The sequence below is a fragment of the Catenovulum agarivorans YM01 genome (genome assembly GCF_000281085.1).
In the GTDB taxonomy this organism is placed as follows: domain Bacteria; phylum Pseudomonadota; class Gammaproteobacteria; order Enterobacterales; family Alteromonadaceae; genus Catenovulum; species Catenovulum agarivorans.
The window spans coordinates 151302-208972 of sequence record NZ_JH767525.1 but is presented as its reverse complement, the minus strand read 5'-3'; the positions used below and the strand labels follow the sequence as shown (position 1 = coordinate 208972).

General features: G+C 40.3%; 36 protein-coding genes, 3 pseudogenes and 1 other annotated feature (1 of these 40 only partly in view). Of the genes and pseudogenes, 26 read left to right on the top strand and 13 right to left on the bottom strand.

Going from position 1 to position 57671, the window contains the following annotated elements; translation table 11 throughout:
• The 15 genes and pseudogenes from WSC_RS0108295 to WSC_RS0108220 all read left to right on the top strand — a co-directional run.
• Window positions 1–11: the end of a glycoside hydrolase family 97 protein gene (locus tag WSC_RS0108295; protein ID WP_157447234.1), read on the top strand. Its footprint begins 1966 nt before the window's first position; the window shows 11 of its 1977 coding nt (coding positions 1967–1977); its start codon lies beyond the left edge, outside the window; its stop codon occupies window positions 9–11.
• 52 nt (window positions 12–63) lie between these two features.
• On the top strand, window positions 64–2787 hold the full coding sequence (locus WSC_RS0108290) for a TonB-dependent receptor (RefSeq protein ID WP_157447233.1): 2724 nt from the start codon (window positions 64–66) through the stop codon (window positions 2785–2787).
• Window positions 2788–2894: 107 nt separating this feature from the next.
• Window positions 2895–3410 (top strand): RNA polymerase sigma factor, encoded by a 516-nt coding sequence (locus WSC_RS0108285; RefSeq protein WP_016955458.1) that lies wholly within the window; start codon window positions 2895–2897, stop codon window positions 3408–3410.
• The gene (locus WSC_RS0108280; RefSeq protein ID WP_016955457.1) at window positions 3400–4461 is read left to right on the top strand and encodes a FecR family protein; all 1062 of its coding nucleotides are present in this window, start codon (window positions 3400–3402) and stop codon (window positions 4459–4461) included. The genes WSC_RS0108285 and WSC_RS0108280 overlap by 11 nt, the downstream gene beginning before the upstream one ends.
• Window positions 4462–4725: 264 nt before the next feature.
• Window positions 4726–5121, top strand: a pseudogene (locus tag WSC_RS0108275) (EAL domain-containing protein); the annotation flags it as partial.
• Between the two features lie 313 nt (window positions 5122–5434).
• Window positions 5435–5770, top strand: coding sequence for a hypothetical protein (locus tag WSC_RS0108270; RefSeq protein ID WP_016955455.1), 336 nt, complete (start codon window positions 5435–5437; stop codon window positions 5768–5770).
• A 30-nt stretch (window positions 5771–5800) separates the two neighbouring features.
• Complete coding sequence (locus tag WSC_RS0108265; RefSeq protein WP_016955454.1) at window positions 5801–6784, top strand: Ig-like domain-containing protein; 984 nt, start codon at window positions 5801–5803, stop codon at window positions 6782–6784.
• A gap of 20 nt (window positions 6785–6804) precedes the next feature.
• The gene (locus tag WSC_RS0108260; protein ID WP_016955453.1) at window positions 6805–8619 is read left to right on the top strand and encodes a hypothetical protein; all 1815 of its coding nucleotides are present in this window, start codon (window positions 6805–6807) and stop codon (window positions 8617–8619) included.
• A 10-nt stretch (window positions 8620–8629) separates the two neighbouring features.
• The gene (locus WSC_RS22235; RefSeq protein ID WP_016955452.1) at window positions 8630–11188 is read left to right on the top strand and encodes an RHS repeat domain-containing protein; all 2559 of its coding nucleotides are present in this window, start codon (window positions 8630–8632) and stop codon (window positions 11186–11188) included.
• Between the two features lies 1 nt (window position 11189).
• Complete coding sequence (locus WSC_RS0108250; RefSeq protein ID WP_016955451.1) at window positions 11190–11627, top strand: hypothetical protein; 438 nt, start codon at window positions 11190–11192, stop codon at window positions 11625–11627.
• A 362-nt stretch (window positions 11628–11989) separates the two neighbouring features.
• Complete coding sequence (locus WSC_RS24845; protein ID WP_157447232.1) at window positions 11990–12166, top strand: hypothetical protein; 177 nt, start codon at window positions 11990–11992, stop codon at window positions 12164–12166.
• Entirely contained in the window at window positions 12163–12399 is a 237-nt protein-coding gene (locus WSC_RS0108235) for a hypothetical protein (RefSeq protein ID WP_016955448.1), read from the top strand. The genes WSC_RS24845 and WSC_RS0108235 overlap by 4 nt, the downstream gene beginning before the upstream one ends.
• A 250-nt stretch (window positions 12400–12649) precedes the next feature.
• Entirely contained in the window at window positions 12650–15547 is a 2898-nt protein-coding gene (locus tag WSC_RS0108230) for a TonB-dependent receptor (RefSeq protein WP_016955447.1), read from the top strand.
• A 102-nt stretch (window positions 15548–15649) separates the two neighbouring features.
• A complete protein-coding gene (locus WSC_RS0108225) occupies window positions 15650–17149 on the top strand; it encodes a tryptophan halogenase family protein (protein WP_016955446.1) in 1500 nt (499 codons plus the stop codon).
• 293 nt (window positions 17150–17442) lie between these two features.
• A complete protein-coding gene (locus WSC_RS0108220; RefSeq protein ID WP_016955445.1) occupies window positions 17443–20400 on the top strand; it encodes an alpha-L-rhamnosidase-related protein in 2958 nt (985 codons plus the stop codon).
• Window positions 20401–20521: 121 nt separating this feature from the next.
• Here the strand turns inward: WSC_RS0108220 and WSC_RS24615 are convergent.
• The 13 genes and pseudogenes from WSC_RS24615 to WSC_RS0108140 all read right to left on the bottom strand — a co-directional run bounded on the left by WSC_RS24615 (window position 20522) and on the right by WSC_RS0108140 (window position 40180).
• Window positions 20522–21748, bottom strand: a pseudogene (locus WSC_RS24615) (IS3 family transposase).
• Window positions 21353–21469 (bottom strand) — a sequence feature (AL1L pseudoknot). Its footprint overlaps the pseudogene before it by 117 nt.
• 455 nt (window positions 21749–22203) lie before the next feature.
• Window positions 22204–24360, bottom strand: a complete 2157-nt coding sequence (locus WSC_RS0108195) for a di-heme-cytochrome C peroxidase (protein ID WP_016955440.1) — start codon at window positions 24358–24360, stop codon at window positions 22204–22206.
• Window positions 24361–24497: 137 nt separating this feature from the next.
• Entirely contained in the window at window positions 24498–25103 is a 606-nt protein-coding gene (locus tag WSC_RS24610; RefSeq protein WP_082196144.1) for an ANTAR domain-containing response regulator, read from the bottom strand.
• Between the two features lie 201 nt (window positions 25104–25304).
• Window positions 25305–26147: a DUF481 domain-containing protein gene (locus tag WSC_RS0108185; RefSeq protein ID WP_237716296.1), complete on the bottom strand. Its 843-nt coding sequence runs from the start codon at window positions 26145–26147 to the stop codon at window positions 25305–25307.
• Window positions 26148–26246: 99 nt separating this feature from the next.
• Window positions 26247–27254, bottom strand: a complete 1008-nt coding sequence (locus tag WSC_RS0108180) for an NAD-dependent epimerase (RefSeq protein ID WP_016955437.1) — start codon at window positions 27252–27254, stop codon at window positions 26247–26249.
• Between the two features lie 29 nt (window positions 27255–27283).
• Entirely contained in the window at window positions 27284–28309 is a 1026-nt protein-coding gene (gene galE, locus WSC_RS0108175) for a UDP-glucose 4-epimerase GalE (protein WP_016955436.1), read from the bottom strand.
• Window positions 28310–28506: 197 nt separating this feature from the next.
• The gene (locus WSC_RS0108170) at window positions 28507–29985 is read right to left on the bottom strand and encodes a TolC family protein (RefSeq protein WP_016955435.1); all 1479 of its coding nucleotides are present in this window, start codon (window positions 29983–29985) and stop codon (window positions 28507–28509) included.
• Window positions 29986–30026: 41 nt separating this feature from the next.
• Window positions 30027–32546 carry an ABC transporter permease gene (locus tag WSC_RS0108165; RefSeq protein ID WP_016955434.1) on the bottom strand — a complete coding sequence of 840 codons (2520 nt, stop codon included), beginning with the start codon at window positions 32544–32546 and terminating at the stop codon, window positions 30027–30029.
• Window positions 32547–32566: 20 nt separating this feature from the next.
• Window positions 32567–33268, bottom strand: coding sequence for an ABC transporter ATP-binding protein (locus WSC_RS0108160; RefSeq protein ID WP_016955433.1), 702 nt, complete (start codon window positions 33266–33268; stop codon window positions 32567–32569).
• Between the two features lie 12 nt (window positions 33269–33280).
• Window positions 33281–34534, bottom strand: a complete 1254-nt coding sequence (locus WSC_RS0108155) for an efflux RND transporter periplasmic adaptor subunit (RefSeq protein ID WP_082196143.1) — start codon at window positions 34532–34534, stop codon at window positions 33281–33283.
• A 199-nt stretch (window positions 34535–34733) separates the two neighbouring features.
• On the bottom strand, window positions 34734–36071 hold the full coding sequence (locus WSC_RS0108150; protein WP_016955431.1) for a sensor histidine kinase: 1338 nt from the start codon (window positions 36069–36071) through the stop codon (window positions 34734–34736).
• Window positions 36068–37480 (bottom strand): sigma-54-dependent transcriptional regulator, encoded by a 1413-nt coding sequence (locus WSC_RS0108145; RefSeq protein ID WP_016955430.1) that lies wholly within the window; start codon window positions 37478–37480, stop codon window positions 36068–36070. Before WSC_RS0108145 ends, WSC_RS0108150 begins: the two co-directional genes overlap by 4 nt.
• Before the next feature lie 498 nt (window positions 37481–37978).
• Window positions 37979–40180, bottom strand: a complete 2202-nt coding sequence (locus tag WSC_RS0108140) for a YHYH protein (protein ID WP_016955429.1) — start codon at window positions 40178–40180, stop codon at window positions 37979–37981.
• Window positions 40181–40631: 451 nt separating this feature from the next.
• Here WSC_RS0108140 and WSC_RS0108135 point away from each other — a divergent pair, with 451 nt between their 5' ends.
• The 11 genes and pseudogenes from WSC_RS0108135 to WSC_RS0108080 all read left to right on the top strand — a co-directional run bounded on the left by WSC_RS0108135 (window position 40632) and on the right by WSC_RS0108080 (window position 57581).
• Window positions 40632–42020, top strand: a complete 1389-nt coding sequence (locus tag WSC_RS0108135; RefSeq protein WP_016955428.1) for a CmpA/NrtA family ABC transporter substrate-binding protein — start codon at window positions 40632–40634, stop codon at window positions 42018–42020.
• 159 nt (window positions 42021–42179) lie between these two features.
• The gene (locus WSC_RS0108130; protein WP_237716298.1) at window positions 42180–43091 is read left to right on the top strand and encodes an ABC transporter permease; all 912 of its coding nucleotides are present in this window, start codon (window positions 42180–42182) and stop codon (window positions 43089–43091) included.
• Between the two features lie 54 nt (window positions 43092–43145).
• Window positions 43146–43997, top strand: a complete 852-nt coding sequence (locus WSC_RS0108125; RefSeq protein WP_016955426.1) for an ABC transporter ATP-binding protein — start codon at window positions 43146–43148, stop codon at window positions 43995–43997.
• A gap of 90 nt (window positions 43998–44087) precedes the next feature.
• A pseudogene (locus tag WSC_RS22215) lies at window positions 44088–45533 on the top strand (FAD-dependent oxidoreductase); the annotation flags it as partial.
• Between the two features lie 329 nt (window positions 45534–45862).
• The gene (locus WSC_RS0108115; protein WP_016955424.1) at window positions 45863–48520 is read left to right on the top strand and encodes a nitrate reductase; all 2658 of its coding nucleotides are present in this window, start codon (window positions 45863–45865) and stop codon (window positions 48518–48520) included.
• A gap of 1027 nt (window positions 48521–49547) precedes the next feature.
• Complete coding sequence (locus WSC_RS0108110; protein ID WP_016955423.1) at window positions 49548–50537, top strand: glycosyl transferase family protein; 990 nt, start codon at window positions 49548–49550, stop codon at window positions 50535–50537.
• Window positions 50538–50746: 209 nt separating this feature from the next.
• On the top strand, window positions 50747–51943 hold the full coding sequence (locus WSC_RS0108105; protein WP_016955422.1) for an alginate export family protein: 1197 nt from the start codon (window positions 50747–50749) through the stop codon (window positions 51941–51943).
• Window positions 51944–52310: 367 nt separating this feature from the next.
• Window positions 52311–53114, top strand: coding sequence for a uroporphyrinogen-III C-methyltransferase (gene cobA / locus WSC_RS0108095; protein WP_016955420.1), 804 nt, complete (start codon window positions 52311–52313; stop codon window positions 53112–53114).
• A 13-nt stretch (window positions 53115–53127) separates the two neighbouring features.
• Window positions 53128–55686 (top strand): nitrite reductase large subunit NirB, encoded by a 2559-nt coding sequence (gene nirB / locus WSC_RS0108090; RefSeq protein ID WP_016955419.1) that lies wholly within the window; start codon window positions 53128–53130, stop codon window positions 55684–55686.
• A gap of 10 nt (window positions 55687–55696) precedes the next feature.
• Window positions 55697–56023: a nitrite reductase small subunit NirD gene (gene nirD, locus WSC_RS0108085; protein WP_016955418.1), complete on the top strand. Its 327-nt coding sequence runs from the start codon at window positions 55697–55699 to the stop codon at window positions 56021–56023.
• Between the two features lie 88 nt (window positions 56024–56111).
• Window positions 56112–57581, top strand: a complete 1470-nt coding sequence (locus WSC_RS0108080; protein ID WP_202801998.1) for a NarK family nitrate/nitrite MFS transporter — start codon at window positions 56112–56114, stop codon at window positions 57579–57581.
• The last annotated feature ends 90 nt before the right edge of the window (window positions 57582–57671 follow it).

Sequence of the window (57671 nt, the reverse complement as noted above, 5' to 3'; positions counted from 1 at the left end):
CTGTTAATTAATTGCTACAAAATACAAGGATGTATTTCTATCTTCTATACTTAGGGTTTTCCGTTGACCGTTAGAGCAAGAGTGATCCTATTTAGATATTGGTTAAAACTTTGTATTTGTATCACAACTTTTACTGTATATGCGCAAGATGCAAATGTGAGTTTGGACGACTATTTACAGCAATTAACTCAGCTACACCAATTGCAACTGGTGTACGAGTCGCGGTTAACTCAAGGAAAATCTGTTACAGCAACACAGCTCAAGCTAATGCTTGAGCAAGTTGCTTTTCAAAAGCCACTCTCGCAAATATTACAACAGCACAATTTAACATTTAAGCTGTTGAATAATGGCACTCTCATTATTGTTGAAGCTAAGCAATCGTCAGCTAATTTAGCTGTCACTCAGGTTAAAAAACGCAGCTCGAAACACAAGTTACCCATGGAAAAAATAGTGGTAACTGGGATCAATTTAGCCAACAAATTTTCTTTGTTTCAAACTGCCTATCCAGTCAGTGTTATTAGTGAAAGTGATACCGAATTACAGCAATCATCCTCTGCAGCCGAGGTACTAGCTAAAGTGCCGGGATTATATCTAGAGCGCTCTGCTGGTACTGTTGGCAATAACGCCTACACTAGAGGTCTACCCAATGATAACTTTAGATATGTACGCATGTTGGAAGATGGCTTGCCCAGTTTTGAAGAAGGGGCAGGCGCTTTTACCAATGCTGATATTTTTATTCGCATGGACAAAAGCATTGCCCGTATAGAGGCGGTAAAAGGTGGCTCTGGTTCAATAGTCGCGTCTAATGCAGCTGGTGCGACTGTGAATATAGTTAATAAAAAAAGCACTGATGTCGCAGAAGGCGAGTTTGTTTGGACAACAACGGATTTTGGATTGCAAAGGCTAGATGTATTTGCCGCATTACCTATCACGGACGCTGTTTCTGCGCATGCCGCTGGGTATTGGAGCAATGGTCAAACAGTGCGTGAGTTACCATTTAACTTGCCCGCTGGTGGACAGGTTAAATTCGGCATCACTTATGTTGATGAACTGGCCGATGTACATTTTAACTTTAAACGTATTCACGATCACAATGTGTTTTATCCCGCTGTACCTATGCGCAACCAAGCGCAGGGTTTTGCGAATTTAAATCCAATTAAAAGCAGTTATATGTCTGCTGATATGGCTGAACTCAAGTTATTTGATGGTCAGGGGCAGAGAAAAAGTGTTTCAAATTTAGAGCAGGGGGTTGAAAGCAGTTTATCTAGTTATACTTTTTTGACCACTTTGAGACTAAGCCCAAATTGGCAGCTTGATAACAAGTTAAGGTACGTGACTGGCTCAATTGATTTTTCTGCTGCTTTTTCTGGTGGTGCTAGGCTTGCTGATCTATCCAGTGAATTAGCGGATATTCAAGCTGACTATACTCAGGTAGATAGCTTTCGTTTTGCTTATTTAGCCGAGCCGCAACAACTAGTCAGTTTGCAACAGTTGCCGAATCAATTGCTCAACGATGTCGGCATATGGCGCTCGCAAGTAGACTTAAATAATTGGATTAACGACATTAATTTAAATTACCTCTGGCATGGAGAAAACGATTTAAGCCATTCACTGACGTTAGGTTATTACCATAGCCAGTTTCAACAAACACAATTGTGGAATTGGCAATCTGTTGTGACTGAAGTAGTTGATAGTGCTCGACTGATTGATATCTTTGCAGTTGATAAAAATGGCCAAGTTGTTGTGCCCTACACAGACAAAGGTGTATGGAAGCATCACGCAAATTTAGCCGAGTTTGCGGATGATGTGACTTATTCAGCTTGGTATTTGGTCGACAACATTCAACTGAGCGACACACTGCGACTCGATCTGGGTTATAGATATCAAAGCGTTGATAAAAAGGGTTTTGTGCGGCCAACAGAGCAGAAAAATTTACGTACAGATGAAACTGATGCTTGGATTTTACAGCAGGTCAGTGTTTTTCAGCCTAAGGTCGAACCTTATGTTTATGCTGCAGATGCCCGTGCTTGGACTCTTGGTCTAAATTACGATTGGTCTGAACAGCTGGCTTTTTTTGCTCGCTATAGCTCAACATTTCGTATTACCGCCGAGTTTGCCCAGTGGTTTGATTGTTGTCAGCCGATAGAAAAAAATATTTCCTTGATTGAGCTTGGCAGTAAATTAAACCAAGGCAAGTTGTCTGCTTTTGTCACTTTATTTGCCAACGACTTCCCTGAGATAGCAATATCCAATCAAATAATTGACGAAGAAACTCAACAAGTGGTCATTGAGTCGGCGAACGCAGGTTCAAAGGCGCACGGGGTTGAGTGGGACTTGTATTGGCAAGCGCTGCCTTGGCTCGACTTTACCTTTAGCGGCTTTGTTCAATCATTAAAATACAGTCGTTTTGATTCAGTGCAAGGTGACTATCGCGGTAAACAAATTGTTCGTCAGCCAAATTATCGGTTAAATCTACAAAATAAATATTATTGGTCACAAAACCAGCATTTTATCTATGTCGCTGCAGAGCTAGTGGGGCGGCGCTATCAAGATGCTGCCAATACGCTTGTGTTACCTGCGTATGCTATCTGGTCGCTGGGCGGTGCATTTCAGCTAAACGAAGACTGGTCGCTTAATTGGGTGATCAATAATTTAACCAATGAATTGGCCTTAACCGAAGGCTCTCCCAGAGCGAGTCAAGTACTGGCACATCAAACTGACTATTTTGTTGGTCGTGCTATCGACGGCCGCAATAGCCATATTTCTATCAAATATAGGTTCTGGTAAAAGAATTTTGCACAAAACAGGTACCGATATTTGGGTTTTTCACTCATATATTAATAGAAGCGTGTTTTAACTTCTTTCTTCGATAAATTGCTAGGAAATATCAGCCAATGTGGGCAAGTAAAATTGCAAGTATATATCAGGAACATAGGTCGTCACTGCACAGATTTATTGCCAGTAAACTTGCAGATAGCGAGCTGGTAAAAGATATTGCCCAAGAGGCGTATTTGCGTTTGTTGAGAGTCGACAATAGCAAGAATATAGATAACCCACAGGCTTATCTGTTTACCATTGCGCGCAATTTGCTCAACGAACATTACGCGGCAAAAAAACACAGCAAAGTTTCGCTAGATGATGAAGTTAAACAAGCAGAACTCGCTGAAGTACTGGTTGATCACCGCTTGGCTGAACACGAAGTGGATAGCTTACAAAAAGATTTAATTCAGGCAATTGCAGTATTGCCACAAATTCAGCAACAAGTCATTTTAATGCATCGTCGAGACGGTATGACCTATGACGAAATAGCCAATAGTTTAGGTACAACCAAAGGTATGGTTAAAAAACATTTAGTTAAAGCAGTGGTGCAGTGTAAAGCATATTTGAGGAAATGTGGTTATGAACAGTAAATTTGATGATAACTACAGTGAAATTACTGAAGAAGCCGCAACTTGGTTAGTTGAACTACAAGAAAATGAAAACCAAAGTGAGCGAGCAACAATAACGCAAAATCAAGCGTTTATGCAGTGGTTGCAGCGCTCACCTATACACGTGCGTGAATTTTTAGCTGTGTCGAGCATGTGGCATGAGCTTGGAATGCTTGACGAAAAACAGTATCGCCAAATTGAACAGCAGTTAGTGATTGAGCAGCAGGATAATGTCACTAAGTTATCTACAGACTACCAGCACAGCCAAGTGGTAAAGGCTAACAAAACACCGGCAAAACTCACTTGGGTTATGTCGTTAGCCGCAAGTGTATTGTTTGTATTGTGGTTGTCGTTTTTTCAGACAAGCAGTTATCAAATTGAGTCGCATTCGACTCTAGTTGGTCAGCAAAAGCAGCTAATATTAGATGATGCTAGCCAAGTTAATTTAAATACCGCCACTAAACTTGCGGTTAAGTTTACTGAGAAAGTTAGAGCAATTGAATTATCTCAAGGTGAAGCGTTATTTTCTGTACGCAAAAATAACCAACGGCCCTTTGTTGTTGATGCAACCGAGGCGAAAATACAGGTGGTTGGCACAGAATTTAATGTGAAAAAATTTACCGCCAATAATACCAACAAAGTTGAAGTTTTTGTTGTTGAGGGCATTGTGCGGGTTAAATCAAATTATAGTGATGAAGAAATTACCTTAACCCAAGGGCAAGTTGCGATTGTTTCTGCACAGGCTGTTGATGGTCGATATATTCATGTTTACGACAAAGGACAGTCACCAGTTGCTTGGTTAGAAGGCAAAATTGTCTTTAACGCCCAACCTTTAGATGAAGTAGTTGCTGAGTTTAATCGTTACTCTCATCAAAAGATTGTTGTTAACTCAGAGCAATTAACCAATGTTGTGATAACCGGGGTTTTTGCTACCGCAGATAGCCAGGCACTTATTGATTATTTGTCTGAAATCAAAAATATCCAGGTTGAGCTAGCGCCAAATGGCGACAAGGTTATCAGCTTGAATAAATAAGCTTAAAATAATTTTCTGGTTTTCAACTCGCTCCTCAAAGCATAGTTGAATCTTTAGGTTGTATGTTTCCAATGGCAGCATACAACCTTTTTTTTAGAAATTATAATTCAGTGCCTTAATAACAATCGAGCGCAGCGCCCACTTTTAATTGGTAGTCTTTTTAAAAAGAGATTGAATGCAAATTACACAATATGTTTTGAAGAACGGGCTGTGGGTTCGGCCTTTGACCAACTCTGAGCATTCCAACTAGCACCGGCCAATACAAAGCTTCTAGAGTTTGAGTTAACTGAAACCGCTTTGTTTTCTGATCTCGGCTATGTTCAAGAAGTTATTCAACGATTTAAACATTACGGCATTCAATTTTCAATTGATGATTTTGGTACAGGGTATTCTTCTTTCGGGTATTTACAAAGTTTAGATATCGATTATTTAAAAATTGATCTGAGTATTATCCAAGCCTTGGGCACCAATCCAAAATCAGCCGCAATCGTCAAAAGTAGGATAGATGTTGGAGTTAACCTTGGTTTAAAAGTTATTGCTGAAGGTGTTGAAAACACTAGTAAGGCAGAAGGTTTGAGGGCAATGAAGTTTCATTGTGGCCAAGGGTATCTTTATGCTCGACTCTGCGAAGAGTCTCAGCTGATCGCATTGCTATCATGAGGTACGTCCTCGAGACTAGACCTAAAAAACTAATAAGTCAGCGTAGATAGCGATATATCATCTATAGTTATTCGAATTCTTCACCTCTCTTGTGGTTAGAAGCCGACAATGGCATTTAGTTCGACTTCTTATGAGTAATTCAGGTTAATTGGGAAATAAATTTGCACAAAACAGGTGCCGATATTTGGTATTTTTACTCATCTGTTTAGAGAAGCAAGCGGTAGCTTTTTATCAACTAATTGCTATTGCCTCTGGATCTTGGCTTTTACTTTAAATAAGACGCTTAACGCCATATTGTTTTAAAGGATATTATATGAATTTAACTTTATTTTTAATTTGGATTGTTATGAAAAGCATTGTTATTACCTTCGTACTGTACGTATCTACTGTTTCAATCGGTTTTACCGATGAGTTGGTAGAAAGTGACACTTTAGTCAGCAAAGATCTTCAGATTAAAAGCGTGTATAAAGCGAATGATTTAACTTTTCTTGTGATTTGCCAAAATAATACAAACGGGAGCGTGTCAATCGAAGAAAATCAAATTTGCACATTTTCTGAAGACAACAATAAAAATTTCTGTAATTTGGCCACGAAGTGGACTTTGGATGATGCTTTGAGTTATGTATGTAGCCAGCCCTCAGCTAAATAAAACCTCTCTATACACAAAAAAGGATAAGTTATGGAATGGACTTATTGCAAGATAGTCGCAATCGCTTGTTGTTTGACCACAATGGCACTCAATGTCAATGCATCAGAGACTAACTTTGAAACCGGATTCGGTCAGTTTACAAATCCCGCTAGTGGCTCCGGCTATAAAAGTTTCACCCGACGAACAGGGGCGACACCATCCGGTGGAACCGGTCCTAACTCGGGCGCTGAAAATAGCAATTATTATGTCTATATGGAAACCTCCAGCGGAGCCGCTCACTATGCTGGGGATACTGCAATATTGACCTCAGGTTCAGCCACAGCCAGTCACGTATCATTCTATTATCATATGTATGGTCTTGATATCGGCACGTTGGCTGTTGAAATATTAGATGGTAGTGTTTGGCGTCCGATCTGGCAAATATCCGGACAACAACAAACTAGCGCCTCTGCCCTTTGGGTAAAACAAACGCTGGCACTTTCACTTAAACCTGAAGTGCATAAAGTACGCTTTGTCACAATTGCTAAAGGTGGATACAGGGGGGATATTGCTATTGATCAAATAAAGTTTGAAAGCCCGACAGAGCCAAACCTAATATATCAATACGATACACTTGGGCGCTTAACCCTAGTTGAAGATAGCATAATTGGAAATAAATCATACGATTATGACCCTGCTGGTAATCGCAAAACGGTGACGGGAAATAGTTCAACGCCACCTGAAAACACACCGCCAGTCGCAAAAAATGACAGTGTGTATTTATACGGGCTATATCAGACAGTGAAGGTCAATGTGTTAGCAAATGATACAGACGCGGACGGTGATAACTTAAACATAACCGCGATAAACAATTCGGACGGGCGTCTCTCAGTTTCAAACGCTGGAGGAGGAAATATTAATGTTATGGTCGTTTATAGCTCATCCTCTTCATTCTCTACTGGTTTCACCTATACAGTGAGCGATGGAACATCACAGAGTACAGCCACTGTTTCTGTATATTTTTCTAATTATTAACTAACAGGGAGGATGATTAAATGAATTCTAGTAGTCACTCAAACCATTCATTTATTAATAAATTGAGCGTTTTAACATTATTGGTTGTGATGGCGTTCCACACCAAGAGCGCAAATGCTCAGGAAGATTTAGGGCCGCCATTGGATAGGGCTGCAACAGATGAAGCGAATGTGAATTTACTGTCAGGACAACCGGTATTTACCCAAACAGACTTAAAAATAGGACATGGGAATTTATCACTGACTCACACATTTAGTAGTTATGCTGGTTTTTTCGCTGGTTTTTATGACAATAACTACCAATTTAAAATTGCTTTCAATCCGGCAAGTTCACTGACTACTGTAAATATAGGTGGGCATGTTGAATATTTTTATTCCTCATCCGGACAGTACCGTTCGTACCGTGGCAGTGGTAGCTCACTGGAAGGGAATTTTACAGATGGTTTTATATACACTGATAAAACAGGAATGAAACTGTTAACACAGAGTCAATCTAATAATCGGTTTTCAGGTTATGCCCAACTGGTTTATCCCAATGGGTTTACTGTCAATTTTATGCCGAATGGTATCGAAACTAACAATGGATTACAGTTCAGGTATGAATATCTCAGTGGTTTACCGAAAAAAATGTCAACTATTCAAGCGGTCAACGTGGCATATGAATATTGCCCTCCTGCTTCAAACAGCTGTCGTTACAACATCAACTGGCCAAAGGTTGAGTATACGTGGCCTTCAGATGAAGATTTCTCTTCTGATGATGGTAGAGAAATCACCTTTAAAGTTAAAGATCCCGAAGGTGTCATGACACACTATATTCAAAAATACTACATTCCAAGTTTTGGCCCTTCAAGAAAGTATCTGAAGGTTATCCGCGTAGAGGAAAGTGGTAGTACCCAACCGAATCGAACTTATGATTATGCCGAAAATTATGAGTGTCACGCAGATCCATCTGTTCCTATGCCATATTGGAACTGTACTGATCCAATATTTCTGGTGTGGAAGGCCAATATTAATGGACGTGCTTATACTTATGATTTTAACTTTTCATCCAATAGTGTTGGCTCAAGTGGCTCTGTTCAAACACTACATGGTCAGGGGACTGGGCCTAAAGGTACAAGTACAATAAGTGCCTACCATCATAGCAGCGTCTCCCTGCCAACTATCTCTCAGTCGTCTTGGTATGGCACAGGAAGTGCGTATTACACACCAGATAGTAGCAACAGAATATACCAACTAACTGACCAAGGAATTAAAACTACCTATGAGTATGGTCCCCGTGGAAATATTACAAAACGCATTCAGCATCCAGCCAGTAATTCAACGCCAGCGTTGTCGGACATTATTCAAGAAGCGGGCTATCCAGATACATGCGACAATTTGAAAACCTGCAACAAACCGCTTTGGACAAAAGATGCTAACGGCAATGTAACAGATTATGAATATCACCAAGAATCTGGCCAAATTCGTAAAATAACTAAACCATCTGACGAAAATGGTATTCGGCCAGTCACGCACTATCAATATGAACAGAAATATGCGCGCTACTACAAAAATAACGCAACAACAATTGAACAAGCCGACTCACCTATATGGTTGTTGACTAAAGAAATTACATGTATTGCCAAAGCAGCAACAGAAACGGGTTGCCAAGCTGGAGATGCTCTAACCACAACTTACGAATATGGCAAAGACACAGAGGCTAATAATTTATGGTTGACAGGAACTGTTGCTGCTTCTGCGTCAGGTGAAAGTCGCCGTACTTGCTATGAGTACGATATGTATGGCAACCAAATAGGTGAAATTTCACCAAGTGCAAATTTAACTGAGTGCCCATAAGGATATAAAAATGAACATAATTAAACCATTATTAGCCTTAATTACTCTAGTTAGTTTTTGTGCCACAGCTTCTCAAACTGCAGGTTTATACAAATCAGCTAAACGTTACAATTTAGGGGGGCAGTTAACTGCTACGATTGAGGCAGCTCCAGATAGCGCTGGTTCGTTAAAATATTTAGCCACTCGCCAAATTTATAATTCACAAGGCTTGGTATCCATATCTGATGTAGGTTATTTGACCAGTTGGCAAGACGAAACAGTTCAACCTAAAGATTGGGTTGGATTTGTGATAAAGACTAGAACTGAAAACGAATACGACGGACTTGGACGAAAAACGCTTGAAAAAGTATCGTCCTCAGATGGAGTTATTCATGCGCTAAAACAGTTTAGTTACGACCAATATCATAGGGTTGAATGTGAAGCGATTCGAATGAATCCAACCACTTTTTATTCGTTGCCTGAAAGTGCCTGCACTCATACAACCAAAGGTGATTTCGGGCAAGATAGGATTACAAAATACAGCTACACCAAATTTGACAAGGTCGCAAAAATAACCAAAGCGTACGGTACAAGTTTGCAGCAAGACTACGCCACTTATACATACAATAAATATTGGCAGAAAGAATATATTACCGACGCTAACGGTAATAAAGCCTACCATGAGTATGATGATTATGGCCGTTTACACCGTTGGTACTTCCCCGACAAAACCACAGGTTCTGGCAACTACAACCTAAACGATTACGAAGAATACGGTTACGACAACAACGGCAACCGTACCTCATTACGTAAACGCGATGACCGTACAATATCTTACCAATATGACAACTTAAATCGCGTCATTAAAAAAGATTTACCAAGCACAACAGAAGATGACGTTTATTACCAATATGACTTACGCGGTTTACAAACTCATGCAACCTTTGCCTCAAAAACAGGCAAAGGGCTTGAAACTAAATACACACCATTTGGTGAAATTGAATATACGATAAACAATAGTAGCGGGCGCAGTTATAAAGTTAGCCATACCTACGACAAAAATGGCAATAAGAGGACAGTAAAATACCCAGACAACAAAGTATTTACTTATGAATACGATGGGTTAAACCGCCAACAATATATTAAAGATGACAGCAGCAATACTTTACTGACCAACGTATACAACAACTTTGGTGAGTTAACCAATGCAAATAGAATTAACACAGCGAACACAGCTTTGGGCTACAGCGATATTGGTCGGTTACAAAGTTTAAACCATAATTTATCGAGCACAGCGAATGATGTTACCTTTAGCTATGGTTATAACCCAGCAAGCCAATTAACAACTTATAACATTAGCAACACAGCCTACCACTTTGACCAAACTCAACAAAGTGAGTCGTACCAAGTTAATGGCTTAAACCAATATACAGGTGTTGGCAATAAAATATTTGGTTACGACGACAACGGCAACTTAACATCTGACGGCAGCAGTAATTTTAATTACGATATTGAAAATCGTTTAATCAGTGTAACAGGTGCAAAAAGCGCAAGCTTTAAATACGACCCCATGGGTAAGTTATATGCCTATACAGCAGGTGGAACAACCAAATATTTTGTTTACGATGGTGATGCATTAATAGCTGAATACAATAGCAGCGGCACTATGTTAAACCGCTATGTGCATGCAGTTGGCGCAGATGTGCCTGTTGTAGCATACAATGGCTCTAGTACATCACCAAGCAATGCGCAGTTTTTACACTCAAACCATCAAGGCTCGATAATTGCGCATAGCCATATATCAGGTGCATTACAGTTTAAAAATACCTACGACGAATACGGCGTACCTAACGGCAGCAACCAAGGTCGTTTTGGTTATACAGGGCAACTTTACCTCAAAGAAATTGGTTTATACCACTACAAAGCAAGAGTATATTACCCACAGATAGGCCGCTTTTTGCAGACCGACCCAATTGGCTATGAAGACCAAATGAATCTTTATGCGTATGTGGGTAATGATCCGTTGAATATGAACGATCCTAGCGGCGAATCTGGTGTGTCCCCATTTTCGATGATGAAGGCCAATCAAGGAGTTCGAGAAATCGCTGCTTCCAATCCTTCATTTCATAAAAATGCCACTATGGTTCAAGCTGCAGCTGTTGTAGCTGTTGCAGCGATGATCAGCCCAACAGTTGCAATCGCTACTGAAATAGCAGCTGTTAGCTCTGGGGAATTACCCACCGCTAGTGTTGCGATAGCCGGGTCTAGGCAAGGGGCAGATTTTATTGCGTCGGCTGATGGTGCTGTGGTCCATAACTCCACATCAGCGGTAAGAGAATCGCTTGAAGGTGCAGGAATGTCGGGAACAGCCGTTACAAACAAAGCTGGCACAGAGGCTGGAACAATCCATAATGTACCTGATATGAAGATGGATGTTAGAGTCATGGATGGGGGGCCTAATCATCCGCCCAGAATTGTGACTTCTAGGCAAGGTTCTTCACAAGCTGTTAATCCGGCTAATGGTCAAAATTTTGGAAACTTGAAAAAAGCTGAGCAAAGGGCTAGAAGTCACTTAGAGGTTAATCAATAAGATGGTATTAACAGATATCGAATCCGCTAATAAAAAGTTAAATGCTCAGCTTGTTGGAGCGCAGCTAGACAAAATTGCAGTATCAAGCATCGAGTTTTCTATGTGCTTTATGACTAAATCTATGCCTATTAGAGAGATCTGGGTAACGACAAGTGGCAGAGCTGCCTCGAGTAGTCAGGAAGAGCGAGAAGACTTCTTTGAGCAACGAGGTGCATTTTTATCATTAGCATACAGCTTGATCGGAAATTCAATATCAAAAATTGGTACGAATGAAGAAGGCTGCTTATCAATAACTATTGGTAAAGAAAGGATTGTCATTTCGCCTGATGAAGAGTGCTTTGAGGAAATTTGGTCAGTTACTCCAGATAATCATTCTCCGTATCAGGAGTATGATTGGTTCGTAACTTACACGGACGATAATGAGCTATTGACCAAGTAACATGTTGTGTAGTGTACTTTTCCCAAATTAGTGTAGCACGCTTTTTTGCCATCATAACGTTTGTCGGATAGGCGATGATCATTACTGACAAAAAACAATGGCTTAAAATTTTGCTTTACCAAATTACGCGTTATAAATAATTGGCTGAAGTGGATGGTAATTGAGTAAAAAAATCGCGGGATCGTTCGATGGAAGTGAGGTAAATTACAGCAGCTTTACAGGCCATCGCAGGTAAAGGGTATAGTGGCAGTAAAATTGCAGCAAGCATGGTAATTGGCTCTACGACAGGTGGATTATCTGTTGCTGGTAAGGCCCTAACCTCTGCCGTCACATCCGTTCCCGGAATAGGCAATGCATCTTCGATGTCTAAAATTACAAGTGATGCAGTCTCGTCTAGCGTTGAAAGTGCCGCTGGAAAGGTGTTCACGCAAGAAGCTAGTGAAGGAATGGGGCAACTTGCTGGCGACACCGCTGGAGCTTTGGTAGGTAGCGGTGTAAAAGGTGCGGAAAACTGGGCTAAAGAGGATGATAAAAAATGACACTCAGCAATATGCAAGTTTTTAAAAAACTTTGGTTAATCGCTTTCAAACCGCTATATGTGATTATGCTAGCTGTGCTTGCATATAGAACAGGTATTTTGTTTTGGCATGGTGAGGGAGAAGATGTATCTGTTGGAAGTGTTGTAGTGGGCCTAAGTATTGCAACTGTTGGAATAGCCGTTGTTTCAGCCTTAATTGCGTTGCCTTTTGTCAAATTAAAAAGGAAGGAATAGTACAAATTAGAAAACTCTAAAACTGTGAATCTAAAGCCTCGTTAGTTGTTGTTTACAAAAATAACGTCATACTTTTTACTGATCTGATCCAATGGCTGCATACAACCTTTTTTTTACAAAAAATAAAATTATTTTAAAAATCTACTAAAATAAAGGTACCGTTTTTTTATTAGAACCATCTTCTAACTATAAGCGGGTTTTTCTCTCGCTTTAAACTGAAACGTTTAAGTATAAAAATAGGATACGAGATATGTTCAATTTCAAACCAAACTTATTCACATTAGCTTTTGCTTCACTCGGGTTTTCAGCAGCGACAGCTTACGCAGAGCAAGCACAGCTGAGCGAAGCTGACGAGGTAATCCAAGTAAAAGGCATTAGAGGATCATTAATTAGAGCTCAAGCCGTTAAAATGGAGAGTGATTCAATTGTTGAAGCTTTATCAGCCGAAGATATAGGTAAATTACCCGACTCATCAATTGCTGAATCTTTGTCGCGTTTACCTGGATTGTCGGGTGAGCGAGTCGGTGGACGTACTTCAGGTATTTCTGTACGTGGTTTCAAAGAAGATTTTACCGGCACAACTTTGAATGGCAGGGAGTTAATAGGCATTGGTGATAATCGTGGCGTTGAATACGATTTATATCCTTCAGAAATTATGACAGGTGCAACCATTTATAAAACCTCTGATGCCAGTTTAATGGTACAAGGCATAGGTGGTACAGTTGATTTACAAACTGTTCGCCCATTAGCTGCTTCAGAAACCTTAACCTTAAACGGTAGTTTTGAGCTGAATGGTGGTGAAACTGACAACCCAGAGTTTGACAATAAAGGGCATAGGCTGGCTTTATCATTTGTCACAAAAACAGCAGATCAAAAATTAGGTTTGGCGTTAGCTTTAGCCAGCGCGGAATCACCTAATAATCAAAGAAAATATGGTGTTTGGGGTTATAGCACCAATGATGATGGCCAAGTTTTACCCAACGGTTTAGATACACAAGCGATTAGCACTGTATTAAAACGCGACGCAATTTCTGCCATAGTTCAATGGCGACCAAATGATGATTTAGATATCACTTTTGATGCGCTATCTATTGATTACGCCGACTCAGGTGTACTTAGAGGTTTTATAGAACCATTTGCATCAACCAACTTGTCTGGCGAGGGGGCGTTTGTTCAAGGTACACAAATAAACGCCAACCCGGTACTGCGCACAGATCCGCTGAAAAAAGATGGCGAGCTTAAAATTATTGGCGCCAATGTGAAATATCAGTTATCAGACGATTGGTCGCTGGCACTTGATATCGCAAATAGTCAATCAGAAAAGCGCGATTTACGTGGCGAGTCATACGCAGGTTTAGCGCGCTCTGGTAAATTAAATTCATCTGAATTTGGTCAGCGTGATTTTGCGATGTCACCAGACGGCGTTATGTTTAGCGGCAGTGAAGGACTGGACGCTTTTTCAGATCCCGCTTTGTTACAGCTTGCTGGTCCACAAGTTTGGGGTGGCGGTATGGCAAATATTGCTGAACAGTTCGAAACCGACGAATTACAAGCAAATGGCAACCCTTACAGCTTTTTAAATGCGCAAGATGGCTTTTTAAACTACGCCGATTTTTCTGAGGAGTTAACCTCAGCTAAATTAGAGATAGCCAAATACATTGAATCAGGTGTGTTTAGCAAGTTTATTGCTGGCGTATATGTCAGTGACAGAACTAAAGAAAAGGTGAATAAAGGCTTTTTTGCAACAGCTGACTCATACCCATTTTCGCAGTCAATCCCACAAGAATACTTGTATTCAGGCTTGGCTGATTTAACTTGGGCTGGTTTAGGTGAAGTGGTCGCATACGACGGTTTTGCACCTTACTTTGACGGAACCTATGTATTGAATGATGCTGGTTTGTTAGAGCCAGATCGATTGGGTGATACTTTTGTAGTTAACGAAGAGGTGACAACCTTATATACCAGATTAGACTTTGACACTGAGTTTGCAGGTTTCCCTGTAAAAGGTAATTTAGGTTTACAGCATGTTTCGACCGAACAATCTTCTTCGGGTTACATAGGGATAGTTGGTGCTAATTTTGCTGTGTGTGATGACGATAATAACGCTGTGGTTGACTCAAGCTGTGAGCTTTTTGTTTCAGACAAATATAGCCATCTGTTACCGAGTTTAAATTTGAGCGTTGAGCTAGCGGATGACCAATATTTAAGATTGGCCGCCAATAAAACCATTAGCCGTGCGCGTATTGATCAAATGAAAGCATCAGGCTTTGTAAAGTTTGATCAAAATATTGATTTAATCACAATTCCTAACTCACCTGAAGATGTTGAGCGTTATGGTTCACCCTGGAGTAAGTTCTCAGGTAATCCGACTTTACGCCCGTTAGAAGCGAATAATTTGGACATTTCATACGAAAATTATTTCAGTGATGATGCTTATATTTCCATTACCGGTTTTTACAAAGACTTGGTTAATTGGACGCGTGACGGTAACCAATTGATTAACTTCCGCAATGATGAAACAAATGAAGGCGCTGATTATTTTATTGCTGGTTTCCATGAACGCACCATTGACCAAGATGGTGTCTATGGACCTGCTGACCAAGAGTATAAACAGGGCGATGCAGTTACCCCGCCTGATTATGGCTACTATTCATTTTTTGAAGATGGCTTAACTGGCTCGGTAAAAGGTGTTGAAGTAGCAGCTAATTTGCCTTTGGAGCATTTTGTAAAAGCATTAGATGGCTTTGGTATTGCAGCTTCAACTACTTATATTGACGCTGAACTAGAAGATGGCTCAGCTATTCCTGGTCAGTCTGATAAAACTCATTCTGTGACTGCATATTATGAACAAAGTGGTTTTGAATTCAGAGTGGCTGCGACTCAACGTTCTGAATTTTTAACTTATCAAAGAGGTGGCTCTAATAAAATTGAAGCGGCACAACGCGAAGGGGTTACGCTAGTTGACGCACAAATTAGCTACGACTTCTCTGGAAGCGACATTGAATTTTTGCACGGTTTAAGAGTGTCTTTACAAGGCACAAATTTAACCGATGTGGATGAAGAAAGTTCTAATGACGACGGTATTATTACGCTTCGCCGCCAGTTTGGTCCTTCATATATGTTAAACATTAACTATGCGTTTTATTAAGCTGAATTAATTTTTACGTTAAGTTGGATTGATAGCAGATAAGAGGAAATCTTTGTCCTCTTATCTTTGTAATTTTAATCTTTTTCAGATTTTTGGCACATAATGAATCGAGCAATTAAAAGAGTGATTATTGCAGGCGGTGGAACCGCCGGATGGATGACAGCTGCATTGTTACGTAAGGTATTACCTGCATCGATCGGCATTAGGTTGGTTGAATCTGAACAAATTGGTATTGTGGGGGTTGGCGAAGCAACTATTCCACCCATTCAAACCTTTAATAATAGCCTGGGTATTGATGAAAAAGAATTTATTCGGGAAACACAGGCAACCATAAAGCTAGCAATAAAATTTGAAAACTGGCGCACAGGCAACGACAGTTATTATCACACTTTTGCAGCGCCCGGCACTAATCTTGGGTTTTGCAGCTTTCAACACTATTGGTTAAAAGCTCAGGCATCCGGCATGTCGCAAAGTCTTTGGGATTTCGACTTAAACTACCTGTGTTGTGAGCAAGGTAAATTTAATAAAATTAATACCTCAAACCCGCTTTATGAATTGCAATATGCTTATCATTTTGACTCTGCTTTGTATGGCCGTTTTTTACGTAAACATGCACAAGCAAATGGGGTGAAACGCGATGAGGGTATCATTAAAAGCGTTCAAGTTAATCCGCAAAACGGTGCAGTTGAATCACTTCTCATGGAAAGCGGGCAGCGAATTGCAGGTGATTTATTTATAGATTGCACAGGCACACGGGCTTTATTGCTGCAGCAAACATTAGGTGTGGAATATCTGGACTGGTCATATTGGTTACCGGCAAATAGCGCGATTACAGTGCCGACTCAAAGGCATAAATATACTTTACCTTATACCCGTAGTATTGCCCATAACGCCGGTTGGCTGTGGTGTATTCCTCTACAGCATAGAAATGGCAATGGTCTTGTATATAGTGACCGTTTTATCACAGACGACGAAGCACAACAGTTATTGCTGAATAATCTGGATAGCCCTATATTGGGTGAACCTAAGTTGTTGAAATTCAAAACCGGCCGGGTTGCCAAACAATGGCATAAAAATGTTGTTGCGGTTGGTTTGGCGAGTGGTTTTTTAGAGCCGCTCGAATCGACCAGCATTTATTTGATTCAATCTGCGATTGTACGCTTACTTAAATTATTTCCTACTCAGGGTATTCATGATTCCAGCGTCAGTTTATTTAATGCAGAATGCGCAGAAGAGTATGAAACCATTCGTGATTTTATCATATTGCATTATTACCTGAATGAAAGAAATGACTCGAATTTCTGGCTTAAAATGCAGCAGTTGGAATTGCCGCAACGTATGCAACAAAAGATAGCGCTTTTCAAAGATTCGGCAGCAATTTTTAACGACAAGCTGGATATATTTCGCGATGCGTCCTGGTTACAGGTGATGTTAGGGCAAGGTATTCATCCGCAACGCTGGCATCCGTCTGCAGACTGCATCGACAAGAATGAGCTACTCAAATTAATGGAAAAAATCCGCAAAGAGAAGTTTCGCCCATTAGAAAAGATGAAAACGCATGATGAATTTCTTAATCAATACACGTCTAGCCGGGCAGTTTAGCCAGCTTAATTATATTAGCTTAAAAACAGGTGTAACTTTATGACAAAAATGATTCGGATTGTGATTGTCGGTGGTGCTATTCACAAGTTAAGATATTTGCAAAATAGATCTTAAACGTTTAAGGGTGGCGGGTTATTTTGTTCTATACTGTTTATTAAATCTAGTTAGAAAAACTTCAATTTTAGTACTACCTAAGTACATAACCTTATCCAAAATTTAACTATTGTAATGTACTCTGTCAGTTATAGGGTTCAAAATTTTGTAATTCTAAAATGTATTTTGAAGGATATACGATGAAAAATAATTTGGTATTAAAGGCTTCGGTTGTTGTGTTATCAGCCGCTTTAATCGGTGGTTTACCCGCTTGTTCAAATCAAAGCGACGATACAGCGACTGCTGCGGCAGCATCACAACAGTTATCCACTCTATATTTGCGTGGCGCTTTTAACAATTGGGGTACTACCGCGCCAATGACAAAGCTGTCTGATGGTAAGTATCAAGTAAAAGCTGATATTAGCTTAGGTATTCATGGATTTAAAATTGCCTCTGAAGATTGGGGTTATCAATTATTAATGCCAAATTCAGAAGATACAGTTTTGGATTTAGCGACAGATTTAGATAAACCTTTGCAACTTATTCAGCAACAAACCGATTTGCATAGCAAATTGATGACTGAGCGCCCGGGAATTTATTTGTTCACTCTCGAATACAAAGACCAAGGGATGAGCTTAACAGTTAAACGAGAAGTGTCTAAAGATTCTTCAAACCCAGCTCCGCATTTAGCTCAAGCAGAAAAAACTCAATTAAGTTTTTCAACCTACAACGGTGGTACAGAGCAAGCGACCTTTTCGATAAAGCGCGAGGCAAATGGTTTACGTACCTACGTGCACTCAACTACGCAGGTATTGCGCGATCCAGTTCCACAATATTCTGTTTATTCAGAAGTCGCGACTTTGCCTTATTTGCGCTCGGGTGATACGGCTTTTGACGCCTTGTTCGCTTTAGCTGTTGATGAAATGAAACTCAATTCGGTCAACAATATTCAAGATGAAAGTTACAATTCTGGTCAAGCAATTTCTTGTGACTGTTTTGAAACTGGCGAAAAATGGAATTACGTTTGGACACGTGATTTATCTTATGCAGCTTATTTAAGTTTAGGTTTGCTTGACCCAGTACGAGTTAAAAACTCGCTTGATTTTAAATTGTCGGGATATCGTGATGGTGTTACCAAACCTAAGTATGCTGCAGGGACGGCCGACGGTTTACAAATTATTCAAGACACTGGCAGCGGCGGAAGCTGGCCAATTAGTACTGATCGAATTACTTGGGCGTTTGGTGCGCAAGCTGCATTAAATAGTTTACACGGTGACGAGCGTACAAGTTTTGCCAAACGTGCATTTACTGCACTCAGCAATACAGTTGAGAATGATAGGTTAGTTGCATTTGATGGCACTTTTGGTTTGTACAATGGTGAACAGTCTTTCTTAGATTGGCGTGAGCAAACATACGCTAACTGGGTGAAAAACGATTTATCTAGCATGGCTACTGCCAAGGCTGTTTCGACCAATGCCGGACATTATCAAGCCATTCGTATGGCGCAGTATCTAGCTGAAGAATTTGCCGATAACGAGAAAGCTGACCGATATAAAAAATGGGCGGATGATTTAAAACAAGCAATCAATCGACATTTGTGGATTGAAAATGCCGGTTTGTACAGTAGTTTAACCGCAGCCCATTTTGACAACACTGTTATGCCGAAATATGACTGGTTGGGGCAATCTTTAGCAATTATCACCGGCATTGCAAGTGACGCTCAGGCCAAACAAATTTTGGCTAACTATCCGCATGGGCCAATGGGTGCACCGGTTATTTTTCCGCAACAGCCAGATATTCCTGTTTATCATAATCGTGCAATTTGGCCATTTGTTACGGCTTATGGCTTAAAGGCCGCGAAAGTGGGTAACAATGTGGCTGTTGCAAACGCTGCTTACGATACGCTTATTCGTGGTGCTGCGCTTAATTTGTCGAATATGGAAAACTTGGAGTGGGTGTCAGCCCAGCCTATTTGGTTAGAAAAAGAGAATCCGAGTTTGTCTGGCCCAGTGGTTAATTCGAAGCGTCAATTATGGTCAGTCGCTGCATATTTAAGTATGGTGATTGATGGTGTGTTTGGTGTCGATGCAAAAGAGCAGGGCATTAGCATTTCTCCTTATGTTACAACTGACTTACGCAGTAAGTACTTTGCAGACCAACAACACATTGAATTAAATAACTTAACTTGGCATGGAAAAACGTTAAATATTCAGCTTGTTTTCCCTAGCGCTCAGGTTGAGCAAACGCAGGGCGTATACGCTGTTAAGCAAATTAAGCTAAACGGCAAGCAGGTACGCAGTAATGTATTGTCGGAACAGATGCTTAACAAAGTTAACCAAGTTGAAGTTGTTTTATCAGATGTGTTGGCTGGTGAAACGGCAATTACCCGAGTTTCTCCTAAAACGGGTGGTTACGATGAACAAACAATTGCGCCAAAAGAACCTGAACTATCGTTAACTCGCGATGGTCAATCGGTTAGTTTGCAAATTATTGATAGGTACAACCAAGGAGATGTGGTTTATCAAATTTATAAAAATGGTCAGAAGGTCGTTGACGGTTTAACCACTCAGCAGTGGCAAGACTCAAACTTATCAACGCAACAAGCTTGTTATGCTGTTGCTGCTGTATTTACAAACTCAGGAATACAGTCGCATCATAGTCAGGTTAAATGCGCAACTACTGACTTTAGCATAGTTGCAAACGATCCACGTTTTGTCAGCAATGTAAAAGTTAAGACTCAAGACGGCTCTGGTTATTTGCCAAGTTGGGGCGCTAAAGATGATAGCTTACAAGTAAATAATATTGAGATTGCGAAAGCAGGCACCTATGCAATTCAATTTAACTATGTCAACTTGCAGTATCAAATTGATACTGGCATAACCTGTGGAGTTAAATGGTTAGTGGTGAAAAATGCCAACGGTAAAATAATCAAACAAGGTGTTGTTCAATTGCCTCATACTAAAAAAGAAAATGGCATTGGTTATTCGACACCGTTAACGTTAGACTTGCAGGCTGGCTCATATCAAATTAATTTATACGATTATTACAATATGAGCTATTTAACCAACAATCAAACTTACTTTGCAGCGGGTGGTAAAACTGGTGCGGTAAATCAGTTTGATTTATATGGTGTTAGGATAATGCCTATTGTGGAGTAATCGAGGTTCGATAGTATTTTAACAATCCACGGCGCAACATTTACAATGATTGCGTCGTGTAATAATCCTACTTTTGTGGCGCGTTAAAAACTGAATCACCCCACCTTTATCGGCGGCAAAGTTATTTGAGTGATGCTGCATGACCTGACTCAATTTGTCGATAGTAATTGTCTTCAAATTCCTTTGGCGGTAAGTCACCAATTGAGCTTAAAAGGCGCTGATTATTAAACCTGCTTACCCAAGTTAACGTTGCTCGTTCAACTTCATCTATACCTTTCCAAGGTCCTTTATGATGAATGACCTCAGCTTTATACAAACCATTTATCGTTTCGGCTAATGCGTTGTCGTAGGAATCGCCAGTGCTGCCAACTGATGCGTTAAAGCCCGCATCAATTAGGCGTTCAGTATACTTTATGGATAAATATTGACTGCCGCGATCACTGTGATGGGTTACACCTTTGGGTTTACCTCTGGCTCATAAGGCTTGCTCTAATGCATCTAAAACCAAATCCGCTTGTATCGTTTTTAATACTCGCCAACCAACTATAAATCGAGAAAAAACGTCAATTACAAACGCTACATAAACGAAGCCAGACCAAGTGCTCACGTAAGTGAAATCAGCCACCCACAACTGGTTTGGCCTGTCAGCTGTAAACTGCCTATTTACTAAGTCTAATGGCTTTTCTGCGCTTTCATCAGGTATGGTTGTAATACATTTTCTTCCACGCCTTACACCTGCTAGTCCCATACATGACATGTGTCGGGCAATAGTGCAGCGAGCCACTTGAAATCCTTCACGTTTTAGCAGGAGCCAAATTTTTCTGGCACCATAAACAGATTGATTATCCTTCCAAACTCTTAGTATCTCAGGCTTTAAAGCCTCGTCACTGTGATAGCGTGCGCTGCGTTATTCGGGATATTGATTCAATCGTTTATAGCGATAGTAGGTTGATGGTGCAATTGGTAATTGCTCACAAATTGGCTCGACACCATAAAATTCACGATGTTTGTCAATAAATTCAACCATTATTTCGGTTTGCGGTCGAGCTCCGCTTGGGCGAAAAAAGCTGCTGCCTTTCGCAGTATTTCATTGGCTCGTTTTAATTCTCTATTTTCGCGCTCTTGCTCTTTCATTCGGTTAGATTCATCAGTGGTTACTCCTGGCTTGGCACCTGAGTCGACTTCTGATTTTTGAATCCAACACTCTCAAGGTTTCAGGAGTGCAGCCAATTTTAGACGCTACTGATTTTGTAGCTGACCATCTCGAAGAATGTTCATGTTCGCCAGTCAGAACCATTCGCACGGCTCGTTCTCTGACTTCTGCTGAATAATTAAATCTCTTGTTCATTTGCTAATCCTCTCAAGAAAATTAGCCTCCGACAAGTTCGGGGTGGTTCAGAAATGTCATCGTTTCTGGATGACGTGAATACGCTTGAAAAACTTAAAGTCATTCTTGATCCAGTATAGCTAATAGACTCAATATATCCTTACCTGGGAAAAGTAAACTTGTAGCACCAAGAGCTCTAGTTTAAGGGCGACAGAGATTGGGTTACGAGGCCGTCCAACATACATTTCAGTTGCTCGCACATAAAGCCTTTTCCAGTCAGCCTTTTAACAATGGTGTGGACTCAATTTACTCGCCCCAGATGGGGTTAGCTTCCGTGCCCATGATAATGAAGAAAACCGAGAAGCTTTTGGCAGTGATAGTAATCAACATAGTGAGGTTAGCTATCCTCAAATACTATTAACAACCTTACCAGATAATTCACTGACTTTATTTGACCTAGCTTTTTTAACCTAAAGCTAAATCGACTTCATATATTCAACAATTTGCCATCTTTGTTTATCGGTTAACGCCGGTAAAACCTGACCATTGTGCAATTGAATATCTTTGGTGCCATATTCGTGGCCAGCATTGCTGTTGCCTACTTTCGAGGTATCAAAAATAAAACCTTCGTAGCCATCACTAACAAACCCTACTTTTTCTGGGTCGAATAAACGACTGCCCACTACAAATTGTTCAGGGCGACATTTTTCACCCGCTTTAATTTGTTTAGCATCACATTTTGGCAATAATAAGTCGTACAGAGTAGGTACAGAGCCATTGTGTAAATAAGGTGCGGTTGCCCATACACCATTCATAGGTCGAGCTTTATAAGCCAACAAAGACGCCCAAGGATTCGCTGTGGTATCTGGGTTGTAGTCACCGCGTTTTATAGATTGTTTAATGTCGTTGTCAAAAAAGGTTACGGCTAGGTTGTATAACCAGTCAAACCAGTTGGCTAGCCAGCCTTTGTCAGGATCCGGTGTGGCAACTACATTACGAGTCGCGGCAGTTAATATCGCTGCTACAGGCGCTTGTTCTTGCAATAAAATATCACCAACATCTGTACCTAAATAGATGCCTTCTAATATTCCTGTATGACCTTTGAAATTAACGCTGTTGGCTGCCATTTTTTCATCTGTTTGAATGGCTTCAAGTTTGGCCATTTGCGCAACAACTTTGCGCCTTGGGTTGGTCGCTTCTATCGGTAGATGACAGCTACCACAGTGTTGTTCAAATAGTGTTTGTCCGGCTTTTACATCCTGCCATTTTATTCGACCTAATATTTCTTCAGGCCACATTGGGCTAGTTAAATCTTTAAGCTGAGATTCAATTAAACGCAAATTGGTTAAATCGACCGATGATTTAAAGTGGGTATATTTACCATTATCGTTTTTGGGTTGACCACCAATTAAAGTGGATAAAGTACCGTTTTTAGATTCGTACCAATCAAGCGTAGCAAATACACCCATAACTTCACCTGTGTTGCGGCCCACCGCACCCACACCTGCGTTGGCGGCTATGCCATTCCACTGCACATAGTCGTGTTGGGCAATGTCCCACAAGAAGGGATACGATACAGGTGCGTCGGGCGCGTTAAATAAAATTTCTTTTAATTTACGTAGTTGCGCCATGTTTTCGACTAAGTTGACTGAGTCTGGATCAAGATCAAATTGGCTGATTAGCCGATCAAATACTCGTGGCAAATCATCGTTGTCGACTAATCCATCATTTAAATCACGCAACAGCTCTGAAGCTGTGGCACCATCAAATGATTCAGCGATTGATTGCTGCAGCTGTTTTTTATTCAGAGTATGTTGCAAAACACGGTTAAAAATACGCCCAAATGCATCTAAACGCGCATAACCATATTCGGTCGGGCTAAAGTTTATATAGTTGTACAAAGATACTTGCAGCATATATTTGTGCAAATCAGCTTCGATAGCTTGTTCGTTATCGTAGTTATGCTGGCCTAAAATACCTTGTTTTAAGTTGTAATTTAAAACATTGGCGATAAATCTATGTTTTTTATTTTTATCTTGCAGTGTTGCCGAGAGTGCAGCTTCAAGCTCGCGCATAAACATATCCATGTTGGCCATTGCTGGGCCACCATCAATACGAATTGCAGTCTTGTTATACACTACTTGGCTGGTATGGCAGGCGGCACAGGTTAAGCCAACATAACTTTTGCCTAGGTATTCGTCTTTAACAAAACCAAGCGGAAGGCCATCTGGGTTAGACTCTGTCGGTTTTTGCACTATATAGCGAAATTTGTCGAAGTTCTTTTCACTTCTAAACAGCTCGTTGGAGTTGTGTTGTTCTAAAAATAAAAAGAAGTCGTAAGGAATTAAATCAGAGCCTTGAGTGGTGTTGTAATACCACATACTTTGGCTGGCAGTCCAACCTTGCCATTTGCCATTAATTTGTGAGTTGGGAAACTGAGGCCCAGGATAAAACTTGTCGAAACCATCTAAAAATTGTTTGTTTTGAGTGTACTGTGCGCCGCGGTATGGGCTGTTGTCACTAAAGCGACTTTGGTGTTTCCAGTATACGCCTAAGCCACTGATCACGATCAAAATAGTCAGACATAATAGGGCAAGTTTGCTTATCAGTTTAACTTTACTGTTAATTATCATCCGTATGCTCCATGTGTGCACATACGGTAGCGCTTGTTAACACAAATCCGTATGTGTTTTATAAAATCATTTTTGTATTTTTAAGAGGCGAATATTAACAGCAAACAGCAAAGCTTTGCTAGCCAATAGTTAAGTGACTAGCCGACAGCTTGCATAAATGAAATAACGTTTTTCGCAACTTCGTCGATGCGTTGCGAGTTGTCCATCGCCATTTTGCGTAACGTTTGATAAGCCTGATCTTCGGTTAACCCTTTGCTGGTCATTAATAACCCTTTTGCTTTATCAATCCATTTACGCCCTTCTAATTTACGTTTCGTTTCTGTTAATTCATTTTTCAAAGATTGCACTTCGCGAAAACGTACTATAGCTATTTGAATGGTTGCGCCCACATGTTGAGGTAACTTATCTCCTACAATATATGCATTTATCTTCGACTTAAGCACACGATCAATCATGTCTTGATCAGAAAACTCAGTAAAAATAACCATAGGTCTAGGGTCTATTTCATTGAGTATGTGTAGGCTATGGATGTTGTCTGTCGTCAACCTGTCTACATCCAAAATGATCACGTTGGGATCAACATTGTCGACCACTTTTAATATGTGGCTAGAAGTTAATGCTGGATATACGTCATACCCACATGTCAGTAGGGCATTTCTTAAATCACGGTCAAAATTCTCGGATTCTACGAGTAACAAAGCTCTTAATCCGATGCTACGGTGCGACTCATACTTACTTTGCATAGTGTCTTTCTATAACTGCTTTGTTGATGAAGAACATTTATGCCAAAGCAAAATACAGACCATTTGTATGTAATTGCTAAAACATATTGATTTTAATCGATTTTTTATTGTTTGGTTATTTTATTGATGGACTTTAGAACGGCGGAAACTGCACCTCAACGGCGCAACAACGCGCCGAAAGATAGCAATTTGCTAAATATACTAGAAGTTATAAACCAGTGTTATACGGTTTTGTTTGTCGTCACTATTATCTGCAGAGTTTTTCTTGTTTTTAATGGACGCTTTAACGGCTAATGAACCATTTACTTGCATGGTTATGCTGGCTTCCAGTTCTGATTTTCGATTAAAATCGCCATCTTCAATTGAATAAGCTGAGCGAAACTTAATCTGCTCAGTGATTTTTCTTTGATAGGTCGCAGCGGCACGCCAAATTAATTGATTACGGTTTTCTTGGTCACCCATGATTGGATTGCCATTTCCATCGGTTATCAGATTACCACTACCATCTACTTGTTGATTATCTTCATTTACCGCTACAACTAATGAATCAAAGCTATAACCCGGACCGATTGATAAATCAAGAAATCCGGTTTTTGAGTCAAGTAGACGAGTGTTATAACCGGTCGCTATTGACGCTTGATAATGGAAGGTTGAAAAGCGATTGGTTTCGTACGAGGCGAACGCTAATATCGCATCACCTTCGTCATTAACCTTGTAGTTGGTCTGGGCAGAAGCTGAATATTTTTCTTCTTTAGTGACTGTTTCTTTAACTTTTTCTCCATCAACCTGTTTTTCTTCATCTTGCTCTTTATATAGAGAATCAAAAGAAAACTGATTACGGAAAGATTCTGTTTCGTTACCAATATCTGCTTTAAACACGATTGACGTTGAGTCAGTGTTGCCTTCGGTCATGATATAACCTAGCTCAACTGACGCAACAAATTTACCAAACTTATCTTCGGGGTTTTTACTTGCTGCTGCGCTATGGGTTGCTGCTGCAAGGCCGATTGCCATAATAGATGCGGATAAGTGGGTATATTTCATTAAACTAGAGCCAGATTTTAAGTTAACAATTAAAAGCGCGCCATTTTAAGTTGTTACACAGAAACTGCAATGTTAAAAATGGCAACTAGGTTTAATTTTTTAAACTTGATAGTAGTTGCGATACCAAGCTACAAATTTTTCGACTCCTTTCTGTACCGACACTTGCGGCTTGTGTCCTGTGACTTTTTCTAAGTCTTCGGTATCTGCCCAAGTTTTAAATACATCTCCTGGTTGCATTGGCATAAAGTTTTTCTTAGCTTCTATGCCGATTGCGTTTTCGATTGCTTTAACAAAGTCCATTAATTGCACTGGTGAGCCATTACCTATGTTGTAAACTCGGTAAGGCGCTGAGCTATCTTTTGCTGAGCCTTGTTCAGGTGTCCAATCAGCATTCGCTGCTGGAATTTTATTGGCTACACGTAAAATGCCTTCAACAATATCATCAATGTAGGTGAAGTCACGCGCCAAGTCACCATTGTTATATATGTCAATTGGTTCGCCGTTGATAATGGCTTTGGTAAATTTAAACAATGCCATATCAGGGCGACCCCAAGGGCCATACACAGTGAAAAAGCGTAATCCCGACGTTGGAATTTGATATAGATGAGAGTAGGTGTGGCTCATCAACTCATTGGCTTTTTTCGTTGCTGCATATAAAGAAACTGGATGATCGACTGAATCTTCAGTGGCAAATGGCATTTTGCTGTTTAAGCCATACACAGAGCTAGAAGAGGCATAAACCAAATGTTTGACCTTGTTATGGCGGCAACCCTCTAAAATTGATAGGTGACCAACAAGGTTTGAGTCTGCATAAGCAAATGGGTTGTCTAACGAATAACGAACGCCAGCTTGAGCGGCTAAATGAATAACCACATCAAAGCTGTGTTCTTCGAATAATTGTGCCATACCGTCACGGTCAGCCAAGTCAATTTTTACAAAACTAAAGTGTTCGAAAGGTTCTAACTCTTTTAGTCTGTCTTCTTTTAGCTTTACTTCGTAGTAGCTATTTAAGTTATCTATACCTACTACTTGATGACCTGCTTTTAATAACTTCTGTGCTGTAAAAAATCCGATAAAACCGGCTGCACCAGTGACTAAATATTTCACGTTTTATCCTTTACCTTGTGAGCTTTGCTCTAACTATTTTTATACCCATTTGGGTTTTGGCTTTGCCAGCGCCAGCTGTCTTGACACATGCGATCTAAACCAAAGTTTGCTTGCCAATTCAGCTCTGTTTTGGCTGCAGTTGCATCTGCATAACATGCTGCAACATCACCCGGGCGGCGGTCTACAAGTTGGTATTTTATGGTTTTATCTGACGCTTTTTCAAACGCTTTTACCATATCTAATACTGAATAACCTGTACCTGTGCCGAGATTATACGTGAAAACACCTGAATCTTTTTGAATTTTTTCTAACGCGCGCAAGTGACCTAAAGCTAAATCAACAACGTGAATATAATCGCGTACACCTGTACCGTCGTGCGTGTCGTAATCGTTACCAAATACAGCAAGTTGTTCACGACGACCTACTGCTACTTGGGTGATAAATGGCATTAGGTTGTTTGGAATACCGTTAGGGTCTTCACCGATACGGCCTGATTCATGTGCGCCAATTGGGTTGAAGTAACGTAATAATACGATACGCCACTCTGGATCTGACTCTGATAAATCACGCAAAATCTCTTCAATCATTAACTTTGAATGACCATACGCATTAGTTGGAATACCTGTTGGCATGCTTTCAACTAAAGGCAATGCTTGTGGGTCACCATATACAGTTGCTGATGAGCTAAATACGATTGATTTAACCCCGTGTTTTGCCATGACTTGGCAAAGGTTAATCGTGCCTGTAACGTTGTTGTGGTAGTAGGTTAGTGGGATTTGAGTACTTTCACCTACTGCTTTTAAGCCTGCGAAATGAATAACTGCATCAATTTGGTGCTTGGCGAATATTTCGTCTAATGCAGCTGTGTCTAGGATATCTGCTTGGTAGAAAGTTAGGTCTTTGCCTGTGATGTCTTTTACGCGAGCAAGTGATTCTTCTGATGCGTTGGCTAGGTTATCAACCACTATTACTTGGTCGTCTTGGTTTAATAGTTCTAATACAGTGTGGCTGCCGATGTAACCCGCGCCACCAGTTACTAAGATTGTAGAGCTCATAGTCTAGTACCGTTTTTCCGTTAGTCTTTGTTTACTTCCACTGGATTTTGCCAGTGTAACGAATTTGTTTGCAGATAGCGATGTGATCTTAGCTGTTTTTGTTAATTAAGTAAAACGTTTTCCCTGGTGGTTTTTTGTTCAGATTTGCTCGCAACCCATTCACTCACTAGCTTTAATATTTTTATTGCTGGTTGTCCTTAGTTAACGGCCACTTGGTAGTGAGATAAAATAGTGCCTTTTTGTTTGTGGTAGTTAACTAACGAAATGTAATAGCTTGTTAACGCATCTACTTTTCTGCGCTGGGCATTGGCTAATCGGCTTTGCATATCCAAGATATAAAAGCTATTGCTTCTGCCTACGGCCATTTTTTTCTCTTCCGCATCCAGCGAAGCTTGAGTTAACGCCACTGCTTGATTTGCCGCTTGTAAACGTCGCCAATTACCAGCTAGCGCATAAGCGGCAGTATCGAGCGCAAGCAAAATATTTTGTGCTGTCTGCTCTAACTTCAGTTCATCTTGCTGTAAGGCTATGTTACTTTGTGACAAACGACTCTTACTGCTTTGCATCGAGAGTGGCATAGAAAAGTTAATTCCAATGTACCCTGAATTCAACGCACTATTTTGATAATTATCTAATGCGCTACTCAAATTATTTTCATCAGCTAATCCATTTTTTTGGTAACGAATAACTAAATCTAAGTTGGGGTTATGTTGTTGTTGATCTCGCTTCACTCTAATTTTTTGTTGGCTGACTGATAGCTTTGCTTCTAAATATTCGGGTCTATTATTTAGAGCTTGTTGAAAGTCTTGTGTAATGTTCGGGTTAAATTGTTCTGCTTCAGGTAAGCCGACAGCATGCAATTCTAGAGATAACAGTCCTGCGCTACTATCAGCAATTAACGACTTTAGCGTGTTTTGCCTAAACCTTAATTCTTGCTGTGCAATTAGCACTGTATCTTCACGATTTGCTAAACTGACTGCGGGTCGAAGCGTTGCAGAATCTGAACTTTTGCCAATAATTACACGTTTTTGTTCAGCTTCTAGGGTTTTTTCCGCGAGTGTTCGGTTTGCTTGAGCAACTTTTAAATTGAGTTGAGCCGCGTACAAACTTGTGTACGCATTAACGATTTGCTGTACAACCAACATGAGTTGTTGGCTAAAGCGCATTCGCTCTATTTCGGTACGTTTTTGCGCTAAAACAACATTACTGTAGTTAGACTCAAGTCCAAAATTTTTCAACAAGGGTTGAGTCACTTCTATGACACTGCTGAAATTGGCCGAATTACTAAATTCGTTTTTATTGGCTTCTATCGCAAGTTTATAACGTGTACCCCAAGGCGCAATGCCTTGTAAACCAACCGATGAGGTAGTGCTTGCGTAACGATTGTTTTGTGTTAATGAATTAAGTCGTTCGCTTTGACTTTGTTGGTAGCTGGCAAAAACATTTGGTTCGAAATTACCTTGCTCAATAGCAATGTTTAGCGCGGTAAACTGTGGATTCAGCCGGTTTATTTTTACCCCATAGTTTTTAGCAATACCCAATAAAATAGCTTGATGAACATCTAGCTCTAGTAGGGTAGCCGATTGATGCTCATTTGCTTGCGCTGAAGCTGCTAGGGTTACCCAGAGCACAATTGCTAACCATAATTTTTGACGTGTAAATGATGAATTTTTCATAGATAAAAGAAGCCAGACAGCTAACTGCCTGGCACAAATAGTTAGGCATGACGTAAGGTTTGGTTGGGGGGGAGGTTGGCTGCCCGCCACGAAGGTGGAAAGATTGCACTAATCAAAACCAACAATACAATGCAAGCTGCACCAGGGAAAACAAACCACAGCTCAGAAAATATCTCAGAATGTGATAGGCCAACACTGCTAAGCAATATATTGGTTAGGGCAAAGCCTATACTCACACCAAGTATCAAACCTATAGCCAATTGTAGGCGCATGGTTTTGCTGACTAGGGTTATAATATTGCGGCGTTTTGCGCCTAAAGCACGGCGAATACCAAACTCTCGGGATTGCTGCTCAGTGGTCAATGCTGCTAAACCGTATAAACCTATGGCAGCCATAATCAGCGTAAATAGGGCAAAACCCGACACAAATTGACTGATGAGTTTACTGAAAATGTCTCTGGCATCAAATAAGTCTTGTAGAGTGCGGTAAGGATAATAAGACGCAGTAGACTTTGAGGTTTCTGCGAAGGTTTTAGCAACATGTTTAGCATAATGTTTCACTTCACCTTGCCCACGTAGCATTAAATTCATAGTACGCGTTGGCCATTGGGTATGCGGAATGTATACGCGTATATAACGGTTAAAATCTCCTAGTTTTTTGGCCTCATTCAAATGTTTTTCACTGTTAATGTTAGGTGTAACGCCAATTATAGTGAGCCATTGAGTCCAAGGTGTTTCTCTTCTTTTATTTTGATCTTCCCATGCTTCGCCTGGCCCTTTAATTCTAATTCTTTTGCCAATCGGGTTATCATTGGGAAAATAAGCTTCAACAAAACTTTGGTTTACCACAGTTACATGTGCAGCTTGCTCTGTATCAATATTGGAAAAAAAGCGCCCTTGTAGCGGTGGTTGTTCAAAGAAATCAAAGTAGTCTAACGTCACTATTTCAGTGGGCACAACGATAGGTTTGTCCTCTTTATTTTGTTGTTTGATTTCAATCTCAATTGTCCGATAACTGGTTCTGTAATCAACTAATGCGGAAGAAAATACCGCATCTTCCACACCCGGTAGTTGATCTAGTTTTTGTTGAATTGTTTGATAAAACTTAATAACAGATTCGTTTGATACAAACTCTCGAGATGTTGCAAAGTATCGGTTAACAAGAATGGAAGTCGGCTCATATTTGAGCTGGCGATCAAGCTGCTCTTGCAGGGTTATTACAAAAGTACCAGCACAACATAGCAGGGCGGTGGTTAGGGTAATTTGCACACCAACTAGCCATTTACCTGTTTGGCCAACTGCCAAACTGCTGGTGGTTCTTGCATTGTCTTTTAATAGTTCGGCGTTATAGCGGCGCGTGGTTTTTAATATAGGAGATATGGCGGATGCAACCACAGTAAACAGCAATATAAATAGCGCAAACAGTAATACTTTGCCATCTATATCCATATTCCACCAATAAGGCATATTAGTGTAATGAGTTTCAAATAAATGCCATATGCCTCTGCAAGACCAACTGGCCAATAACAAAGCTAATAGTGTGGCGAAAAATGCTATTAACACGGCGTCAAGCAAAACTTGTAATGCAATCTCTAAACGGCTCGCTCCCAAAACATGGCGCATGGCAAGCTCGAATTGGCGTTTACTCGATTTAGCCAATAATAAATTTGACACGTTCGCGCAAGCGACAATCAAGACAATAAATGAACCGACGATTAATGCATACAAAATGGCTTTAAAGGATTCACTTTGGTTATCACCAGAGCCATATTTTTCGAGCCGAATATGCGTAAGCCACTTGCTATCTTTAGGATAAAAAGTTTTTATGGTTTCAACTAAATTAACTAGCTCAAGCTCCGCTTGCGCTATGCTCACATTTGGTTTCAAAACGCCAGCTACCCATTGTTTTAGCGCGCCTTTTTTTCTGCCGTGTTGTTTTTGTGATTGCCAGTGATAAGGTTCCCAAAATAGTTGATTCCCTGGAAACTGAAATGCGGCTGGTAATACACCTATCACAATAGCTTGTTTACCGTTAAGCAGCACGGTTTTACCAATAACCTGTGGGTCTGAATTAAACTTGTCGTGCCATAATTCTTCATTAATCACTATGGTTGCTGGAGTGCTTGCTAATGCATCATCTGGTGTGGGTAATCTGCCTAATATTGGTTTGACATTAAATAATTCAAAAAAATTATCGTGCACCCAAGCACCTAAAACGCTAGATACCTCTGCATTATCTCCGTCAACAAAAAAAGCCTGTTTAACAAATTTATAAGTCGTTAAATATTCAAAGCTTTGACTGTTCTTTTCTAACACCTCAAAATCAGCATAATTGAAAATGCTAGAGCCTCTTCTACCTTCTCTGCTCGGTGCCCAATTAAAAGAGACAACAGGTTGCCCTTCTCTTAATTCTGGACTGTTCCATAAATAATTTTTGGCTAGGGTATACATGGTTATGGCCATTGCTAAGCCAATTGAAAGTACCACTATTCCCAAAGTGCTGGAGCCTATGTCGCGGTAAAATAAGCGCAGTGCAAACTTTAAGTTAGCGAAAATATTCATTTGTTGTCATCCTTGTTTGCTTATGCAATGTCGGCTAATTTTGCTTTTTCTTCTACTATGCTGCCGTCAAATAAGTTAATAATGCGGGTCGCGTAACTGTTGTATCTATCATCGTGTGTCACCATGCAGATAGTGGTGCCTTGCGCGTGTAATTCAGCGAGTAATTCCATGGCTTTTTCTCCGTTGTGCGAGTCCAAATTACCTGTTGGCTCATCTGCTAATAATATTTTTGGCTTGCCTGCAAGTGCGCGCGCTATAGCAACTCGCTGTTGTTGTCCGCCAGAAAGTTGATTGGGTAAATGTTTAATGCGATGCGACATTTGTACTTGCTCAAGTACTTCAAGTACACGTTGTTTACGCTGGTTTTTTGCCATACCGCTGTACACCAGCGGCAACTCGACGTTTTCAAAAACATTCATATCAGCAATCAAATTAAAACTTTGGAAAATAAAACCGACTGCTTTATTGCGAATTAACGTTTGTTGTTGCTGAGTTAATTTCGACACATCTTGTTCAGCTAACCAGTACTCACCGGCCGTTGGGTTATCTAATAGTCCCATAATCGACAATAAGGTTGATTTGCCACAGCCTGACGGGCCTGCAATAGAAACAAACTCGCCTTGTTGAATAGTTAAATTAATATTGGCCAACGCGTGAGTTTCTAATTCGTTAGTTAGGTAAACTTTTTTGATACCTTTCATGCGGATAACGTCTTGTTTCATTGTATTGTGTCCTTAATTAATGACTATTTTTTGATGTTTTGACCATTCGGAGGTATCCGATAGGATAATTCGATCTCCAGCTGTCAGGCCTTGCATTATTTCAATTTTATCGATTGAAGTACGCCCGTAAGATACTTTTACTCGCTCGGCAATATTGCTGTCGGCTGCCAGTTTAAAAACCTCTACTTTAGTATTAGCTTCCGAAAAAATGGGGCGGCTGACATAAGTGGTGTTTTCAATTCTGCTGATTTCAATGCTTGCTTCTATGGTTGAATTTGGGCGCGCGCCTGCCGGCAATTCTTGGGTTATGGTTACGTCAACAATGACATTGCCAGCTTCGACATTTGGGTCAATTCGCGCAATCTGCCCATAAGTTGTGCCGTTAGAGGTATCTATTTGAGCGTGCAAGCCAATGGATAATAATTGTGCTTGATGTTCAGAAATGAGTATTCTGGCTTTTAAGCTCTTCGGGTTAACCACTTGCGCTAAACTTTGCCCAAGGGTTACACGTTCTCCTTCCTTTAAATTTTGTTTTTGCAATAATCCTGAATATCCTGCTTTTACCGCGAGTGCATCGACCTGTGATGCTAATAATTTTAACCGAGCTTGTGATTGTGCCAATCGAGCTTGCTCTGCTGTTATCTCGGCTTGGGTTGAGGTTTTGGCAAATTCAAAACGTTGTTTTTCAAATTCAAGTTGAGTAGCTAATTGTTTGGCGCGTAGACTAGATCGTTGGCTGGTTTGAATGGATTCTAACCCTTGCTCAAGTAGTTGTTTGTCAATTTCAGCATTTAATTTGGCTTGTTGGTAATCTGATTCAAGCCGAGTAAGATCTGATTGATTCTGTAACAAACTGCTCTCTAAACGAGCTTTACGAACAGTAAAATTGGCTTTGTCGGTTTCAACCTGCAACTGTGCATTTTGCTTTTGCTGCATAAGTTCGGGATTGCTTAACTCTACTATTACTGTGTCAGGTTCCACAGGCGCACCAGCTAATACAAAGACTCGTTCAACTCTGCCTGAAGTGGCTGCGGATACCCAGCGAATCTCAGCTGCTTCAAGCACGCCAACGCCACCAATTTGTTGCAACATTTCTCCTTGCTTTACTTCGCCAATAAAAACGAGGTCTTTATCTACCTCATATGGACCAGGTTTATAAAGCAATAGAAAAACCACAATGCTTAAAAATGCAATTAAACCAGCAATTGTCATGATTATCGTTTTATTTTTGTGTTTCTTGGCTAGGTCTGGCCTTGCTATATCCATGTATGTATTTGGGGTTAATATTGAAAATTGAGACCTATATAGAAAACATCATGCCAGTTTTTTAAGTCTAGTTTATGTGGTTGATTTTGTTATTTTATTTTTGTTTTTTGATTGATTGTGGGCTTTTGTAGTGAGGGGGTAGTGTCGATATTGGGATTTTAATAGTTGCGAAAATGGGATTTTGCATCCCATTTTCGCTCTAGCTCGGTAATGTTATCTTAGCTCGACAGCCACTTGTAGTTTGATGATTTTCTAGCGTCAGGCTACCACCATGAGCTTCGATAATTTGCCTAGACAATACTAAACCTATACCGTTGCCTGATGATTTGGTGGTGAAATAGGGAATAAAGATGTTGTTAGGGTTTTCGATACCAATTCCATGATCATCAACTTGTATGCTGAGTTGATTTGGCTCTTCATTGGCCGAAACAACAATTGGTTGGTTGTGGACGTTCGCCTCTATGGCATTTTTAATTAAATTAACCAATACTTGCTCAATTTGGCATTCATCAATGTTCAGTGTGATGTTTGTTGGGCAGATAAGCTTAATGCCTTGCGCTTGGTAAATTGCACAAATTCGCTTGAGCAATGCTTGAATAGCAACAGTTTGTTTGACTGGTTCTGGTTGTTTCGCAAGTTGAGTATAACTGTTAACCAGCCTGTTTAAATTGTTGATTCGGGTGTCGATAATGTCTAACCCTTCTGAAAAGTCATTTTGCCAGCCATCATAGAGATTTGGCTTGGCTAATGTACGATTCATACTGCCTACAGTGGTTTTAAGCGGTGTTAACGCATTATTGATTTCATGGGACAGTATTCGAATTAATTTTCGCCATGCTTCAAGTTCTTCTTCTCTTAGGTTGTTACCTATGTCAGCAAGTAATATTAATTGATAAGGTAAACCTTGTTGACGGTAACTTGAATGTTTAACTAACCAGCGACTTTTTTTGCGCGGAAAGGCAATTTCTTGGCTGCTAGCATGCGCGGCTAATTTTGCGAAGTTAAGTTGTAATGTATTTCTGTGACAGCCTATCAGTTGCTTTATCGATTTATTGTAGAGGTTTGCAGCGTAACGGTTGCAAATAACCAGTTGATCATGTTGATCAAAAGCAAGTACAGCTACATCTACTTCTGACAATACTCTGGCCAATAATTTCTCTGCTTGTGCAGCATTGAGGCGGTTTGTATTTAATTGCTCAGAAACAAAATTAAGTTCGTTCAGCACTATGTTGATTACATCATCTTTATCCGTCACTTTTGCACGCAAGCTATAATCTTGTTCCCGAAACGACATCAAGATACTTGCCACCGACTGCCACGGACGTAGTGCACTGAAATAATAAGCGGTAACAATTAGCAGCCAAGGAAAGAACACCAGCGCCAATATAGTAATGGTTTCCAACGTATCATAATTACCGGCGTATAATAAAATACCTAGTGCAATAAATGCTGGCAGCGAGCTAAATAAAGCCAATAACCAACTACGCTTAAACCCTGCTAGTTGCCACAAATTTGGATTGGTTGTTTTGTTGCTCATGTTAAATCAAAGCCGTATTTTGCTAACTTACGGTAAAAAGCGCTGCGGCTAATCCCTAAAGATTTTGCTGCTTCGTCAGGCTTACGTATGTATTTTATCAGAGCTTTATCTAACATCTGATATTCAATTTCAGCTAAGGTTTTACCCTCAATATTGATTAAATTTTGGTTCGTTTGAGGTGAAGTTGTTGCTGCAGTTATAGGACTGTTTGTGTCGGCTGTTAAGCCTAAGTTTTCTGGTTGTATCTGTTTTTCTGAACTCAACAAAATTGCGCGCTCGATACTGTGTTGCAGCTCGCGGACATTTCCTGGCCATGAGTACATTAGTAATGCTTGTTTGCTACTTTGTGTTAAGGATAAATCTTTACGCTGATATTTGTTTGAGTACTTTTGAATAAAGTGTTCGGCAAGTATAAGAATATCTTCACGTCGAGCTATCAGTGGCGGTACTACGATGGGCACTGTGTTGATACGATAGAATAAATCTTGTCTAAAAGTACCTTCATTGACCTTTTGCTGTAAGTTTGCATTGGTTGCACAAATTACCCGCACATCTGCTTTAAGTGTTTTTGAAGAGCCTACACGCTCAAACTCACCCGTTTCCAATAACCGCAATAAAGCAGCTTGTTGCTTTTCGTTAATGTTGGCTATTTCATCTAAAAACAAAGTACCACCATCAGCTAATTCAAAACGGCCAATGCGTTGGTTATTGGCTCCAGTAAATGCACCTTTTTGGTGTCCGAACATTTCGCTTTCGAATACAGATTCAGCCAAGGCGCCCATATTAATTGAGATAAATGGTTGATTATTCCGACTCGATACTTGATGGCACATATGCGCCAGCTGTGTTTTTCCTGTGCCGTTTTCGCCGGTAATCAATACATTGGTATCTGAGTGTGCAATGCGTTTAAAAGTTTCAATAATTTGCTGCATTGCAGGCGATTGGCATACAAGTTCTGAATTATGCTCATTACGTAAAATTCGGTTTTCGCTTTCTAATTTTTGTTGTTTTAACTTTGTTTGAGCTAGCTCAATTTGAGTACCGATAATGCTTAATAAGCGCTCTACGTCCCAAGGTTTAGTAATAAAGTCATTTGCACCCAGTTTCATTGCATTTACCGCTATATCAACAGATGCCCAAGCAGTCATTACGATAATTGGCACATGCGCATTTTGTTGGCGGATGTTTTTGACTAATGTTAAACCTTCTTTTCCTGAGGTTGTGTCTGATTGATAGTTTAAATCAACCAGCAATAGGTCAAAGTCGTGATCAGCTATTTGCGCTAAAACTTGTGTTGGCAATGTGCAACAGACCACGTTAAATCCTTCAGATTTAAACAAAATTTCGGCAGAACGCAGAATGTCCGTTTGGTCGTCAGCAACTAAGATGTTTAATTTTTTATTGGCCATTTGCTTGAGTACGCTGGTGTTTATCCTTTGTGGGCGCTAAGCATAAAGCAGAGGTGTTTTTAGCGCAACTCGTTGACGTTACGTGCAATATGGTCAAAGTGCTAGAGCATAATTATTGAAAATAGCCAGTTGCAGGGAGTTGGTGCTGCAAGTTTGGCGCAACATGGCCAAGCTAGCAAATGGAGAGTTACTCGCAAAAGCGCTAGACGTAGTGTGCAATATGCTCTAGTGCTTTTAGGAATGGAGCTGCTGCTGATATTGTGAATGACTGCCAATGTCCAAAGCGATCAAGTGCTGAAAGATAGTGTATGGATGGGTTGCGAACAAAACTTCACAAAACAGGGACGTTTTGTGCGAGCGCTACAAGGATGTACTTGCAGCGTTTTTGTGAGCAATTCTCCATATACTATCTTGGACATAAAGCACTAAACTAAACCAGCAACTACTAAACTAGCAGTTATATTGCACCCAACTACCCACAACATAGCCAATCGAGCATCACTTATAAAAACTCTGGTCAGGTGTGCCTTTAAAACAGGCGAGCACATATGGGTAATTATCGGTAATGTAATACCCGTACACACCGTTAATTGTCATGCCATTACACTCATCTAAATCCCCAATGCCTTGCACAAACTCATAATCATCTCTAAACGCACCATCATAGTTGCCTCCTGGGTTACCATCACCACTTGGGCGGCTGCCTTGTTTTAGTTGATAACTCGACAAAGCTTTGCGAATTACCCCATTGTCGTCAAAGTAAGAGCCGAAAATTGGAAAACCATCGGCCGCAAAACCAATAACAGGTGAGGCGACATCTCCTTTTTCATCAAATAACGCAAAAGGCGAACCATGGTAATGATAGGTGCCATCAGGTTGTGCATGCGCATTATGGCTGTCAACTTGGAAACCATTAGGAATATGCATTGGGTCGTAGCGCCAAGGCTGGCTGTCATCATTGCAACCAATTTTGCCATTGCCTATGCCATAACAACCCGCAGCGAGTAGATCAACTTTAACGCCGTTTAATAAAATAGCATTATCAACTCGCAGGCTTAATGCAGTGGTTTGTGATGCGAAACTGGGTGAGGTGGTGACACTAAATTGGTCGTTCTGCTCGGAAACGTCGTTTGGAAAGCTATTACCACCGTCATTAAAGTCGTGATTTGGTATCGCATTGGTGGCAAAAATGCAGCTATCGCCTGATACTGATATGGTTAAATCGCCTGCGAAATTTTTATTGTTATTAATGTCAGTAACGTTTGATGTATATCCAGCTACGTAATCAGCGCAGTTGGCGGTTTTTTTAGTGAGAATCGCGTCTGTGATGTCAATAACTGAACCATCATCACCCAACATTTCATTAGCGTAATTCTGTAACTGAGTGAGTGCCGCTTGGTCTTCTGCACTTGGGTTATCAATTAAGTTGTCTATTTCTTTAAAGTTATCGGTGAGGCTATAGAACTGTTGGCTGCCATCTTCAAACTGCACCAATTTGTGCGTTTGATTACGCACAGTCCAACCAGTTACATTGTCTGATTCAAATTCAGAAAAAGCATAGACATCTTTCGCTGTATCACTATGGCTTAATAAAGACGCAAAACTTGTACTGTCATTTATTTGTGTAGCTGTATTGCCTGCAAGTTCTGCTATGGTGGCAAACAAATCAACGCCTTCAACTAATGCATCTTCTCGTTCACCTTGGCGCGTTACGGCTGCACCAGAAACGATTAAAGGCACAGCAATGCCACCTTGATATAAAGTACCTTTGGCATGACTTACTCTAAAATAGTCTTGGTCAATTACAGCTTTAGGTGAACCATTGTCACCAATAAATATTATTGTGGTGTTGGCTTTTGTTTGTTCATCCATTGAATTTATCAATCGGCCTATTTCACTATCCATTGCTTCTATCGCGGCCAGGAAATAATCGCGTTTATTTTTGTCGATATCATCTTGAGTGCCGGTCAAATCTGCACGGTTATGTAAATTAGCTGGTGGTAAATGAAAAGGCGAGTGAGGCGCAGAGTATGCAACCCAAGCAAACCAAGAGGTCGTTTGTGCTGAAATCCACTCAACGGCTAAATCGGTAATTTTGCTTGTATGGTATTCAGTTGATTGAGACTGAACGCCATTAATGGTGAGAGTCCAGTTATAGTAATCGCCAGGATTAGATAAATTTCCAGCGTAATGATCAACCCCCAAATCATTTGGGTGGTTGGCATCAGGGTTTCCACCGCCTATATGCCATTTGCCAAAAACGCCAGATACATAGTTTTTAGACGCTTCAGAGTTGGCTAAGTATTTTTGAATGCTCGTATGTGCACTAGAAAGAGGCGCGGGCACGTAGGTAACACCCGAGTTATGCCCGTGTTTGCCAGTAATAATTGCAGCGCGAGTAGTGGTACAAGCTGGCGTCACCCAAGCATTATCAAAGGTTAAGCCCTTGTCCGCTAGAGAATTGAGCGTCGGCGTGGTCGGTAAATCGGTTGAATAGCTGTATTGTGCAGAGGCATCCAAACCTTGGTCGTCTGAAATGATCAGTAGGATGTTTTGTTGAACATTGTTATTGGGTTCTTCAACAATAGGTGGCTCATTTTCTTTTTCGGTATTTATATCGACTTTTACATCTTGCCCACCACATGCTGTTATCAATAAGCTTGTTGTGATAGTTGTTGCTAATAACCAATTATTCTTCATGCCACGCCTCGCTTTTTCTATTTAGCTCTAGAGCTCTGGTTATATATTTGTACAGTAAACTCTAGACCATTAATCACTCAGTAACGAACAAAAGCGCTAAAAGGTTGCATGGTTTTACAAATAAGTTAATTTGGTAGAAATGACACTAAAAGGTGCACCGTTTTAGGGATAGTTAGTGATTTTGAAATACCATAAATACTTAATTTTGTTTTAGTGGTTTGATTTTAAATGTTTTTTTATTTTTGGCACAGCAATTGTATTTATAGGTTCGTGTTTGATTAAAACTGAATTTGCACAACAGCAAATTCACTAGTTAAGTAAAACCATACACAAAGTCGTGTTTATGTTTACTTAGCTAACAATTTGATTTGGCGATGAAGCCCACTCCCGCGAAGCTTTTTTAAGGCTGAGCAGGAGTGGGTTTTTTTTTGGGAAATTTTTGGAGATATACATGAAATTTAATACGTCTGTTATTAAAGCTAGTATCAAAACTTTGGCAGCATCAGTGTCGATTGCTGCAACTTTATTCAGTGCACAAGCAAATGCAGCTGATGTGGGTTGGCCAGAGAAAGAAGAATTAAAATTCGGTTTTATTAAATTAACCGATATGGCGCCTTTAGCTATTGCTTATGAAAAAGGTTACTTCGAAGACGAAGGTTTGTATGTAACTCTAGAAGCTCAAGCAAACTGGAAAGTTTTATTAGACCGTGTAATTGACGGTCAGTTAGATGGTGCACATATGTTGGCGGGTCAGCCTTTAGGTGCAACTATAGGTTTTGGTACTAAAGCAGACATCATTACCGCATTCAGCATGGACTTAAACGGTAACGGTATTACAGTATCTAACGATATCTGGAAAGAGATGAAGAAAAACATTCCACATGAGAATGGTAAACCAGTTCATCCAATTAAAGCTGACTACTTAAAACCAGTTGTTGATAAATACCGTTCACAAGGTAAACCATTCAACATGGGTATGGTATTTCCAGTTTCTACCCATAACTACGAGTTACGTTATTGGTTAGCAGCGGGTGGCATTCACCCAGGTTATTATGCACCACATAAAGGTGACACTAGCGGTAACATTCAAGCTGAAGCACTATTAAGTGTAACACCACCACCGCAAATGCCAGCTACTTTAGAAGCAGGTACAATTTATGGTTACTGTGTAGGTGAGCCATGGAACCAACAAGCTGTATTTAAAGGTATCGGTGTACCAGTTATTACCGACTACGAAATTTGGAAAGACAACCCAGAAAAAGTATTTGGTGTATCAAAAACTTGGGCTGAAAAAAATCCAAACACTCACGTACGTGTAGTAAAAGCTATGATCCGCGCAGCAATGTGGTTAGATGCAAACAACAATGCTAACCGTCCTGAAGCGGTAAAAATCTTGTCTAAGAGCCAATATGTTGGTGCAGATTACGACGTAATTGCTAACTCTATGACAGGTACTTTTGAATACGAGAAAGGTGACAAACGTGATGTACCTGACTTCAACGTATTCTTCCGTTACAACGCAACTTATCCTTACTACTCAGATGCAATTTGGTACTTAACGCAAATGCGTCGTTGGGGTCAAATCGAAGATGCTAAATCTGATAGCTGGTACATGGATATCGCGAAAAAAGTTTATCGTCCTGACATTTATTCAATCGCTGCTCAGGCATTGATTAAAGAAGGTAAAGCAAACGCGAAAGACTTCCCTAACTTCAAAACTGAAACTGGCTTCAAACCACCACAAAAAGAATTTATCGACAATGTTGTGTATGACGGTACTAAACCAAATGCATATCTTGAGAAATTCAAAATTGGTTTGAAAGGCGACACTAAACTTTAATCGCTCTCTAGATTAGGCGGTGGCAGAGTTGTCGCCGCCAAACAAACAGCGTAGTTAGTAGGAGACATTATGAAAGAAGCAACCATGAGTAAAGTAAGCGTGTTAGAGCTTAAAAAGACCATTAGCAATATCGGTAATGAAAAAAGCAAAGCAATAGTAATGGCTATGTTATTGCCTTTTATCGGTTTGATTGTATTTTTATTATTATGGAGTGCAACCGCTAAAAACATCGACACTTCATTAGGTCAATTTCCTGGCCCTGCTCAAGTTTATGAGCAAAGCACAACTTTGGTTAATGAGCACTTTAAAGAGCGCGAAAAAGCAGAAGCGTTTTACGAGCGTCAACAAGAAAGAAACGAAGCTCGTATGAAAGTGGATCCTAATTTCGAGCCAAAAATTCGCCCTTATACAGGGAAACCAACTTTCTTCGACCAAATATGGACCAGTTTATACACTGTTATGATTGGTTTTTTAATTGCTTCTGTAATAGCTGTACCAATCGGTATCTTGTGTGGTTTAAGTGAAAAAGCCTACGCTGCAATTAACCCATTAATCCAGATTTTTAAACCTGTATCACCATTAGCATGGTTGCCGCTTGTAACTATGGTGGTGAGTGCAGTTTATGTAACTGACGACCCAATGTTTTCAAAGTCGTTTTTAACTTCAGCGTTTACAGTTACTTTATGTTGTTTATGGCCAACTCTTATTAACACGGCTGTAGGTGTATCAAACATCAGCTCTGATTTAGTTAACGTTAGTCGTGTATTACGCCTAAACAAGTTAGACCACGTATTTAAAATTGTTTTACCTTCATCTATTCCAATGATTTTCACCGGTTTGCGTTTATCACTCGGTATAGGTTGGATGGTATTAATTGCGGCAGAAATGCTTGCACAAAACCCAGGCTTAGGGAAGTTCGTTTGGGATGAATTCCAAAATGGTAGTTCTGATTCGTTAGCTCGAATTATGGTAGCGGTATTAGTGATAGGTGTAATTGGCTTCTTGCTCGACCGCATTATGTTGATGGTTCAAAAGTTTGTGAGCTGGGATAAGAACGCAGTTCTTAGATAACCGGTAACGCAACAAGTATTGAATTTTATTACACAGAATTTTGGAGCAAAAACAATGATTGATTTAGATGCAAAACACTTAGAACTAACTAAAGTCGGTATAGAATTTCCAACACCAAAAGGGCCATTTTGTGCTCTGCGAGATGTAGATCTTAAAATTGCTAAAGGTGAATTTGTTTCACTAATTGGTCACTCTGGTTGTGGTAAATCAACAGTGTTAAATATAGTAGCAGGCTTATACCAAGCAACTACTGGTGGTGTGCTACTGGACAATAAAGAAGTAAATGAACCAGGGCCAGAAAGAGCGGTTGTATTCCAAAACCACTCTTTACTACCTTGGTTATCAGCGTACGAAAATGTCGAACTTGCAGTTAAACAAGTGTTTAAAGGTAAAATGAGCAAACAAGAGATGAAAGATTGGGTTAACCACAATCTTGAACTTGTTCATATGACACACGCAGCGCACAAGCGCCCTGATGAAATTTCTGGTGGTATGAAACAGCGTGTTGGTATTGCGCGTGCATTGGCTATGCAACCTAAAGTATTGTTAATGGATGAGCCATTTGGTGCATTGGATGCATTGACTCGTGCTCACTTGCAAGATTCATTGATGGAGATTCATCAAGAATTGGGTAACACAGTGATTATGATCACCCATGACGTGGACGAAGCCGTATTGTTATCAGATCGTATTGTTATGATGACTAATGGTCCGGCTGCAACTGTAGGTGAAATTCTAAAAATAGATTTAGAAAGACCACGTGAACGTTTAGCACTAGCCGATAATCCTCAATATAATCATTATCGCCATGAAGTGTTAACTTTCTTATATGAGAAACAACGCAAAGTAGAGCCAGTGGCGACTAAAAAAGCCAATACAGAGAAAAAGGGTAAGGAAGTGGCATAGTTCCTGCTAGTCTTCTTTCATCACTGTGGGTAAAAAAAAGCCGCTTTGTCGGCTTTTTTGCTTTTTATAAGCAGGTTGGAGGAGAGTATTTTGACAACTCAACAAACTTCTAAAAAACGTGTCGTTGTTGTTGGTAACGGCATGGTTGGTCATCATTTTGTCGATCAATTAGTTAATCAAACTGAACAAGAATATGAAATTTTCGTATTGTCAGCTGAGCCAAGATTAGCGTACGACCGTGTGCATTTATCTGAGTATTTTGCCGGCAAAAATGCCGAGGATTTAGCTTTAACATCAGAAGCTTACTACAAATCTGTCGGTGTAAAATTTTTCACAAACAGTAAAGTAACCAATATAGATAAAAGCAATAAAAAGGTTACTACCGAACAAGGTATGGTGCTTGAATACGACAAATTAATTTTAGCTACTGGCTCTTTCCCTTTTGTTCCTCCAATACCGGGCAAAGAGCGCGAAAACTGTTTTGTTTACCGCACAATTGAAGATTTAGATGACATTAAAGCCGCGGCGGAAAAATGCAAAGTCGGTTTAGTTGTTGGTGGTGGTTTGCTCGGTTTAGAAGCAGCTAATGCACTAAAACAGTTAGGCTTAAAAACCCACGTAATAGAATTTGCACCTCAGTTAATGCCAACCCAAATAGATATTGGTGGTGGCCGTGCACTTAAAGCTAAAATTGAAGAGCTAGGTGTAGAAGTACACACTGAAAAAGCTACCAAACAAATCGTTGATGGTGATACTTGTGTGCATAAACTTGAATTTGCCGACGGCTCTATTTTAGAAACTGACTTAGTATTGTTTTCTGCTGGTATTCGCCCGCAAGACCAACTAGCACGTGACTTTGACATTCAAATTGGTGAGCGTGGTGGTATTGTTATCAATGACAATTGTCAAACGTCAGAGCCAGACATTTACGCAATTGGCGAATGTGCTTTATGGCAAAACCGTATTTTTGGTTTAGTTTCACCTGGTTATACTATGGCGCGAGCGGCAGTATCACATATTATCGGCGGCGATTTCACTTTTGCCGGTGCGGATATGAGCACCAAATTGAAATTAATGGGTGTTGCCGTAGGTTCAATTGGTGATGCGCACGCGCGCACGCCAAATTCAGTTACTTTCTGTTATGAAAACCCGCAAGAAGGCATATATAAGAAAGTGGTAACAGATGCTGAGCAGAAGCACCTTATTGGTGCAGTGTTGATCGGTGATACATCTGAATATGACAATTTACTCCAATATCACCTGCAAGAGTTAGAGCTGGAAGATACCCCAGAATCATTAATTGTGCCTATGTTGCAAGGCGAGCCGGTTAACCCTGCGCTTAATATGGCTGATTCTAGCTTTGTCTGTTTGTGTAACATGGTGACTAAAGGCACAATAGCGGAAGCTGTGCGCGACGGTTGTGATACTGTTGAGGCGATTAAAGCTAAAACACGTGCAAGTTCAAGCTGTGGTACCTGTGTGGGCATGGTACAAAACGTAATTGACCTCGAACTCGCCAACCTAGCAGTTGAGGTATAAGGTTTTGGCCTCTATTTGAGGCTGATGCTAATAATGAGCAATGGACGCAGCCTAGGCTGCGTTTTTATTTGGTAAAAACAGTTAAGATTAGCGTCTCTTTTTGGTGCACGCGCATTTTAAAACACCATATTACAAATACCAGTTTAATGCTCATAAAGGTGAATTTGAATTAAAAGCCTTTTAAAACATGTAGTTATTAAAGTTGGTATAGGTGTTGCATTTTATAACTTGTTCCCGAAGGCGGGCAGTCATGAAGAACCTATTCTTGAGTGTTTATGTTAAGAATTTCAATGGCGGAATCTTAACCAAATTTAGGTAAGAATTTGATGAACGAAACAGCAGTAAGATTGAAACAAACCACTTGTCCGTATTGTGGTGTTGGATGCGGCATCGACGTTAAAGTTGATGGGCAGACGCTAACTCAAGTGACAGGTTCTTCAGAACATCCCGCCAATTATGGGCGTTTATGTGTTAAAGGCTCATCCGTATTAGAAACGAATGATGTATCAGGGCGATTACTGCAGCCTATGATAGGAGATTCACAAGTTTCTTGGGATGACGCAATTAACCATGTTGCGAGTGGCTTCAATAAAGTTATTGAAGAATTCGGTCCACAAGCAGTCGCGTTTTATGTGTCTGGTCAATTATTGACTGAAGACTATTATGTCGCGAACAAATTGATGAAAGGTTATATCGGCAGTGCCAATATAGATACTAACTCTCGTTTATGTATGTCGTCAGCTGTAGCTGGTTATAAACGTGCGTTTGGCTCTGACACTGTTCCGTGTAATTACGAAGATTTAGAAGATACAGATTTATTGGTTTTAACAGGCTCAAATGCCGCTTGGACACACCCAGTGTTGTTCCAACGTATGGAAAGAGCCAAAATGTTAAACCCAGATATGAAAGTTGTGGTGATTGATCCTCGCCAAAGCGCAACTACTGAGTTGGCTGACTTACATATCGCAATTAAACCAGGTAGCGATGTTGCCTTGTTTAACGGTTTATTAAACTACTTACATCAACATGATTGTATTGATCAAAATTATGTAAATAGTTTTACCGAAGGTTTTGATACAGCACTTGCCAATAGCAAACAATGGACTATTGAGCGTGTGGCTGAATATTGTGATTTGCCAATTGAGCAAGTAACAACTTATTACCAGTGGTTTGCGAAAAGCCCAACTGCAATTACTTTTTATTGCATGGGGGTGAATCAATCATCACAAGGTACAGATAAATGTAACGCTATTATTAACTGTCATTTAGCAACTGGTAAAGTTGGTAAAAAAGGCAGTGGTCCATTCTCTATTACTGGGCAACCTAATGCTATGGGTGGCCGTGAAGTAGGCGGTTTAGCTAATATGCTAGCTGCTCATATGGACATTGAAAACCCACAACACCGCGAGTATGTGCAAACATTTTGGCGTTCTCCTCGCATTGCAGAGCAAGCAGGCGCGAAAGCGGTAGATATGTTTGCTAAAGTGAAAAGTGGTGAAATTAAAGCCATTTGGATTATGGCAACCAACCCAGCGGTTAGTTTGCCAAATGGTAATGAAGTGGCACAGGCGTTAAAAGACTGTCCATTAGTTGTGGTTTCTGATTGTAATGAAAATACTGATACCTCTGAATGGGCAAATGTACGTTTACCAGCAACAGGTTGGTCAGAGAAAAACGGTACAGTAACCAATTCTGAGCGTCGAATTTCACGTCAACGTGGCATTATGCCACCATCTGGTCAAGCTAAACACGATTGGCAAATTATTTGTGACGTTGCTAAAGCTATGGGTTTTGCTTCTGGCTTTAAATATACTCATCCAGCTGAAATTTTTGATGAACATGCGCGTTTATCTGGTTATGAAAATAACGGCAGCCGTGATTTTGATATCACAGGGTTAGCAGGCTTATCCGAAGCTGAATACGACAAATTGCGTCCAGTTCAGTGGCCGGTAAATCGTGAAAACCCGAATGGCTGTGCGCGTATGTTTGAAAATGGCCGTTTTTACACTAAAACAGGTAAAGCTCAGTTTATTACAACTGAAGCAAAAGCGCCGGTTCAGCAAACTTGTAACGATTATCCATTTGTATGTAACTCAGGTCGTGTACGTGACCAATGGCATACAATGACTCGCACAGGTAAAGCGGCTAAATTAACTGCGCACGTTTCTGAAGCATTTGTGGCAATACATCCAGATGATGCAGAAAAACTTAATTTAGTGGATGGTCAAATTGCTCAGTTAACTTCGAAATTTGGTCAAGCGTTATTACGCGTTCAATTTGATCAAGGTCAGCGCAAAGGCGAAGTTTTTGTGCCTATGCACTGGAACAAACAGTTTGCATCCCAAGCGAATATTAACCGTTTATTTGCACCTGTTGTTGACCCAATTTCAGGTCAACCAGAGCTTAAACACGCAGCAGTTGCTATTGAAGCTTATCAAGCTGATTTTTATGCAGTTGCTTATAGCCGCCACGCTATGCAAGCAAATACTGAATACTGGTCGAAAGCACCAAACCAAGCAGGTGAACAGTTATTGTTCGCTGGCCAAGGTGAGGTAAATGACTGGTTAGATTGGTGTCAAAAACACACTGCTGCTCAAGGTGAGTGGTTACGTGTTGAAAACAACAATGATAAGTCATTTAAAGTCGTTTGTTATACCCAAGGTCAGTTAGAGTTTGTTTGTTATATTCAAGCTACGCCATTTACTGAAGATATGAGCTGGTTAAGTGAAATGTTTATGTTGCAGGTATTTGATCGCGAAGAGGTTAAAGCACTTGTTTCTGGCATTCCTACTCCTGAAGTAGCTAAAGGTCGTCAAATTTGTAGCTGTTTTAAAGTGGGCGAGAAACAAATTATCGAAGCTATTGTTGATTATGGTGACGATACTGTTGAGAAGTTAGGTGATCGCCTACAATGTGGCACCAACTGTGGTTCATGTAAAACTGATTTAAGTGGTTTAATTAAAAGCCATTGTAAAAGCTGCTAATTAACGGCTGTGATATAGCGCAATATTGTTCTGGATATTGCGCTTTAGTTTCATTCCTTTTGCGTTTATACCCTGCCGATTTATGCTCCGGTGCTGCAAGTTAGAGCTGATCTGGCCAATAAGGTAAATGGGGAATCTCTCGCAAAAACGCTTCAAGGCCGTCCGTGGCTCGCTCGCACAAAACATCCCTGTTTTGTGAAGTTTTGCTCGAGACACACCCATCCACCTTATTTCTGATTGTTGTTGCTGTACTATCGTTGTCTTATATACCTAGAAAAACAACGTGACCGTGAACATATTTTTGATGAACAGTAAAATATATACATGCTTCCGAACCTATGCTTCACTCTTTTGTAGAGAGTACTCAGGCAGATCTGAATACGTGATATGAACAAAAATTAGGTTCAACATTACGTATCAAATTCAACCTATCGAGACAAATATTTGTCGGAGTCGGGGACTAACAAACAGTGCTTTACTAACGCGCAAACTAAGCTTGCGTTAGTGAACCAATCGAAAGAATTCAACTAAAAAACTTTGAGTACCGCTCATTCATCAGAAAACTGCATAAATTTAGCTGACGTTGCACCGATAAGTTTTAGCCGCAACACCACATGCGAATAAGGCGGATGGATGTGTTGCGGACAAAACTTCAAAAGATAGGGGCGAATGAAGACCGAAGCACCGCTTCGCAGCTGAATGAGGTGGAGCCATGGACGGCGACAGGACTCAGCTTCAGGATGAATGTCCGCTAACATGTCTAAATTGCCTCATTTTGGACGTAATACTCCATCGACCTTATGGTTTGTTTTGCACATACTTTAAGCAACGCGACACGTTTTTGTGAGAGATTCCCCATTTACCTTATGAGCATAGTTGCACCAACATTGAAGCGATATGGATTGTTGGCAAACATGGAAACTCATTACGAAACCGTAAGCTTAAAAAACTCACACATAAGCTCTACTTTTGCACGTCCATTGACGTAAAATACCCAACAAACGCACAGACTTAATTGAGGTTAGCTATGCAAACAGAATTTAAACAATACATAAAAATGGTTGGCCGTGGGCAAAGGGCAGGTGAGTTGCTCAATAAAGAACAAGCATTTGATGCAATGCAACAAATGTTAGAAGACAAAGTGAGTCCAGAACAACTTGGCGCATTTTTAATGTTAATGCGTGTGCGTGAAGAAACCGCCGAAGAACTCGCAGGTTTTGTAGAAGCATGTCGTACAACAGTGCAAAGCGAATTTACTGAACTAAATATTGATTTGGACTTAGGTTGTTACGCAGGTAAACGCCGTCATTTACCTTGGTTTTTATTGGCTGTTATGGCATTTGCACAATCAGGGCGCAGAGTCTTTATTCATGGCACGGCTGAACCAGAGTCACAGCGCTTATATGTAAAAGAAGCACTGCAATTTTTTGGTATCGAGCCCGCTACAAACAAACAAAGTGCAGAGCAACAGCTAAATAAGTTTGGTTTTTGTTATGTAGAGTTGGCAGATTTAAACAAACCACTGGATAAACTCATTCAATTACGTGCTTTATTTGGTTTGCGTTCAGCTGCTAACACATTGGCACGAATGTTGAATCCTAGTAAAGCAAAACACAGTTTGCATGGTGTACATCACAGAAACTTTGATATACGTCATGTTGATGCAGCACAAATGTGCAATGATGCAAGTGTAGTGTGCTTTCGTGGGGAAGGCGGTGAAGTTGAGTTTAACCCAGAGCGAGAAGTTACATTACATTATTTTAAGCAAGGTCAAAAAGGCGAGCTTAAAATGCCTGCTTTGTTGGAAAACTGGCAAATCAAACCAAGAGAGTTAGATTTGGCGCAATTACAACAAGTCTGGTTGAATCAAGTTGATAACAACTATGCAGAACAAGCTGTAATTGGCACATTAGCGATATTTTTATTAACAACCGATGCAGTAGCTACGGTTGAAGAGGCGATACAACGAGCTAAAGATATTTGGCAGCACAGAAGTGCAACTTGGCCACTAGGCTAAAATATTAGCAAATTCATTCCTACCAAGCGCTGGTCAGTTGGCCAGCGCTCCTTCTCTTTTTTTTATCTTTAAGTGTTTGAAAAATAAAATAAATTATCTAAAAATATGTTGACAGGCTAAACCTAAATCACTTAATCTAGTCCTGCGTCTGAGCATCCAGCATCACTTTCAAGAAACGAATTTTTTATATTGTTATTTGGGAGTGACCTATGGAACTTAAAAAATCTAAACTAGCATTAACTCTAGCATCTGTATTAAGCGCTGGATTTATGTCTACCTCTGCAATGGCTGCAGATTCATTAGCAACAGCTTTCAAAGAAGGTACTGCTTTTGGCGATTTTCGTTTACGTTACGAAGATGCTGAAATTGGTGCAACTGATGGAAGTGCGTTGACTTTCCGTACGCGCCTTGGTTTTAAAACCGCTGCTGTGTCTGGTTTTTCAGCTCTAGTTGAGTTTGAAGATAATCGTCAAGTATTAGGTGAAGATGATTACAACACTGCACTTGCTGGTGTAAATAAAGGCAAAGCAGAAATATCAGACCCTGAATTTACCGAATTGGAGCAAGCATATATTGCCTATGCTAATGGTGGCTTTTCAGCAAAATTAGGCCGTCAAGTTATTACTTTAGATGGTCACCGTCACATTGGTCATGTTGGTTGGAGACAAGATAGACAAACCTTCGATGCGTTGAATGTTGGTTTCAAATCAGGTGATTTCAATGCAACTCTTGCATATGTATACAAGCACAACCGTATCTTTGGTGAAGTGAGAGATGTTGATGCAGATACTATCTTAGTTAATTTATCTTACGATACTGGTTTTGGTAAAGCTGTAGCTTATGGTTATCAAATTGCCCCAGAAGCAACTCAAGAAGTGGATACTTACGGTGTTAGTTTTACAGGCGCGACAGGCGGTGATGTTAAGTTTTCTTACTCGGCTGAATACGCAGTTCAAGACAACAAAACACTTGATATAGATACTAGCTACTTATCGTTAGAACTAGGTGCTACCTTCTCAGGTTTCACAGTGAAAGTTGGTCAAGAAACTTTAGGTTCAGATGATGGTAATGGGCATTTTATAACCCCATTAGCAACTTTGCATAAGTTCAATGGCTTTGCCGATGTGTTCTTGGGTCATACCTTTAACTCTCCAGCAACAGGTATGGGTTTGGTTGATACTTACGCATTTGTTGGCACCAAAGTTGGTGGTGTTGCACTAAAAGCTTTCTACCATACCTTTGATTCGGATGAAGGTTCATTAGATTATGGTGATGAAATTGACTTTGTTGCAGCAACTAAATTTGGCTCTTACACCACAGGTCTGAAATATGCGACTTATAGTGCTAAAGATGGTTCTTACGCAGACACTGATCGTTTATGGATTTGGGTTGAAACCAGCTTCTAAAAATTACCATTAAGGAAAGTTGAATAACAACAAGGATTATTCCTTATAAACAGCAGCTTAGGCTGCTGTTTACTTTTTTGCTAACTAAGGTTGCACTTTTTTGGTGCTTTGCAAAAAGGTATTTATGGTATTGATTTGGTCTATTTGGGTGCACTAATAGTGCAACATGCTTCTAAAAAGTGAAATAGACCCAATAACGCAAGGGTTATCTAGGCAAGGTTGTCTTTAAATATTGGTTTACATCAAGTCTTTTAAATAAAAAAGCTAAGTAAATCATTGAGTAACGAAACTAAATAATGATTTTTTGTTGTTTGGCATTACTCTTGCATTTTAAGGTTATCGATTTAGTTACTCAGCTTGTGCAAAGATGTTTAAGTTAGTAAAACAAGACAGTGGTGTTGGTAAAGTCTCTCTGGTAGGTGCCGGTCCGGGTGATGCAGATTTGCTCACTATTAAGGCGCTCAGATGTATTCAAACAGCTGATATTATTTTATACGACCGTTTGGTTAGTGAAGATATTCGCAGCTTGTTTCCTGCCTCTACTCCCGCTTTTTATGTTGGTAAAGCAATGGGCAATCATTGCATTCCACAAGAAAAGCTAAACGAACTTCTCATCGAAAAAGCACTAAAAGGCTTTAACATTTGTCGTTTAAAAGGCGGCGACCCGTTTGTATTTGGTCGCGGTGGCGAAGAAATGTTAGTGCTCAAGCAAGCTGGAATTGAAGTTGAAGTTGTGCCAGGTGTTACTTCAGGTATTGGTGCAGCAAGTTACTCAGGTATTCCAGTTACGCATCGTGGTCTATCACAAGCTTGTACTTTCGTAACTGCACATGCAGAAAAAACGTTGAACATTGATTGGCAAGCTTTAGCTCGTCTTAATCACACTTTGGTATTTTATATGGGATTAAGCAAGTTGCCGGAAATTCACCAGCAGCTTGTTGCTCACGGTTTGGCAGCTGACACACCAGCAGCGCTGATTGAAAATGGTTGCCGCAAAGAGCAAAGAGTATTTACAGGGACAGTGTCTAATTTAGAGCAATTGGCTAAGCAACATAAGTTGCAAACTCCTACGTTAGTGGTTGTTGGTCAAGTGGTTGAATTAGCAGAATCACTTCATTGGTTTGGACAACTGACCAGTGAAAATTCTGAATGGACGCAGTTGTCAGCTTAATAGAGGGTAAATAATGAGCAAGCAAAAAATTATTGTTGTTGGTAATGGTATGGTGGGTCACAAGTTCATCGAAAATATGATTGAACACCCGGATTACGACCAATACGAAGTAGTTACTTTTTCCGAAGAGCCGCGTCTAGCATATGACCGTGTACAGCTTTCATATTACTTTGCTGGTAAAACAGTAGATGAGTTAATGCTGACGTCTCCTGATTATTATGATGAAAACGGCGTCCGTTTTATTGTAAGTGACAAGGTCGTTAACATTGATCACGCTAACAAAAAAGTCGTCACAGCAAGTGGTCGTGAAGAATCTTACGACAAACTAATCTTAGCAACGGGCTCATATCCATTTGTGCCACCAATCCCAGGTAAAGACCAAGAGCATTGTTTGGTTTACCGTACCATCGAAGACTTAGAAGGCATGACTGCTTCAGCTAAAGTTAGTAAAGTCGGTGTTGTAGTTGGTGGTGGTTTATTAGGCTTAGAAGCTGCAAACGCACTTAAAAACTTAGGTTTAGAAACTCACGTTGTTGAATTTGCACCTCGCTTGATGGCTGTTCAGTTGGATGAAGGTGGCGGTCAGCTGCTTCGTTCAAAAATTGAAGCTTTAGGTGTAAGTGTTCACACTGAAAAAAATACCACTGAGATTGTAGCTGGTGAAACTTGCCGTTACCGCATGAATTTTGCTGACGGTAGCCACATTGAGACAGATGTAATTTTATTCTCTGCTGGTATTCGTCCACAAGACGAGTTAGCGCGTCAGTTTGATATCGAAATCGGTCCTCGTGGTGGTATCGTTATCGACAACAACTGTTTAACTTCTGCTAAAGACGTTTACGCAATTGGTGAATGTGCTTTGTGGGATGGCAAAATCTATGGTCTAGTAGCCCCAGGTTACAACATGGCTAAAGTGGCAGTTTCGCACATCACAGGTGGTGATCTAGCGTTTGAAGGCGCTGATATGAGTACCAAACTTAAATTATTAGGTGTTGATGTTGCAAGTATCGGTGATGCTCAAGCACGTACCCCTGGTTGTTTAAGCTATACATATTCAGACGGCCACGCTGGTGTTTACAAACGTTTAGTTGTATCTGCTGACAACAAAAAAGTAATTGGCGCTGTATTGGTAGGTGATGTAGAAGCCTACGGTAACTTATTGCAAATGATGTTAGGTGACATCGAAATCCCTGGTTCGCCAGAAGCCTTAATTTTACCGTCTATCGATGGTGCGGCTCCGGCCTTAGGTGTCGATGCATTACCTGACAGTGCGCAAATTTGTTCGTGTCATGACGTAACAAAAGGCGATATTTTTGAAGCAGTTAAAGGCGGTTGTACTGATTTATCTGGTATTAAATCATGCACTAAAGCGGTAACTGGTTGTGGTGGTTGTGCCGCTATGACAACGCAAGTTATGAACGCTGCTTTAACTGAAATGGGTGTTGAGGTTGATGACAGCCTTTGTGAACATTTCTCTTATACACGTCAAGAAATCTTCGACATTATCCGTGTTAAAGGCATCAAATCTTTTGATGAATTATTAGAATCACACGGTCAAGGTCATGGTTGTGAAATTTGTAAACCTGCAATTGGTTCAATGTTAGCAACACATTGGAACGAATATGTATTGGATGACAAGCATATTGGTTTACAAGACACCAATGATATTTTCTTAGCTAATATGCAACGTGACGGAACTTACTCTGTTGTTCCTCGTATTGCAGGTGGTGAAATTACCCCTGAGCAATTAATTGTTTTAGGTGAAGTAGGCCGTGACTTTGGTTTATATACCAAAATTACTGGTGGTCAGCGTATCGATTTCTTCGGTGCTCAATTACATGAACTTCCACCAATTTGGGAACGTTTAGTAGAAGCTGGTTTCGAAACTGGTCACGCTTACGGTAAATCATTACGTACAGTTAAGTCTTGTGTTGGTTCTACTTGGTGTCGTTACGGTATGTTGGACTCAGTTTCAATGGCCGTTAACTTAGAGATGCGTTACAAAGGTTTACGTTCTCCACACAAATTAAAAATGGCTGTTTCAGGCTGTACCCGTGAATGTGCTGAAGCACAAGGTAAAGACGTAGGTGTAATTGCAACTGATAAAGGTTGGAACTTATATCTATGTGGTAACGGTGGTATGAAACCGCGTCATGCAGACTTATTCGCGCAAGATCTCGACGATGAAACATTAATCAAATATATCGACCGCTTCTTTATGTTCTATTGCCGCACAGCAGACAAGTTACAACGTACTTCTGTATGGATGGATAACTTAGAAGGTGGTATCGAGTATTTACATGAAGTTATCGTTGAAGACAAATTAGGTATCTGTGAAGAATTAGAAGCAGATATGGCACGTGTTATCGACACTTACGAATGTGAGTGGAAGAAAACATTAAATAGCCCAGAGCGCTTAAAACGATTCGCTCACTTTATTAACTCAGACTTAACCGATGACAACTTAGCTTACGTTGAAATGCGTGGTCAGGCCAAAGGCCGCATCGCAACTGACGAAGAGCGTCAAAAGTTGGCCAAAGGTGTAGAAATAGAAACAGTTGAATTAGTTTAAGGTGACGAACATGAGCGAATGGAAAGATATTTGTAAATTTAGCGATTTGGCAGCCAATACAGGTGTATGTGCTTTGCACAACCAAGAGCAAGTAGCAATTTTCCGCGTTGGAAAAGAGCAAAAAGTATATGCCATTTCAAATTACGACCCGATTGGTAAAGCGAACGTTTTATCGCGCGGTATTGTTGGTGACATCAAAGGTAAGCTAGTTGTTGCTTCTCCTTTATACAAACAACACTTCTGTTTAGAAACAGGTGAGTGTTTAGAAGAACCTGAAAACTCTGTTAAAGCATATGCAATTCGAGTTGAAGGTGATGTTGTCCAGTTACAAGCGTAACCGTTTTTTTGTTACTTACCCTCTAAGTAGTAACAAGCCGACTTTCGGGTCGGCAACCTAATTCAATTTAAAATTTTGAGGTGTAAACGTGGATAAAGACACTAAGTTTAATATTTTCTCTATGCAGGGGAAAATGAAAGTACTCCATATGTCATGGATTGCATTCTTCATTACTTTCGTAGTTTGGTTTAACCATGCTCCGTTATTAGGCGCGATTAAAGAATCTTTAGGTTTAACAGCCGCTCAAGCAAAAACCTTGTTGATCTTAAACGTAGCTTTAACTATTCCAGCTCGTATCATTATTGGTATGTTGACGGATAAATTCGGCCCTCGTCGCGTTTATTCTGCATTATTATTTCTTTGTGCTTTCCCATGTTTTATGTTCGCATTCTCGACAACGTTCGAGATGGCAGCATTATCTCGTCTATTGTTAGGTTTCATCGGTGCTGGTTTTGTAATCGGTATTCGTATGGTGAGTGAATGGTTCCCGCACAATGAGTTAGGTACTGCTGAAGGTATTTATGGTGGTTGGGGTAACTTCGGTTCAGCTGCTGCTTCTTTCACTTTACCTGTATTAGCTTTATGGATTGGCGGTGATGACGGTTGGAGATATGCAATTGCATCAACTGGTGTTTTATGTATTTTCTGGTCTTTCGTTTACTACAATACTGTAAGTGATACACCTAAAGGTTCTACTTATTTCCGCCCTAAAAACATTGGTGGTATGGAAGTAACCAGTAAAGGTGACTTTGCATTCTTAATCGTAATGAAACTACCAATGTACTTTGCACTAGCATTGTTAACTTGGAAACTTTCACCAAACGGTGTGTCTTTGATCTCTGAAACAGCTGCTGTGTTAGCTTACGTTGGCCTAGTTTTATTGTTTGTTATCGATACATACAAAGCATACGATGTTAACCGCGAAATTTTTGTTAAGCCAGTTCCAGAAATTCAACGTTATAAATTCAAGCAAGTTGCTGTTTTAAACATCTTATATTTCGCAACTTTCGGTTCGGAATTAGCGGTAGTTTCTATGTTACCTTTATTCTTCGCTGAAACGTTCGGTTTATCAGCTGTTGTTGCTGGTATGGTTGCTTCTGCTTACGCATTCATGAACTTAATGTCTCGTCCGGGCGGTGGTTTAATCTCTGATAAATTTGGTCGTAAGAAAACATTACTTATTTTAACTGCTGGTTTAGCAGTAGGTTATTTCGTAATGAGTTTAATTGATGCAACATGGCCTGTATGGGTAGCGGTTGTAGCGGCTATGGCATGTTCATTCTTTGTACAAGCGGGTGAAGGTGCAGTATTTGCGGTAGTACCATTAATCAAGCGTCGTTTAACTGGCCAAATCGCTGGTATGACAGGTGCTTACGGTAACGTTGGTGCAGTAACTTACTTAACTATCTTCTCTATGGTTGAACCTTCAACATTCTTCTTAGTAATTGCAGCAACAGCCGTATTAGGTTTTGCAACTCTACTATTGATGGAAGAGCCTTCTGGTCATATGGCAGAAGTACGTGAAGACGGTTCAGTTGAGTTAATTAAAGTAAGCTAATTACTTAAACAATAGTTTTTACTAAAAACCGTTAAAGCGAAGTTCTGAATTCAGGCTTCGCTTTTTTTATATTTGTCATTTACTTACAAG

Excerpts from the sequence above, each read along its gene's own strand:
- WSC_RS0108285 (WP_016955458.1), top strand. The coding sequence starts at position 2,895 with ATGTGGGCAAGTAAAATTGCAAGTATATATCAGGAACATAGGTCGTCA.
- WSC_RS0108280 (WP_016955457.1), top strand. The coding sequence starts at position 3,400 with ATGAACAGTAAATTTGATGATAACTACAGTGAAATTACTGAAGAAGCC.
- WSC_RS0108270 (WP_016955455.1), top strand. The coding sequence starts at position 5,435 with ATGAATTTAACTTTATTTTTAATTTGGATTGTTATGAAAAGCATTGTT.
- WSC_RS0108265 (WP_016955454.1), top strand. The coding sequence starts at position 5,801 with ATGGAATGGACTTATTGCAAGATAGTCGCAATCGCTTGTTGTTTGACC.
- WSC_RS0108260 (WP_016955453.1), top strand. The coding sequence starts at position 6,805 with ATGAATTCTAGTAGTCACTCAAACCATTCATTTATTAATAAATTGAGC.
- WSC_RS22235 (WP_016955452.1), top strand. The coding sequence starts at position 8,630 with ATGAACATAATTAAACCATTATTAGCCTTAATTACTCTAGTTAGTTTT.
- WSC_RS0108250 (WP_016955451.1), top strand. The coding sequence starts at position 11,190 with ATGGTATTAACAGATATCGAATCCGCTAATAAAAAGTTAAATGCTCAG.
- WSC_RS24845 (WP_157447232.1), top strand. The coding sequence starts at position 11,990 with ATGTCTAAAATTACAAGTGATGCAGTCTCGTCTAGCGTTGAAAGTGCC.
- WSC_RS0108235 (WP_016955448.1), top strand. The coding sequence starts at position 12,163 with ATGACACTCAGCAATATGCAAGTTTTTAAAAAACTTTGGTTAATCGCT.
- WSC_RS0108230 (WP_016955447.1), top strand. The coding sequence starts at position 12,650 with ATGTTCAATTTCAAACCAAACTTATTCACATTAGCTTTTGCTTCACTC.
- WSC_RS0108225 (WP_016955446.1), top strand. The coding sequence starts at position 15,650 with ATGAATCGAGCAATTAAAAGAGTGATTATTGCAGGCGGTGGAACCGCC.
- WSC_RS0108220 (WP_016955445.1), top strand. The coding sequence starts at position 17,443 with ATGAAAAATAATTTGGTATTAAAGGCTTCGGTTGTTGTGTTATCAGCC.
- WSC_RS0108195 (WP_016955440.1), bottom strand. The coding sequence starts at position 24,360 with ATGATAATTAACAGTAAAGTTAAACTGATAAGCAAACTTGCCCTATTA.
- WSC_RS24610 (WP_082196144.1), bottom strand. The coding sequence starts at position 25,103 with ATGCAAAGTAAGTATGAGTCGCACCGTAGCATCGGATTAAGAGCTTTG.
- WSC_RS0108185 (WP_237716296.1), bottom strand. The coding sequence starts at position 26,147 with ATGAAATATACCCACTTATCCGCATCTATTATGGCAATCGGCCTTGCA.
- galE (WP_016955436.1), bottom strand. The coding sequence starts at position 28,309 with ATGAGCTCTACAATCTTAGTAACTGGTGGCGCGGGTTACATCGGCAGC.
- WSC_RS0108170 (WP_016955435.1), bottom strand. The coding sequence starts at position 29,985 with ATGAAAAATTCATCATTTACACGTCAAAAATTATGGTTAGCAATTGTG.
- WSC_RS0108165 (WP_016955434.1), bottom strand. The coding sequence starts at position 32,546 with ATGAATATTTTCGCTAACTTAAAGTTTGCACTGCGCTTATTTTACCGC.
- WSC_RS0108160 (WP_016955433.1), bottom strand. The coding sequence starts at position 33,268 with ATGAAACAAGACGTTATCCGCATGAAAGGTATCAAAAAAGTTTACCTA.
- WSC_RS0108155 (WP_082196143.1), bottom strand. The coding sequence starts at position 34,534 with ATGGATATAGCAAGGCCAGACCTAGCCAAGAAACACAAAAATAAAACG.
- WSC_RS0108150 (WP_016955431.1), bottom strand. The coding sequence starts at position 36,071 with ATGAGCAACAAAACAACCAATCCAAATTTGTGGCAACTAGCAGGGTTT.
- WSC_RS0108145 (WP_016955430.1), bottom strand. The coding sequence starts at position 37,480 with ATGGCCAATAAAAAATTAAACATCTTAGTTGCTGACGACCAAACGGAC.
- WSC_RS0108140 (WP_016955429.1), bottom strand. The coding sequence starts at position 40,180 with ATGAAGAATAATTGGTTATTAGCAACAACTATCACAACAAGCTTATTG.
- WSC_RS0108135 (WP_016955428.1), top strand. The coding sequence starts at position 40,632 with ATGAAATTTAATACGTCTGTTATTAAAGCTAGTATCAAAACTTTGGCA.
- WSC_RS0108130 (WP_237716298.1), top strand. The coding sequence starts at position 42,180 with ATGGCTATGTTATTGCCTTTTATCGGTTTGATTGTATTTTTATTATTA.
- WSC_RS0108125 (WP_016955426.1), top strand. The coding sequence starts at position 43,146 with ATGATTGATTTAGATGCAAAACACTTAGAACTAACTAAAGTCGGTATA.
- WSC_RS0108115 (WP_016955424.1), top strand. The coding sequence starts at position 45,863 with ATGAACGAAACAGCAGTAAGATTGAAACAAACCACTTGTCCGTATTGT.
- WSC_RS0108110 (WP_016955423.1), top strand. The coding sequence starts at position 49,548 with ATGCAAACAGAATTTAAACAATACATAAAAATGGTTGGCCGTGGGCAA.
- WSC_RS0108105 (WP_016955422.1), top strand. The coding sequence starts at position 50,747 with ATGGAACTTAAAAAATCTAAACTAGCATTAACTCTAGCATCTGTATTA.
- cobA (WP_016955420.1), top strand. The coding sequence starts at position 52,311 with ATGTTTAAGTTAGTAAAACAAGACAGTGGTGTTGGTAAAGTCTCTCTG.
- nirB (WP_016955419.1), top strand. The coding sequence starts at position 53,128 with ATGAGCAAGCAAAAAATTATTGTTGTTGGTAATGGTATGGTGGGTCAC.
- nirD (WP_016955418.1), top strand. The coding sequence starts at position 55,697 with ATGAGCGAATGGAAAGATATTTGTAAATTTAGCGATTTGGCAGCCAAT.